This window comes from Streptomyces sp. NPDC058240 (assembly GCF_042882135.1).
Classification (GTDB): domain Bacteria; phylum Actinomycetota; class Actinomycetes; order Streptomycetales; family Streptomycetaceae; genus Streptomyces.
In genome coordinates this window covers 17,124-71,956 of sequence record NZ_JBHVWT010000002.1, presented here as the reverse complement: position 1 = coordinate 71,956, position 54,833 = coordinate 17,124, and the positions used below count along the sequence as shown (strand labels likewise).

Here is a 54,833-nt window from a genome sequence, read left to right as displayed (position 1 = left end):
ACCAGGTACCGCCAGGACTCCTCGTTGTACGGGCGGACCCGGAGCAGGACCAGCGGTCCGATCGTGGCGTGCTCGACCTCCGCGTCGGCGAGCGACTGGAGCGGTTCGGCGACCGGCTCCTCGTAGATCCCGTCGGGGGTGTCGGTGTCGTTCACCGTCTTGACGGTGAGGGTGCCGCCGAGCGTGTCGACGAAGAGCACGGCGGCGTCCGCGCCGTCCCCGCCCACCGCGATGTGCGGGTGCCGGCCGAGGACGTGCGACTCGCGCCCCGCGACGGTCCAGGTGAAGTCGTGCGACGGCGGGAAGACGTGGTCGCGGTCGCCGCGCGCGTCGAGGAACGCGCCCGGCGAACCGTCCGGGCCGAGCGCCCAGCGCAGCACCCGGATGCCGTCCGCGCTCTCGCCGGTACGGAAGACGGCGAGCAGCTTTCCGTCCACCCGGCGCAGCCGCAGCAGCCGGGCGTCGCGGTAGTAGCGGTGCAGCCCCGTGAACTCGCGTACGAAGCTCTCGTCGGCCAGTGGCCCGTCATCGACGGGCGACCCCAACTCCGGCTCGTACAGGGCGAGTACGTCGGCCACCTCGGCCGGATCCGCCGCCCCGGGGCCCCGTTCGAAGCCGAACAGCAGCCGCCCGCCGACGGCCACCAGGTCGCGGGGCACGGCCGCGCGCTCGGTGTGGATCTGCTCGGTGCCGGTGAGCCGGAGCTCGGTCGAGCCGAACTCCGCGGTGCGCCGGGTGTTGAGCTCCGCGGCGCGGCGCGCGAGCTCGGCGGCCCGGTCGCCGAGCCGGCGGCGCAGCACGTCGTACGTCCCCGCGTCCACGGGGCCGCCGGTGGGCGCTGCGGTCGTGGTGTCGGTGTCCATACGTACGGCTCTCCCTGCGAGGTGCTACGAGGCGTGGGGTGCGGGTGGTGCGTCCGGCTGCCGGGTTGCGCTGCCTCCGGCCGCGCTGTTTCCTCCGTCGCCGGACGGGCTTCCGGTGCCCGCCCGTCCGGCGATCTGTGCCCGCCCTAGGCGACCGGCGTCGACCCGTTCCGCGAGACGGGTACGGCGGAGGCGTCCGCCGCGCCGGTCACCGCGGGGACATCCGCCCCGGCCACCGTCGAGACCGGCAGGTCGGCCAGTCCCAACTCCCTGACGGTGGAGAGCAGTTGCTGGATCTGGCCCGGCGCGACCCCGGCGCCCGGAGCCCGCATCATCCGCATCAGCAGCGCGGACACCGTCAGATTCTGCACATCGCCCGTGGACACCGACCCGAGCACCCGGGTCAGATCGTCCGTGAACGAGGACGTGCCGTTCAGCCACGGACCCGCGAGGGCCTTCGCGGTGTCCGAGTTCTCCACGAACCCGTCGAGGCTCTTGCCCATCGAGATGGACGAGACGAGCCGGTCGAAGAAGACCGACTCCCCGCCGACGATGTCGATGTCGGCGTTCTCCAGGCCGGTGGCCAGCACCGTCGCCTGCGCCTCGGCCACCTGCCGCTGCACATCGAGGCCGGCCAGCCGGATCTCCTTCTCCGCGGCGAGCCGCAGCCGGTACTCCTCGTGCCCGCGCGAGGCGTCGTCCAGCGCCGCCATCGCGGCCGCCTTCTCGGTCAGGCCCGCCGCCTCGGCCTTCAGCTTCTCGCCGATCATTGCCGCGTCGGCCGTCGCCTGGGCCTGTGTGCCCTCCGCCGTCGCGAGCGCCTTGAGCCTGGCGCCCTCCGCCTCGGCCTTGAGCCGGGCGGACGTGGCCTCGGCCTCGGCGAGACCGGCCTTCTCGATGACATCGGCCTCCGCCTCCCGCACCTGGATCTCCGCCAGGCCGGGCGCCGCGGACTCCGCCTGGATGCCCTCGGCCAGCCGCAGCTTCGCCTGGGCGTCCAGGTCCGCGGTCTTCAGCCGGGCCTCGGCGAGCGTCAGCTGCTCGGCGGCCAGGTGGGTGGCCGCGGCCTCGGCCGCCTCGGCGGCCTTGATGTCCTTGACCAGCTTCTCCTGGGCCTCCGCCTCGGCGGCGATGATGACCGACTTGCGGGTGCGCTCCGACTCCTCGACGGCCCGCAGCGTCTTGATGGACTCCTCCTGCTCGGCGACCGTACGGTCCACCGCGATCCGCTCCCGGATCACATCGGCGACCTCGCGGCGCTCCGCCTCGACCTCCTTCGTCGCGGCGATCCGGTCGAGCTCGGTCTGCCGCTCGCGCCCGATGACCTCGATCAGCCGGTCCTTCTCGATGCGCTCGTTCTCCACGGCGATGACGCGCTCACGGTTCTTCTGCGCGACGGCGATCTCCCGGGCCTGGTTCTCGCGCTGGATGCCGAGCTGCTCCTCGGTACGGATGAACGCGGCCTGGGCGCCCAGCCGTTCCTCCTCCTGGACCTTGGCGGTGGCGGCTTCCTCGCGGGCCCGCAGCGTCTCGACCTCGCGGCGCTGCTTGATCTCGGCCTCGGCCTGCCGGCGCTCCAGCTCCAGGATGGTCTCGCGGGCGTCGACGTCCTGCCGGGTGATCTCCTTCTGCTCGGTGCGCTGGAACTCGTTGGTGCGCACGTGCTCGATCGCCGTCAGCTCGGTGATCTTGCGGATGCCCTGCGCGTCGAGGATGTTGGCGCCGTCGAGCTGCGTCATCGGCGTCTGCTCAAGGAAGTCGATCGCTGCGTCGTCGAGGTGGTAGCCGTTCAGGTCCGTGCCGATGACCCGGATGATCCGGTCCCGGAACTCCTCGCGCTTGGTGTAGAGATCGACGAAGTCCAGCTGCTTGCCGACGGTCTTGAGCGCCTCGGCGAACTTCGCGCCGAAGAACTCCTGGATCGCCACCTTGTCGCTGGCCCGCTCCGTACCGATGGACTGGGCGACCTTGATGACGTCCTCGACGGTCTTGTTGACCCGCACGAAGAAGTTGATGTGGATGTCGGCGCGGATGTTGTCCTGGCAGATCAGGCCCTCACGCCCGGTGCGGCGGATCTCGATGGTCTTCACCGAGATGTCCATGGTCTCGGCCTTGTGCAGCACCGGCAGGACGACGGCCCCGGTGAAGGTGACATCGACCTTCTTGGTCTTGGAAATGATCAGCGCCTTGCCCTGCTCGACCTTGCGGAAGAGCCGGCTGACGACGAGGAGCAGGGCGACGGCGATGAGCAGGACAACGGCTACGAGCACACCGAAGCCCAGGGTGATGGCATCCATGACAGTCCTTGGCGGCTGGTGAGGAAGGTGGTGAAAGGAAGGGGGGTGCGGCGGTTGTGGCAGCGGACGGGCCCGACGGCGGGCGACCGGCTGCGCGACGGCGGCGACGCGACGGGCGGTGCGGGAGGCCGACCGCAGTGGCCGGTCCGGGCGGTCCGGCCGGTCAGCCGGTACGGCGCGGGGTCCGGCGCGCACCCGTGCGCGGCGCCGTCCGTGGTCGGGGCGTCGGCGGTCCCGGGTCCAGCGCCTTGTCGTAGGGCGAGACCCAGAAGAACTCGCCCTCGTCGTCGTACGCGTACAGAAGTCCCGCACTGCCTGCGGCGAGGACCGTGTCGTGTGCCGGAGCGAGCAGCCTGACCTGGACGATCGCGGTGGAGCCGTCGTCCGCCGCGACCTCGGCCTGGCCGAAGTCGGAGCTGACGGAACCGGTACGGATCGTGCAGACCCGGCCCAGGAAGTCCTGCCGCGATGGAGGGGGCTCGTCCGGGAAGCTCCGGCGGAAGCAGCGCACCAGCACCCGCAGCACGATCCAGCCGAGCAGCAGCGCCCCGACGAGCACGCCACAGGCGAGTGCGGCCCGGGTGAGCCCGGTGGCCTCGCCGCGGTGCAGCAGGACCGTACCGGTGAGGCTCGCGAACCAGCCGACGACGACCATCACGGACACGGAGACGGTGACCGGCACCCCGCCGATCCCGGCCAGGTCGGTGTCGAGGTCGCCGTCGAAGGAGTGGTGGTCGGCCGCACCGGCCAGCACGAGGAGCCAGAAGAAGACGACGACGGCCAGTGCGGCGCCGAACAGAACGGCCGGAAACGCGGTCGCCGCGCTCAAGAACTCCTGCATCCGTCCACCCCCATGTCCTGCCGGGCGGCCGAAGATGACCCAGGTGCCGCGGCGCCGCCTGAAACGGTGCCGCAGCAGCCGGGTCGTCCCCCGTGTCCCCCGTGTTCCCCCGGTTGGTGCTGACCGGATCGTGTCATCAGGAGGCCTGACACCGCACTGCCGGAGTCCGGCAATCTTTGCCCTTCCTTGATGCCGGGCACCGGCACCGGCCGGTATGCGTTGAGGGAGTGTCAAAGTTGCGTCAGGACTGGAGGAGAAGGCGTGCCGGAGCCGGAAATACCCGATGAGCTTCTGGGGGACTATGCCCACATCCTGGCCGATGTGGCCGCCACCGGCCGCCGCCTCACCCGGGACGAGCTGGAGGACCGCCGCCTGCTGGGCCGGGAGGCCGCCGAGTCCGGATTCCAGTTGCGCGCCCTGGTCGTCCGTCATCTCGCCGAGACCCGCGCCGCCTGGCCGCTGACCTCCGCCGCCGGCGGCGCGTCCGCGGATTCGGTGCTGGCCGCGGTCGAGCAGGCCGTCGACGCCTTCGCGGAGGGCTTCGAGCGGGCCCAGCGGATGACGGTGCGCCGGGAGGAGGCGGCGCGCCGCGAGTTCATCGACGATCTGCTGTACGGGCGCAGCGATCTGGGCCGGCTCGCCGAGCGGGCCACCCGGTTCGGGCTGCGGCTCTCGCGCGCCCACGCGGTCGCGGTGGCGACGGGCCCGGAGGCGTACACGGAGACCGACTCCGTGCCGCGCACGGTCGAGGCGGCGCTGCTCGCCCGCTTCGGCGGCCGGAAGATCCTGATCACGACGAAGGACGGGCGGCTGATCTGCATCGCCCCCGGCAGTCAGCCCGACGTCCTGCGGTACTTCGCCAAGCAGTCGCACGCGGCGACGGACGGCGGCCGGGTCGCGGTGGGCCGCCCGCACCACGGGCCCGGCGGCGTGGTCCACTCCTACGACGAGGCGCTGGACGCGCTGGATCTGGCGGAGCGGATGGCTCTGGACGATCCGGTGCTGTACGCCTCCGATCTGCTGGTCTACCCGGTGCTGACCCGGGACCGGCAGGCGATGGCCGATCTGGTGCGCAGTGAGCTGGGCCCGCTCCAGCAGGCCCGCGGCGGTGCCGAGCCGCTTCTGAAGACGCTCAACGTCTACTTCGACGCGGGCTGTGTGGCCGCCGAGACGGCCCGCCGGCTGTCGCTGAGCGTACGGGCGCTGACCTACCGGCTGGAGCGGATCCATCAGCTGACCGGTTCCGATCCGTCCGAGCCGATGCACCGCTACACCCTGCAGACGGCGGTCATCGGGGCCCGGCTGCTGGACTGGCCCGCCAAGGAGCTGTGACGGCGGGGCGGGACGCCACGGGACCCCGCACCCGTCGACGCGCTCGTCGCGCGTGCGGTGGATGCGGGGTCCGGAGAGGAGTGGCCGGGGGTGCGCAGGGGGGAGTCGCGCACCCCCGGCCTGCCGGACGCCGACCGGTGGTCAGTCGGTCCGCGTTTCTTCCGGCGGTTCGGGGCGCCGGACCGGGCAGCCGGTCCGGCGGACGGAACGAGCTGGACTACAGGTCGAACTCGTGCGGCGGGAGGTCGAGGGCGAAGCACGCCTCCCGCACGACTGCCTGCTCCGTCTTGTCGAAGTCGCCGTCGGCGCCGCCGATGACGATGCCGATCTGGATGACGGCACGCGCCTCGGCGGGCTTCTTCTTCGCCTTGCCGATCTCCTGGAGCACGCTGACCTTGCCGAAGGCGAAGTCGGCGGTGAGCTTGTTCACGTAGTCGTTGAAGCGGCGCTGCAGATCGTCCGCGGGGAAGTTCTGCAGGACCTCGTTGGAGGCGATCAGCGAGGCGACGCGCTGGCGCTCGGACGGGTCGATGGAACCGTCGGCGGCGGCGACGAGGGCGCACATGGCCATGCTCGCGTCGCGGAACGCCCCGCTCTTCAGGTCGTTCTTCTTCGCTTCCAGCTGCGACTGCATCGACGAGGCGGATTCCTTGATCCGATCCCACAGTGCCATGACGTCTCCATACGTTGCGTTGCGGTGCGTTGCCGGATTGAAGTCCAACTCTACAGACGTGTAGAAGTTAGCAGCAGGGGCGCCTGCTGTGTCCCGTCGCGGTAGCGGCGAGCGCCGTGTCCCGGAAACGTGTCCCGGAAACGGCGGTAAGTAAGATGCTGCGACGCCGCGGCCGACGCGGCATCGCAGAAGGGCGGACCCCCGATGGACTCGGCCAGGCCCGGCCACCACCCGGACAACGAACCACCGCGCGACGGAGTGCCCGCCCCCGTGGAACCGCTCCCCGGCGCGGTGCTCCCCGGCGCGGTGCACCCCGCGGCCCGGCGGCTGCGCAGGCGCGGGCAGGGCGAACTGGAGGCCCAGATCCTCGCCGTGCTGCACTCGGCGAACGGCCCCGCGACGGCCGGCTGGGTCCAGGAACACCTCGAAGGCGACCTCGCGTACACCACTGTCATCACGATCCTCTCCCGCCTCTACGCGAAGAAGGCCGTGACCAGGTCCCGCGAGGGCCGCTCCTACACCTGGACGTCCGCCTCCGACGAGGCCGGTCTCGCGGCCCTGCGGATGCGCCGGGTGCTGGACGGCGAACGGGACCGGGACGCCGTGCTCGCCCGCTTCATCTCGGACCTCTCCCCCGGCGACGAGGAGCGGCTGCGCGCACTTCTGGCGCGGGCGGACGCCCCGGACGATCTGGGCAGCCCCCGTGACACGGAAGGCCTGTAGACCACCGATGGGTGTCTTCGTCTGCCTGCCGCTCGTACTGCCGTTGACCGCGCTGCCGATCGCGCGCCTGGCCGAACAGCATCTGCACCCCCGCATCGCGACCCGGCTGCTCGCCGTCGTCGGCGCGATGCTCGCCCTGTGCAGCACGCTCTGTCTGGGTCTGTTGATGGTGGTGGGTACCGCACAACTGCCGGGCAATCCGCTGCCGGACAGCTGGTCGGATCCGGAGGTGCGGGACGCGGTGCCGTACGAGGTGAAGGCGGGCATCGTCGCGATCGGAGCGCTGGCGGCGGTGCTGGCGGCGTGCGGGTGGACGGTCTACCGCCATCTGCGGCTGCGGATCGGCGCGCGCCGCGCGCTGGCCGCCGCGCCCTCCGTCGTCTCGGGCGATGTCGCGGTGCTCCCGGACCCGGAGCCGTACGCCTACGCGCTGCCCGGGAGTCCGGGCCGCGTCGTCGTCTCGACCGCGATGGCCGAGTGCCTGGACGCCCGTGAGCGGCGGGCCCTGATCGCTCATGAGCGGGCCCATCTGGCCGCCCGGCACCACCGTTATCTGCTGGCCGCCCAACTCGCGGCGCGCGCCAACCCGTTCCTGCTGCCGCTGCGTACCGCGGTGTCGTTCAGCACCGAACGGTGGGCGGACGAGGAGGCCGCGTGCGCGGTCGGCGACCGGCGGGTGGTGGCCGTCGCGGTCGGCAAGGCGGCGCTGTACTCGCACCGCGCTCCGGACGTCTCGGCCGGCTTCGCCGCCTTCGCGGCCCCGGCGGGCCCCGTGCCGCGCCGGGTCGCGGCGCTGCTCGCCCCGGTTCCGCCGGTCCGGCTGTGGCCGCCGTCGTCCGCCCATGTCGCCCTCGCGGCGCTGGTCGCGACGGTGGGCACGGCGGCCTCGGCGCTGTCGTCGCTCAACGCGGCCGTGACGCTGGTGGGGATCCTGCACGCGGCGACCCCGCTGTGAGCCGGGCGGGCCCGGCGGACGGTCGTCCGCCGGGCCCGTACGTCCGGCCTCAGTCGGCGGAGGAGGCGAACTCCTCCTGGACGGCGGGCGCGGCGGGCACCGGACGCGTCGCGGGGAGCTCGCCGCTCCCCTTGCCGTTGCTGCCGCTGCCGCTGCCGCTGCTGCTGCCGTCCCGGCCGCGCCATGCCTGGATCCTGGCCACGACCGGCTGGGTCCAGCGGGCGGTGAGCGGTCCGACGATGACGAGGATGAGGACGTAGGCGGTGGCGATGGGCCCGATCCGGGGCTCGGTCGCCACGGCCAGACCGGCGATGACGATGGAGAACTCGCCGCGTGCGACGAGCGTTCCGCCGGCCCGCCACCGTCCGCGCGAACCGATTCCGGCCCGCCGGGCCGCGTACCACCCGGTGGCGATCTTGGTGAGGACGGTGGTGATAGCCAGCAGCGCCGCGGGGAGCAGCACCGGCGGGATCTCGGCCGGATTGGTGGAGAGCCCGAAGAACACGAAGAAGACGGCGGCGAACAGGTCCCGCAGCGGCGTCAGCAGCTTGCGCGCCCCCTCGGCGACCTCGCCCGAGAGCGCGATCCCGACCAGGAACGCGCCGACGGCGGCGGACACCTGCAACTCCTGTGCCACACCGGCGACCAGGACGGTCAGCCCGAGGACGACCAGCAGCAGCATCTCGGGGTTGTCCGAGGACACCGCGCGGCTGATCAACCGCCCGTGCCGCAGCGCCAGATAGAGCACGAACCCGACGGTGCCCAGTGCGATGAGCAGGGCGATGCTGCCCCCGGCGAGGCCGACTCCCGCGAGCATCGCGGTGAGCAGTGGCAGATAGACGGCCATCGACAGGTCCTCGATGACGAGCACGCCGAGGATGACGGGCGTCTCCCGGTTGCCCAGCCGCCCGAGGTCGGTGAGCACCTTGGCGATGACCCCGGACGAGGAGATCCAGGTGACCCCGGCCAGGGCGACCGCGCCCACGGGCCCCCAGCCGAGCAGCAGCGCCGCCACCGCTCCCGGGGTCGCGTTGAGCACGAAGTCCACGGCCCCGGACGGGTATTGGGTCTTGAGGCTGGTCACCAGTTCCGAGGCGCTGTACTCCAGGCCGAGCAGGAGCAGCAGCAGGATGACGCCGATCTCGGCGCCGACGGCGGTGAATTCCTCACTGGCCCCCAGCGGCAGGAGCCCGCCCTCGCCGAAGGCGAGCCCGGCCAGCAGATAGAGCGGGATCGGCGAGAGGCCTATGCGTCCGGCGAACCGTCCGATGAGTCCGAGGCCCAGAATGACGGAGCCGAGCTCCACCAGCAGTGCGGTCGTGTCGTGCACGGTCAGCCCTCCGCAATGATCTCGGAGAGCGTGTCGACGCCCTCACGTGTACCGACGACCACGAGCGTGTCCCCGATGGCCAGCCGGAAGTCCGGTCCGGGGGACGGATGCGCGCTGTGGGTCCGCAGCACGGCGACGATCGAGGCCCCCGTCCTGGTCCGGGCCTTGGTGTCCCCGAGCAGCCGCCCGCCGTACGGGGAGCGCGTCCCGAGCGGGATGTGCTCGGTGACCAGGTCGATGCCCTCGGTGCGTACGGCGTCGATGGGAGCCGCGTCGATGAGGTGCGCGAGGCCGGTGGCCTCCTGTGGTGTCAGGGGTACCGAGAGCCGGCAGGAATCGGGGTCGTCCTGGTCGTAGAAGCCGATGAACCGCCGTCCGTCGTGGTGGACGACGACGGAGATGTGCTGGCCCGACTCGGTCGTGTAGTCGTACTGCACACCGACTCCGGGCAGCGTGGTGCGGTGGGTTCCCATGGCTTCCTCCCGAAAGGTGCGGCGGCTCTTGACGCACTTGGTGATCTCTTTATCTGCGCATTACCTTATCCGGAGGGTCCCACCGCCTGTGGAGTGCGGGGCTGCCGGGTTCGCATCCGGTGCGCTTCGCGCGTGAGCGATGAGTTCGGGCGGCGGGGTGTACGCCGAGGCCGGACGTGTCGGCCCGCCCGAACGATCAATGCTTCCCAAGCCCGGAGCGCGAGTTCGACTCTCGTCACCCGCTCCACGAGAAAGCCCCGGGCCAGCGGCCCGGGGCTTCTCTTTTGTCCAGACGGCGCCGCTAGGAGATGCGGATGGCCGACCAGTTCGTGGTCTTGCCGGCCTGCGACCGGTTGCCGAAGCCGCCCTGGCCGTTGCCCCGGTTCAGCCAGGCGTGGCCGGTCTTGTCGAGCGAGATCAGGTCGGCCCGGCCGTCACCGGACAGGTCGAGCCCGCCGACCACGTCCTTGTAGGAGGTGCCCCAGTCCTTGAAGACCAGCGACCGGGGCTTGAAGGTGCCGGTGCCGGTCCCTCGGAACCGCCACAGCTCGTTCGACGCGTCGAGGGCCAGCAGGTCGTTCTTGCCGTCGCCGTCGAGGTCCCCGGCGGCGAGCAGCTTCTTGTAGCCGCCGAAGCCGGACCCGGCGAGCGAGCGGGCCTTGAAGCCGCCCGCGCCGTTGTTCGCGTACACGTACAGCTTCCCCGTCGAGGCGGACCGGGTCAGCAGGTCGGCCCGGCCGTCGCCCGTCACGTCGCCGGGCGAGACGACCGCGTCGTACCCGCTCCAGTCCGAGGAGACCTTGACGTGGAACGACTGCTGGTCGGGCAGCCCGCCGCAGACCGTCGGGTAGACGCGGGCCTCGCCCTTCGGGTAGCGGACGAACACGTCGTTGCAGCGGTCGCCGTCGAGGTCGCCGTACGGCAGCACGAGCGTGCCCGAAGGCCAGCTGCTCGCGCGCTGCCCCGCGGACAGCTTCGTCGCGTCGCCCGCGTACACCTTCAGCCCGGCGCTGCCCCGGCCGAACAGGTCGGACTTGCCGTCGTCCGTGTAGTCACCCCACTTGGGCAGCGCGCGGCTGGTGGTGGTGGCCTGCTGGACACCGTCCAGGACGATGCTGTTCGTCTCGGCCAGCTTGTACTCGTCCCACAGCACGACGGGCCGGCCGAGCGCATCGGCAGCCACCTGGGGCGCCCCGGTGGACTGGGCACTCGTCGCGCTCAGCCGCCGCGGGGCGGACCAGGTGCCGCCCTTGAAGACGGCGGCCATCGTGTACTCCTCGCCCGAGTAGCCCTCCCGCCGGTCACCGTGACCGTGCCGCCCGAGGTGGCGGCCGCGCTCACCGCGCGCACCTTCTTGTGGGTGGAGAAGGGCTGCGTGTACGGCTGCCAGACGCCGGTGGCCGCCGAGCGCACCGCGTACCAGGGGCCGGTGCCAGACCTCGCCGGCCCGCTGCCGCAGTGCGGGAACGAGTTCCGAGTTGTCCCCGCGTTCGGCGCTCTGGAGGAGTTCGGTGATGACCACCAGCTCCGCGAAGCGCCCGGCGTCACTGTCGAGTGCGGTGGAAAGTTCATCGCGGACGCGCTCGGCGGTCTCCGGCATCCCGATGCTGTAGGCGTGCAGCAGGGCGGCGTCGTAGCCGGCCGGGGCGGTGCCCCAGCCTTCCCAGTCCAGGATGCCGAGTTCGGGACCGGTGAGGTTGGCCCAGTGCAGGTCGCCGTGTGCGGTGGACCACGCGGGCGGCGTCGTAGGGACCGGGCCGTCGAGGAAGGCGAGGTACTTCGGCATGGTGCGGTCCAGGTATGCCTGACGTACGGCCGTGCGCTCGGTACGGACCACTGCGAGATGGCCGAGGGCCTGGCGGAGGTCGTCCCACCAGGCTCTCGTCAGGCGGAGTGCGGCGGCCGGCACCGGGGTGGGCGAGAGGGTTCCGCCGACGACGTAGTCGTACAGCTCGGCCCTGTAGGCGTTCTCCCCCTCCGCCCACTGCCGTACGAGGTGCAGGCGAGGGCGAGGCACACGCTGGGGCAACTGCCGCTCGGCGTCCTCCGGGCCGGTCCACAACTTGCCGCTCGCCTTGTCCACCGGGCTGTGGACGAGGCGCAGCCATCCGGGCCCGCGTGGCCCGGTGACGGGCCTGCCCAGCGTGCGTCCACGCCATCCCCACGCTTCACGCGGTCCTTTTCCGAATGGCCGGACACCAGGGGCTGCCCCGAGGATGCCGCACGCCAGGGTATGGGCCGCCCGTATGCGGGCGACGACCTCGGGATCGTCAGGTTCCGAAGAACATCGATGACCTCTCTCAGATGTTCGGGCGTCAACGGTCCGGAACGCGGCCGCCCGGCCCTCACAGGGAACGTTCCCGCCTCATGCTGCCGCACAACACCGCGCCGCCTCGCTCGCCCCCGCGACTCGCGGTCGGGTCCCCGGGGTTGGTCAAGTCGCCCTGAGAAGCGCTCTTTCGCGCAGACCGGGCGGCTTGGGCCGGGGATTTCCGGTTGTGGCGCAAGGCGCCGATTCCATGCGGTACCGTGATCGCGTCATCACGCTCTGTGTGCTCCTGCGCATGGGGCGGCCCCCGGGGGTGTTAGCAGCACCATTCCGAGGGCCTTCACCACGAGTGGAAGAGAAGTCCACCGGGATGCTTTGGCATGCTATCGCGCCCTCTCGGCGCTTCACGAAGGCTTCGCACGATGTCGTGCGCCATCCGCGTCTGAGCAGTGACGCGAAGATTCTTCTCCTGTACGTACAGGGGCTTCCCGAAGAGCAGGCCGACAAGGCGCTCAGTGAGCACGCGAAGAAGCTCGGGATCACGGGGCGGGCGTATCAGAAGGCCAAGGGGCAGCTGATCACGGTCGGGTTCGTGCACGAGTGGAAGCGGCAGGGGGACCGCGGATTCTGGGTGACCGACCAGCTCTTTGCCAATGTGCCCCTGACGGTTGAACAGGCTGCCGCGGTGCGGAACGACAGGGTTGGTGCCCCGCCGGTTCCTGCGGCCTCGGCCGCCCGTCCGGGTGCGCGGAATCCGGCCGTCGGTGAGCCGGGGGGCCGGACGGTCGGTGGCTATGAACCGGTAGATGAAGAACTTGGGGAGAACTGCTCCCACCCACCCTCCGAAGCGTCCGAAGCGTCCGAAGCATCCGAAGCGTCCGAAGCGTCCGAAGAGTTCGTAGCTTCCGAAGTCGGGGAGGGCGAACGGGTGTTGCTCTCGCTGAGGCACGCGAATCCTCAGCTGCACCTCGGGGTGCGGGAGGCGCGGGGGCTGGCCGAGGTCGCTGCCGAGTGGATTCGGCGCGGCGTGAGTGCTGCGGATCTGCGGCGGGCGTTGACCAGTGAGCTGCCCAAGGACGGCGTACGGTCCGCTGTCGGGTTCCTGCGCCACCGGCTCGTGCAGAAGCTTCCGGCGCCGGTTGTTGCGCCGACTCCGTCCGTGGCGCCCCTGCCGGTAAGGGAGTTCGTGGTCTGTGGTGGGGAGGGGGAGGAGCACGTCTTCCGGCCGGTCGGGGACGAGGCACTGTGCGGGCCGTGTGCCCGCGAGGCGAGCCGGGCGTACTGGGCGGCCCGGCGGGCCGAGGCGGAGAGCGAACCCGATCCGCTGCCTTGGCGGGAGCGGGTCGCTGCGATCATCGGGAGCGAGCAGGGGCAGGGGCGAGTAGGGGAAGAGGGGTCGTTCGCGGGATTCGCCGCCACGCCCGTTTCCGGCAGCGTCCGCGATGCGGCGGCAGGGTCGTAAGCTCACGGGCACCGGCGGAAGGGACACGCGATGGCGGGCTTTCGGGATCTGAGGTTCAGGGCGGTCACGTCGCTCCAGCGGCACGTCGTCAATCCGCTCGCCAGGCGCAGCCCGGGACAGATCCTGCTGGAGACGACCGGCCGTGCGTCCGGGCTGCCGCGTCGTACGCCGGTCGGTGGCCGGCGTACCGGTCAGGAGTTCTGGCTGGTCTCGGAGTTCGGCGAGAAGTCTCAGTACATCCGCAACATCCGGGCCGACCCGCGGGTCCGGGTCCGCATCGCGGGCCGCTGGTACGACGGGATCGCGCGCCCGCTGCCTGAGGACGACGCCCGCGCCCGGCTCAGGTCGCTGCCGCGCTACAACAGTGCGGTGGTGCGGACGTTGGGTACGGAGCTGCTGACGGTGCGGGTGGATCTCGCGGACTGACGGGTCCGGACATGGGCGTGCCCGGACGGTGCGCAACCGTCCGGGCACGTACGGGTGTTGGTCCGCCGGATCAGTCGGTGATCTCGATCTTGCCGTTCTGGCTGCCGTCCTGGGCGGCGGCCTCCGGCTGGGCCGGGACCTCCGCCCGGGAGCCCGAGCCCTTGAGGTTCTTCAGCAGGGCGGGGAGGTCGACTCCCGTGGTGGAACTGAGGAGTTCCATGCCCTGGGCGACGTTGTCGGTGACGGTACGCGACAGCTGGCTCGCGCCGTCCGTCGAGATCACGGTCATCTTGTCGATGGCGCTCAGCGGCTCGGACGCCTTGGCGACGACCTGCGGCAGCACCTCCACCAGCATCTGGAGCACGGCCGCATCGCCGTACTGCGCGAACGCGTCGGCCTTCTTCTGCATGGCCTCGGCCTCGGCCGCACCCTTCGCCGCGATGGCCGCGGCCTCCGCCTCGCCCTCGATGCGGACGGCGTCGGCGAGCGCCGAGCGGTGCAGCTTCTCGCCCTGACCGGTCAGCCGGGAGCGCTCGGCGTCCGCCTCGGCCTCCTTGACCTGGGCGATCCGGCGGGCCTCGGCCTCCTGCTCGGCCTGGTAGCGGGCGGCGTCGGCGGGCTTGCGGACTTTGGTGTCGAGCTCGCGGTCGGTCAGCGCGGCCTGGCGCTCGGCGACCTTCTCCTGCTCCTGGAGGACCTCCTGCTGGCGGGCGGCCTCGGCGAGCGGGCCCGCCGCGTTGGCCTTGGCCGCGGCGGCTTCCGTCTCGGCCTTGATCTCGGCCTGCTTGAGGTAGAAGGTCCGCTCGGCGATGGCGATCTCCTCGGCGGCCTTCAGCCGGGCCTGCTCCGAGGCCCGCTTGGCGATCGCCTCGGCGATGTCCGCCTCCTGCTTGGCGCGGGCGGCCTCGGGGCGGCCGAGGTCCTCCAGGTAGGAGCCCTCGGTGGTGATGTCCTGGATCTGGAAGGCGTCCAGGATCAGGCCCTGGCCCGAGAGGCTGGCCTCGGCCTCCTCCGCCACCTGGCCGGCGAACGCGGCCCGGTCGCGGATGATGTCCTCGACCGACATCCGGCCGACGATGGCGCGCAGCGCACCGGAGAGCACTTCCTGGGTGAAGCCGACGATGCCGTCCTGCTGCTGGAGGAAGCGCTGGGCCGCGGCCCGGATCGCTTCCTCGCTGCCGCCGACCTTGACGATCGCGACGCCTTCGAGGTTGGACTTCACGCCGCGCAGGGTGACGGCGCCGCGCACCGCGATCGGGATGTGCCGGCTGGAGAGGTCCAGGGTGAACTTCTGCTGGACGAACGGGACGACGAAGACTCCGCCGCCGACGACGACCTTCTGGCCGCTGTTGTCGATGCTGGTGCGGCCGGTCACCGGGTCGGTCGACTTCTTGCCGCGGCGGCCGGTGATGATGAACGCCTCGCTGGGCCCGGCGACCTTGTAGCGGGTGATGACGACGAGTGCGAGCAGCACCAGGAGTACGACGACTCCGGCGACTGCGGTCACGACTGGGCTCATAAGGGTGTCCCCCCTGCCTCCCTGAGGGGACGGCAGCTCGGTTTCGGGCGGTGTGCCGCGGTGCGGCACGGTGGATCGGCTCGGGCGGTGGTCGGCGCCCGACGGGTCTGACTCGGTGCCCGATGGGTCGGGCTCGGCGTTCGACGGGCCGGGCTCAGCGCTCGACGGGCCGGACCGCGACCGAGGTGGCCGACAACGCGGCCTCCACCCAGATCTCGGTGCCGCGTGCGACCGGCACCGCGCTCTTCGCCGCCAGCTTCACGTGCTGGCCCGCGAGTCGCAGCAGGACCTCGCCGTAGCCGTCGGCCGGAATGGCCGTGACGACCGACCCGGACGTGCCGACGAGGTCGTCGCTGCGCGGTGTGGCACTGGTCTGGTCCCGCATCAGGGCCCGGCTGAACTTCCAGGTCAGCCAGGCCGCGACCAGCCCGGCCAGCGCTCCGGCGGCGGTCGCGGCGACCGTGCCGGCGCCGGTGGTGCCGAGCACGATCGCGCCGCCGAAGCCGAGCATCGAGAGGAATCCCGCGATGACCGGGAGGGACAGGAGGCCGTCGAAGAGGCCGTCCAGTACGCCTCCGAAGAGACCTTCGAGGATTCCGTCGAAGATCAGGGACAGCACGAGCAGGACGATTCCCGCAATGCCGAGACCGAGAAACAAGGTCACGTGATCACCCTCCCCGAGATCTCCGAAATCCCCCGAATTTTTCCGTCGAACTGGCTGGATGATCCCATACGTGCCCGGCAGCCCGTACTGCCGGGTCCCGGCAATCTTTTACGCGTTCTTGATGCCGGACAGCTGCTCGGTCAGTGTGTCGAGCGACTGGTACGTGGCACCGAGCAGCGCGACATGCTTCCAGCGCAGCACCCCGTCCGGGCCGATGAGGAAGATCGCGCGGCGCACCCCGATCCCGGGCGCCGCGACGCCGTACGCCCGCGCGGTCTCCCGCCCGGTGTCCGCGAGCAGCGGCATCCGCAGGCCGTGGGCGCGGGCGAACGACTCATGGCTGTCCACACCCTGTGGACTGATTCCCCAGACCTCCGCGTCGAGCTCGCCGAAGGCCTCCATGCCCGAGGAGTACGAGCAGAGCTGCTTGGTGCACACGGCCGTGTTGTCGCCCGGGTAGAACGCGAGGACCACGGCACGACCGCGCGCCGCGGCGAGGTCGTAGTCGCGGCGTTCGAAGTCCTCGCCGGCGAGCCGGCCGCCCGGCAGGGTGAAGTCCGGGGCGATCAGGCCGAGTTGTGGTGACGATCCCATGTCGGTTCCTCCGTGGTCCGGTGCTGCCGGGTTTTTCCGTCCGTGTTCCGTACAGCATGCTCGGTACGGGTCCGGCTCCCGCACCAGGAGGTACGTATGGCAGCACCGCCGTCCGCCGTCCGCCCGTCCGCGGCCGTGCTCCTGCTGCACGGCGGCGCGGAGACGGGCCTGGCCGCGCCGCTGCCCGGCCCGCTGAATCTGCCCGGCATGCGGATGCGCCCCTTCGCCCGGACCATCGCCGGGGCGACGGGCGGCGGCGGAGACGTTCTCGTACGCACCGTCCGCTACGCCCACCGCGGCTGGAACGGCCCACGCGAGGACCCGCTGCACGACGCCGTACGCGCCCTGGACGCCCTCGGCCGCGAGGCCGGGGAGATCCCGGTGGTCCTGGTCGGCCACTCGATGGGCGCCCGCGCCGCCCTGCGCGCGGCCGGTCACCCGCTGGTGCGCGGGGTGGTCGGCCTCGCCCCGTGGTGTCCGGCGGACGATCCGGTCGACCAGCTCGCGGGCCGCGACGTCGCCCTGCTGCACAGCACCCGCGACCGCATCACGAGCCCCCGCGCGTCCCAGCGCCTCACGGCCCGTGCCCGGCTGGTCGGTGCCCGCTCCTGTCTGGTCGCGATCCGGCGCAGCGACCACGCGATGCTCCGGCGCGCCGGGGAGTGGCACGCGCTGACCGCCCGGATCGTCACCGGTCTGCTGGGCCTGGGCCCGCTCCCCGGGCCGGTCGCGACCGCCCTCCGGCTCCCGCCGGACGCCCCGGCGGTGGCGGGCACCCTCGACCTGGACCTGCTGGGGGCGTGACGGAACCGGGGGCCGGTGCCGTGGTGCAGGGGCGGGGGAACGGGAGCACCCTGGTAGGGAGGTGATCGTCATGGTGATGACAACTGTCGGGTGGCATGTGGAGCTCGAATTCGATGAGGACACCCACCGCACCCGCGCGGCCGCCCTGGTGCGGTTGCCCGACGGGACCGAGGTGCGGGCCCACGGATACGCGAGCCGCCATCCCTCCGACAAGGACCAGCCGAGGGTGGGCGAGGAGATCGCGGGAGCCAGAGCGCTCAACGAACTGGCGATGAAGATGCTGACGAAGGCGCATGACGAGATCGACGAGGCGTCCGGCCGGACCTCGCACCCGCTGATCTGACGCGGGGCCGGGGCCCACACCTGCCCCGGGACCCCGTCCGCACGGCGGGCGCCGGCCCGGCGGTTCCGGTCTGCGGATGCGCGGCGGGTGCGGGCGGCCGACGATTGAGGGCCGGGCAGCGGGTGGTCCGCGCCCGCCCAGGAGGTTGACGTGCAGGCCGATGCGTACGCCGACAGCCCTGTGCCGTTCGACCCCCGCGACCTCGCGGCTCTGGTCGGCGGCACCATGGCCGGGGTGAGCGTGCTCGACACGGGGCTGCGCTATCTCTACGTCAATCCGGCCCTCGAACGGATCAACGGCATCCCGGCCGCCGAACACCTCGGACGCACCGTCGCCGAGGTCCTTCCGGGGCTCGACGCGCGCGAGGACATGATGCGGGCGGTGCTGGCCGATGGGAAGCCACGCGAGATCACCATCAGCGGCTTCACCGCCCAGGACGCCACGGTCCGGCGGTACTGGCACGGGGCGTTCCACCGGCTGGAGTCCGACGGGCGGGTCGTGGGCCTGGCCGGGATCGTGCTGGAGGTCATGGCCGCGGACAAGGAGCAGCGCGAGCTGGAGCAGGCCCGGCGGCATCTGACCCTGCTCGACACCGCGGCCGCCCGGATCGGCACCACCCTCGACATGGACACCACGTGCGCCGAACTCGTCGACCTCGTCGTGCCGGGGCTGGCGGACCTCGCGACGGTCGAGGTGTTTCCGCCCGACGTCGCCGCACCGGTCCGGCCCGCACCCCCCGGGGTGCTGCGGCTGCGGCGGGCGGCGCTGCGGGCCGTGCCCGGACTGAACGACGAGCTGGACGGGTTCGGGCTGACCGGCGAGTACATCGACTACCAGGAGGGCGCGGCGGTACAGCGCTGCCTGGCGGCCAACCAGCCGGTGGTGGAGAACCTCACCTCCGACGAACAGCTCGTCCGCTCCGCCCCCGGCCCCGAACGGCTCGCCGCCTACCGCGCCCTCGGGATGCACTCGGCGGTCATCGTGCCCGTCACCGTGCGCAGCGGCCCGCTCGGCATCCTCGGCCTGATCCGGGCGGGCGACTCACCGGTCTTCACGGACGAGGACGTGGTGGTCGCCCGGGAACTCGCAGGCCGGGCCGCCGTCGATCTCGACCACGCACGCCGGTACGCCCACGAGCACACCATCGCCCTGGAGCTCCAGCGCTCCCTGCTGTCCGAACCGCGCCCGCCGCACCCGCACATCGAGATCGCCACCCGCTATCTGCCGGCCGACCGCAGCGTGATGGTCGGCGGCGACTGGTTCGACGTCATCCCGCTGCGGGACGGCCGGCACCTCAAGGCGATGGGCGATGTGATGGGGCACGGGGTGGAGGCGGCGGTCGCCATGAGCCACTACCGCTCCCTGCTGCGGATGCTCGCCGACGACGAGCTGCCGCCGCACCGGATCCTGGAACAGCTGGACCGGATGGTCGAGCGGTCCGGCCTGGACCGGGCGGCGACCTGTCTGCTGGCCGTCGTCGACCGGTTCGGCGGGGCGTGCGAGGTGGCGAGCGCCGGGCATCTGCCGCCGGTGCTGATCGATCCGCGGGCGGGGGCCAGGGTGTGCGAGGAGATGGCGGTGGGGCCACCGCTGGGGACCGGGTTCGGCGGGTACCGGACGACGCTGCTGGAGTTCGAGCCGGACGCGGTGCTGTTCCTGTACACCGACGGTCTGGTCGAGCGGCGCGGCGAGGACATCGACGTCTCGGTCGGCCGTCTCAAGGAGCTGGTCCTGCCGGTCGGCGGCAGCCTCGACGACCTGCTGGACGAGGTCCTCGAACGGTTCGGGCCGGGTGCCGAGGACGACATAGCGGTGCTGGCCTCCCGCACCCGGAACCCGCAGGCGTGGACGCCCGACGCCACCTGACCCCGTCCGGGCGGCGTCAGCCCAGCTCCAGGCTGGTGATGCCGAACAGCCCGGTGTGGTCGACGTCCGGTGCCGGGCCGGTGTACATCCGGGCGGTCTCGAACGACGGGGTGAGGCCCAGCTGTTCGGCGAGACGCACGGCCGCCGGGTTGACGTCGGGCACGTCGATCGCGACCGGGACGCCGGGATCGGTCGCCGCCAGCGCGCCGACCAGGGCGCCGGCCACCTCGGGCGATTCCGCGTACACGGGACCGATGCGGGACGACGTACGGCAGGGGCGCAGCACGGCCAGACCGCACAGTTCCCCGTCGCGGACGGCGGCCAGCGAGGTGCGCGTGGGGTGGGCGATCCACGGCGCGAGGAAGCTGTCACGGTCGGCCGGGAAGAAGCGGCGGTCGTAGGCGGCGAGCCGGTCGAACGGGACGGAGCGGCCGTCGACGAGCTCCGTACCGGCCGGGGCGGGCAGGCCGGCGGGTGGCAGACCCTCGTAGCGCATGTTCGTCCACACGGAACGGAAGCCGGACTTGCGGTAGTTGGGCTGCTGGGCCACCACCCCGTCGAGGCCGACGTTGCGCCCGTCCAGCCGTGCCATGCCGGCCTGCCACAGCCGGATGCCGTACCCCTGGCCGCGCAGGTGCGGGCGGGTGAGGTAGAAGCCGAGGAACCCGAAGCCGGAGCCGTAACGGACGACGGAGACGCAGGAGACCGGCTCGTCGTCGAGGCGGCCGATCAGGAAGCCGCGCGGATCGGCGGCGAAGAAGGCGTGGCGGTCGGTCAGTCCGGGATTCCAGCTCTCCTCGTGGGCCCATTCGGCGAGCATCGTGAGGTCGTCGGCGCTTGCGGTGGTGATCTCGAAGTTCGGCACGGGGCACCTGTACCCCACCGGACGGCCGTTTCAACGGCGGATCAGACGAGCAGGAACGCGCCCGCCGTCGCGGCCCCCAGCGACGCCCCGGCGACCGTCTGGGCCACCGAGTGGTATCCGAGCGCGACGCGCGACCAGCACACGGCGACGGTCATCACGTAGGCGAGCAGCCACCACGGCGAGTGGACCGCGGCGAGCAGGGCGACGACGGCCGAGGCGACCGCGGCGTCCACCGAGATCTTCCAGACCGTGTTGACGGCCAGCAGGATCACGGTCATCGCCCAGAGGGCGAGCATCGCCACGAGGATGCCGGTGGGGGCATGGCCCAGGACCATCACCACCGAGCCGGTGCCGATGGAGCCGAGGATGACGAAGAAGATCGGGGCCCGCTTGGTGCGGTCGACGACATGGCGGTCGCCCCAGGTGCCGCGCCCGCGCTCCCACTCGATGTACCCGGCGGGTATCAGGCCCGCGCACAGGGCGCCGAGGAATCCCCAGAGCAGGCCGGTCCAGTGACCGGCGGCGGCCAGGCCGATGCCGAGCATGCCGATCAGCAGGACGTTGCGGGGCTGGAAGACGTCGGTGACGGTGCGCGCGGCGCCGGTGTACGGCGATGCGGGGGCGTCGGTGGAGGTCATGCTGTCTCCTCGGTGGAGGCCGTGCGGGCCGGGCCGGTGGTCGCGGATGCCGTGGACGGGCCGGGTCCGGCGGGTGCGGCATCCGCCAGCACCTGTGCCGCCCGGTCCTGCGGGACCGTCCGGTACGCGGTGGCCACCCGGACCAGCCAGGCCACCTCGCCGTCCTGGTCGGTGGCGTGCTGGGTCTCCACCGCGGCGGCGGTCGAGGCGGGCGCACCGCTGTTCTTCGCGGTGAGCGCCGCCTTGATCCAGTACGCCTCGGCGAGCGGGCCCGCCCGGTCCGGGTCCGTGCTGCCGTCCGCCGCCGCGGCGGCGGCGGCCTTCGCGGCCGGGAGCAGGGTGTCGGGCACGTAGTGGCGCAGCTTCTCCACCGCGTCCGCGATGTCGGCGGCCCAGCGGTCGATCCGCAGGTCCGCGGGGGTGTCGAAGCGGGTGAGTTCGCGGGCCAGCGAGGCCGGGGGGTCGAAGGGCTGCTCGGGGAAGGCGGTCATCAACTCGCGCCAGAGGCCGTGCAGTTTGACCTGGGCCCGCCACAGTTTCGCGCGCCGCCGTCCCTTGCTGAGGGCGGGGATGGAGGCGCCCACGGCGAAGAAGGCGAAGAGCACCACCTGTGCGGCCTCGGTGATCTCGTCGAAGCGGAGCGCGAAGGACTCGCTCGGGGTGTCGACGACGCTGACCCACAGGAACAGGGTCCGGCTGACGGTGTAGCCGACCCCGATGAACATGGCGAAGGTCATCATCCCGAGGCCCACCCGCAGATGGCGGAGCCCGGCACCGGCGGTGGCCAGCGCCCACTGGTACGCGCAGACGGCGGACGCGGCACCCAGGTAGAGGTAGAACACGCTCATGTACAGCGTGGCCCCCCACTGTCCCGCGTGGTCGGCGACGAAGCGGTCCGAGGGGACGGAACGGTCGACGACGGTGAAGAACAGCACCGTCAGCAGGACCAGCGTGGCGATCGACGCCTTGGCCGCCACCTGCTGGATGGCACGGGCGAACCGGACATGGCGCGGGACGGTTCCGGCGTCGGGGTACTGGCCGTAGATCGCGACGATGTAGCTGAGGATCGCCAGGATCGCGATCGTCGCCGTGTAGTGCTTGATCAGGACGGCGAGGTCGGTGACGGCGCTGTCGTTGAGCGCGATCCGCACGGCCCGGGTCTTGGTCCACAGGGCGGCGGCGAAGCCCGCGTAGCAGCCCCAGAGGGCCCGGCGGCGCTTGTCTTCTTCGTCGCCCCACAGGGCTGCCGGCATGCGCCACAGGGCGACGGCCGTCATCAGGACGGCTATGAGGTAGCCGGCGAGGTCGAGCGGGGTCACGGCGGAGTCCTTGGGGTGGGGGACGAGGGACGGGAGACGTGCGGTGTCAGCTGCGGCGGAACAGGCCGCGACGGCGGTTGGCGACCGGGCGGGAGAGGGAGTTGGCCAGCCGCCCCACCATGTCGTCGCTCGTCACGTCCATGGCCATCCGGGGAATGAGCGAGGCGCCGAACTCGGCCATGCGCTCGTCGTGGGTGTCGTACTGCGCGCGGGCCTGCACGGTGCCGTCCCCCGACCGGAGCGCGTCGGCGATCTCGGCCACGACCGGGGGCGGCTGCGGCGACGGCGGGGGTTCGGTCCCGAGGACCCGGGTGATCAGCGAGGTGTCGAAGACCGGCAGCAGGCGACGGAGTTGCTCCGGGTCGAGGGAGGTGCCGTGGTCGAACCACTCGTGGCACAGCTCGTGCAGGATCACGTGCTGGGTCTGGTACGCGGTGGGCCGGCGGCGGTAGAGCACGAAGCTGGTCCCGCCGGTCTTCAGGCGCAGCCCGCAGGCGGCGTTGACGCGGGCCAGCCGGTCGGGCATCTCGTGCAGCACGATGGTGCGGCCGCGGGCGGCCTCCATGTTCGCCACCAGTGCGTCGATGGAGAAGGGGGCGGGGATGGGCAGGTCGGCCAGCCCGGCCTCGCACTCCTTCCGTAGTTCGCGCAGGGACATGGAGGGCTACTTCTCCGGCTCGCCAGGGGCGGCGCCACCGTCGGCCGCGCCCTGCCGGCCCCTGGCGTCCTCCAGCAGGGAGAGCGCGAACTGCAGCAGCTCCGGCGGGAGTCCGTCCTCGTCGAGGCCGCGCCCGGCCACCCCGCTGATCTCCCCCGTGCGCCGCATCGCGAGGAACTGCAGACCGGCGACGACATCGTCGACGACCTCGGACTCCTCCTTGAAGAACCGCCAGTCCACGCCGAAGCCCAGACCGAGCGCCTTGAGGATGTCCTCGGAGGGCTGAGTGACCTTTCCGGCCAGGATGTTGGAGAAGTAGCTGTGCGAGAGCGAGCCGCCGCGTTCCTTGACCAGATCGGCGAAGACGCGCCCCGAGATCTTCTGGCCGGGGAACGTCTTCTCCACCATGTACTCGACCTTCTGCTGCAACGTCCGCAGCTCCGGCGTGCGTTCCTCGACGCTGTCCATCCGGCCCCCCACGTATCCGCTCCCGTCCGACCGGCGTTCGCAGTCGTCGATTCGGTCAACGGGCTCGTACTGTAACGAACCCTGACGTGGTGCCCTCAGTCCGGTAGGCGGTACGGGAACGGGCTTGCGTAAACACGCTACGTCACTGTTAACTCGAAAAAACACGGGCAGGGGACCACGAGGGGAGTCCCCTGCCCGTGAAATCGACGCGTTCCGTGTGAATTCACCGCAGACAAAAGGTGCATGACGCACATACATGTTGCGCGGGCATAGGTGTAGCCCTTCACGACGGGGGATGCGTGAAGGGCTACACCTGCATTATGACTGCTGGTCAGGCCGTCATCAAGCAGCCTCCGGGGCGGCGGGCGGTCAGGCGGGGCCGCGCGGCGCGGTGGCGGCGGGTCGGCGGGGGTGCTCGCCGGATGGGAGCGCGGGTGCGCGGGCCGGGCGGGCGAATGTGCGTCGCCGGCGGAACGGAATTTCACGTGCCGACGGAAAAGGATTTCACGCAATGTCCCGCGTGAATTTATTTATCATCCGTCGGAGTTCAATTACTTGCCGAGCCCGGTTGCTTCCGTCGTGCTATTCTGGAAGCAGTTGCAGTTGTGGTTCCCGAAGACTCCAAGTGCCCTCCCCGGCTCAATGTGCCGAGGGCCGCGCTTCTGTGTTTTCCGGTGCTTTCCGGATGGGGTAATCATTGCGGCGACGTGGGATCCGCACCGTGCGAATCCCCGGGAACTGCCCCCCATGAAGGAGATAAAACATGGCTACTGGCACCGTCAAGTGGTTCAACGCGGAAAAGGGCTTCGGTTTCATCGAGCAGGACGGCGGCGGCCCCGATGTCTTCGCCCACTACTCGAACATCGCTGCTACCGGCTTCCGTGAGCTCCAGGAGGGCCAGCGGGTGAACTTCGATGTCACGCAGGGCCAGAAGGGCCCGCAGGCGGAGAACATCACCCCTGCCTGATCCCGCCGCTCCGGCGCCGACGCGCTGAGACGACTTGCACGACCGGGACCCGCACCTCCGGGTGCGGGCCCCGGTTCGCTGTTCTCCGCCGGTCCGCCCGAGCCGGCCGCCCCGAATTTTTCGCAGCCGGGCTCCGTCCAGGCTTGTCAACGGCCCGTTCTTGCGATTCCTGCGCCGCCCGTCGCCGCAGCGAATTCCTCGATACGCGCCCTGTCGAGGAAAGGTTCCGTATGGACCGCGACCGTAACCGTGATCGCACAGCACGTTCGAACGACCGGTTTTCCCGTGGCCCGGGGGGCCGTTCCGGCGCGCCCGCCCGGCGTTCCGGTGGTTCCGGCGGTTCCGGCCGCAGGCCCGCCGCCGTGCAGGGCGAGTTCGCGCTGCCGAAGACCATCACTCCGGCGCTGCCCGCCGTGTCGGCCTTCGCGGAGCTGGAACTGCCCGGTCCGCTGCTTTCGGCGCTCACCGCCGAGGGCGTCACCACGCCGTTCCCGATCCAGGCGGCCACCCTGCCGAACGCCCTCGCGGGGCGCGACGTGCTGGGCCGCGGCCGGACCGGCTCCGGCAAGACGCTCGCCTTCGGCCTGGCCGTGCTGGCCCGTACCGCGGGCAACCGGGCCGACGCCCGGCGGCCGTTGGCCCTGGTCCTCGTCCCCACCCGGGAACTGGCCCAGCAGGTCACCGACGCGCTCACCCCGTACGCCCGCGCGCTCAAGCTGCGCATGGCCACCGTCGTCGGCGGCATGTCGATCGGCCGCCAGGCCTCCGCGCTGCGCGGAGGCGCCGAGGTCCTCGTCGCCACACCGGGCCGGCTCAAGGACCTCATCGAGCGCCGCGACTGCCATCTGGACCGGGTCGCCGTCACCGTCCTCGACGAGGCCGACCAGATGGCCGACATGGGGTTCATGCCGCAGGTCACCGAACTGCTCGACCAGGTGCGTCCGCAGGGCCAGCGGATGCTGTTCTCGGCGACCCTGGACCGCAACGTCGACCTGCTGGTCCGCCGCTATCTGCACGATCCGGTGGTCCACTCGGTCGACCCGGCGGCCGGTGCGGTGACGACGATGGAGCACCACGTGCTCTATGTGCAGGGCACGGACAAGTACGCCACCACGACGGAGATCGCGGCCCGCGACGGCCGGGTGATCATGTTCCTGGACACCAAGCACGCCGTGGACAAGCTCACCGGCCATCTGCTCAACAGCGGGGTGCGGGCCGCCGCGCTGCACGGCGGCAAGTCCCAGCCGCAGCGCACCCGCACCCTGGACCGGTTCAAGACCGGGCAGGTCACGGTGCTGGTCGCCACGAACGTCGCGGCGCGCGGCATCCACATCGACAACCTGGACCTGGTCGTCAACGTCGATCCGCCGAGCGACCACAAGGACTACCTGCACCGCGGCGGCCGTACCGCCCGTGCCGGTGAGTCCGGCAGCGTCGTCACGCTGGTGCTGCCGGGACAGCGCCGGGAGATGACCCGGCTGATGGCCGACGCCGGGATCACCCCGCAGATCGCCCAGGTCCGTTCCGGCGAGGCCGAACTGAGCCGGATCACCGGCGCGCGCAAGCCCTCGGGGGTGCCGGTCGGCGGCGGCGCACCGGTGCCGGAGCGCGCCGGGAGCGGTGGCACGTCCTTCCGGGGCCTGGGCAGCCGCCCCGCGAGGGCGGGCCGGTCCCGCCGCTCCGACCTGCCCACCGCGGAGGCGCGCGCCGCCGCGAAGCAGCGCCGCACCAACCGCAGCGGGTAGCCGGTCCCCGGCCCCGCTACCGGCCGCCCGCGACCCGCAGGACCGTCCCGGTCACATAGGACGCCTCGCCCGACAGCAGCCAGGCGATGGCGGCCGCGATCTCCGGGGCGGCTCCGACGCGGCCGAGCGGGATGCCGGGGACGGCCGCGTTCGCGCGCCCGGGGTCGCCCGCCGTGGCGTGCATGTCGGTGTCGACCATGCCGGGCGCGACCGCGTTGACCCGGATGCCGTCGGGCCCCAGCTCCTTGGAGAGCCCGAGCGTCAGCGCGTCCGTCGCCGCCTTCGTGGCGGCGTAGTGGACGAAGTCCCCGGGGCTGCCGAGCGTGGCGGCGGCCGAGGAGACGTTGACGATCGCGCCCGCCCCGCCGGCCGCCATGTCCTTCGCAGCCCGGCGGCAGCACAGCAGGTAGCCGAGGAGGTTCACGTCGACGACGCGGCGCAGCGTCCGGGTGGAGGTGTCGGCGAGCCGCCCGAGCGGACCCGTCACCCCCGCGTTGTTGACCAGCCCGGTGACGGGGCCGAGTCGCTCGGCCGCCGTGTCGAAGAGGCGTTCCACATCGGCCTCCTCGGCGGTGTCCACTCGCACGGTGACGCAGCGCGCCCCCGCCGAGCGGACCGCCGCCGCGGTCCGCTCGGCGGCCTCCTCGTTGTGCACGAAGCCCAGGGCGAGGTCATGGCCGTCCGACGCCAGACGGATGCAGGTGGCGGCACCGATTCCCCGGCTGCCGCCGGTGACGACGGTGACGGGGCGCGACGACGGAGTGGTGCTGGTGTCCGGCACTGGAGGCCTCTCGTTTCGCTCGGGGACGATGAAGATCACGATGGTCGTGCGGATCACGTAGCGAATCACCGCGGGCGCCGGTGGATCAAGGCCCGCCGGCCGGGTGACGGCGCCGGGACCGGCGCGCATCGCGGCGCCTGCCGTTGGGGTGGTGCTGGTCCGGACACCGGCGTGGTGCCCGGCGCGGGGCGCGGACGGTTGCCTAGCGTCGGCGGCTGACGGACCGCTGTCGGCGCGGAGCGGGTTGAATCGCCCGGCGCTCGGCGACGGCTCCTCCTCAACGGCGTTCCCCTGCCTCCGCCTCGCATTGCGGTGGCAGGGGACGCCGACCGTTCCCGCCCCGCGTCCGCCCCGCCGCTAAGCCCACAGCTGTCGCGCGAGCGCGACCCCGGCGAACACCGCCGCTAGCCCCGCCGCCACGCTCGCCACGACATTGGCCGCCGCGTAGGACCTGGCGCCGTCCTCGGCCAGCCGCAGCGTCTCGTAACTGAACGTCGAGTACGTGGTGAGCGCCCCGCACAGTCCCGTGCCGAGCAGCAGTTGCAGGTGCGAGGAGGCGGCGCCGGCCGCCACCGCGCCGGTCAGCAGGCCCAGGATCAGGGAACCCGACACATTGACCGCGAAGGTCCCCCACGGGAAGACGCTGTCGTGCCGGGACTGCACCGCCCGGTCGGTCAGATAGCGCAGGGGCGCCCCGACCGCCGCCCCGACGATCACCAGCAGCCAGTTCACCGGCCCCGCTCCCGCCCGCCGCCGAAGCGCACGATCTCGCACTCGTCCAGGACGACCAGACCGCCGTCCGCGACCAGTTCCTCCACCAGCGGCAGGAACGCGCGGATCCGCGCCTCGGTGTCCACGATCACGACCGCCACCGGCAGGTCCTCGCTCAGCGAGAGCAGCCGCTGGGTGTGGATCATCGACGAGGCGCCGAAGCCCTCGATCCCGCGGAACACGCTGGCACCCGACAGCCCGGCGCGGTGCGCCCGGTGCACGATCTCGGCGAAGACCGGCCGGTGGTGCCATCCGTCGGACTCGCCGACGAGGACCGTCAGGCGCAGCGCCCGTTCCGTTTCCGGGGTCGTCATGGCTGCCTCCAGGCCAGCACGCGGCGGGTCGCCCACACCGCACTCCACACCGCCGCGAGAGCCGCGAACAGCGTCAGTCCCAGATACCCGAGAGCGGCACGGACCCGGTCGCCGTCGATCAGGCGCTGGATGTCCACCGCGTACGTCGAGAACGTGGTGAACCCGCCGAGCACCCCCGTACCGAAGAACGGCCGCACCAGCCGGTGTGCCGTCCACACCTCGCTGATCACCACCATGAACACACCGATCACCGCGCATCCGGCGGCGTTCACGACCAGCGTCGTCCACGGGAAGCCGCCCGGGGCGGTGGGCCAGATCAGCGCGGCCCCGTAGCGGGCACACGCTCCGATCGCACCACCGAGTGCCACCACCGCGACGACGGATCCTTGCGGATTGGGGGCTCCCATGGGCACATGTCTCCTGCCTGCTACACGCACCAGGCTATCGCCGCCGCCCTCGGCGGGCCCACCGCACCATGGGCGGGCCCGTCGGCCTCTTCGTCGGTGCGTGACCTACCAGGACTTGCCCGGGGGCTGCTTGGTGGTGACGTTGATGCGGTTGAACAGGTTCGTCAGACCGATCGCGAGGACCAGGGCGGAGAGCTGCTTCTCGCTGAAGTGGCGGGCTGCCTCGTCCCAGATGGCGTCGGGCACCGGGTCGGAGCGGTCGCTGAGCCGGGTCGCGTGCTCCGCGAGCGCCAGCGCGGCACGCTCGGCATCGGTGAAGTACGGCGCGTCGCTCCAGGCCGACACGGCGAAGAGTCGCTCGTCGCTCTCACCGGCCTTCCGGGCGTTGCGCACGTGCCCGTCGACGCAGAAGGTGCAGCCGTTGATCTGGCTCACCCGCAGACCGACCAGTTCGAGCGTGGTCTCCGGCAGCCCGCCCTTGCCGATGGCCTTGACCAGGCCCAGCACGGGCGGCAGGGCCTCGGGAAGGACCTCGGCCGGGTTCTGGATTCGTGCCTGCTGCATGATGTTTCTCCTCCGCTGTCCGTCGCGGTCGCGGTGGCGTTCTCGCCGCGCCCTCACTGCACTGACGGAAGGCGGAGGGGAAGTGTGACGAGAGCGGCGGCCGGGGCCTCACTGCGTTCGTCGGAGCGAGCTCCGCAGCCCGTTCTCCTCGGTGACCCTGGCCCGGAGCTGCCGTATCGACGTGGAGTCCCCGGCATCGCCGCCTTCGCGGGAGCGGCACCGCGCGCACTCGCACGGTGGCCAGCGCAGCGGGTTGAACTCGGGCAACTCCGGCTCGGGCTCAGGTTCTTGATCCCTCACACCGACCCCCGCTCCGTGCAGTCCGCCGTGCTCCGGTGGCGCTGGAGCAGCACCCGGCAGTCGGTCGCCCCGCTGTAGTCGTACTGATCATTGGCGAGGGCCTCGGCCAGCCGGAGCTCCTGGCACTCGGGACAACAGCCTTCTGCTTCACGCCTGTTCTCGGCGAGCACAGACAACTCCTCTCCGTAGTCATTCCACTACTAAGGGAGCTCAGGTTGGCCTAGAGTCAGCAGTGCTTCAACTTGTTGGGCACGAGCGAAAAGTCAGGTGACAGCCGTTGAACCGCAAGGACTTGGACCCCGAGAGCAGCCCGGAGGCCGCCTTTGGCGCCCGCATCCGCAGCTTGCGAGAGGAACGCGGGTGGAAACAGGAGGAGTTAGCCGACCGGATGGGCTACTCCGGCACGCACATCTCCGCCGTCGAAACTGGTCGCAAGATGCCGACTCTTCGGTTCTCGCGCAATGCGGACCAGGTTTTCGGTACCGGGGAAACGGCAGACACGTTCGAACGCCAGTACCGCGAGATCCGGCACGGTTCGCTGCTGGAGGGGTTCCCGCAGTACGTGGGGCACGAGGGGCGTGCAGTAGAGATCCGGCTGTACGAAATCGGGGTCATCCCCGGGCTGTTGCAGACGTCGGAGTACGCCCGGGTGCTGGCGGACAGCGCCGTGCGGCGAGGGTCGATCGCTTCCGAACAGGCAGCCGAGCGGGTCTCGTTCCTGGCAGAGCGTCAGGCCACGCTGGTGCGGCCCCGCCCTCCCATGATGCTGGTGGTGATGGACGAGAGCTGTATCCGCAGACGGGTTGGCGGGGACGAGGTCATGGGGGCCCAGCTCGACCGGCTGCTGGAGTTCGCCGAGCTGCCGAACACCGTGCTCCAGATCGCCCCGTACGAGATGGGGGAGCGCCGCCCGTTCAATCTCCCGATGAACCTGCTGACGCTGTCGGACCTGTCCGTGATCGCGTACGCGGAATCCCAGATGCGGGGACATCTGGAGCGCGATACGACTTCCGTGCTGCCCCTGTTGACGGCCTACCATCAGCTACAGGCCGAAGCGCTGTCCCAGGCGGCATCGGTGGCCATGATCCGTGAGGCACGAAAGGGCACCCCGTGACGACCACGACCGAATCTCCCCGCTGGTTCAAGTCTTCGTACAGCGACAACGGCGGCAACTGCGTTGAGGTCGCCGCCAATCTCGCCGCCTCGCGTGGCGTGGTCCCCGTCCGCGACTCCAAGAACCTCGGCGGTCCGGTGCTGAACGTTCCCGCTGCCTCGTTCGCTTCCTTCGTGGCGGGCGTCAAGGCCGGAGGGTTCGGCGCCGTCTGACCTCACCAGGTCCGGCGCATGCGATCCCGAAGTCCCCATCGTGCACCGCGCGGTGGGGGCTTCTCGTTGTCTACACCGTGCAGCCGGGGGCTACCTCCACCGCTTTCCGTCGTGCCTCCCGGATGGGCTGAGGGCTTTCGCTCAACAAGGCTTGCGGCATGAGGACTTACAGAAAATCTGCCGCCTTCGTCGCCCTGTCCGTCACCGCCGTTGCCACCGCTCTCACCGGGGCCGCGCCCTCGCAAGCCGTCGCGTCGGCCAACCCCGCCCCCTCGCTCTCCTGGCGGCCCTGTGCCCAGGACGGCGGCCCCGCCGCCCAGGAGTGCGCCGAACTGCCCGTACCGCTGGACTACCGCGATCCGGACGGCCCGCAGCTCTCCCTCGCGGTGACCCGGGTCCGCAGCGACCGCCCGGCCGCCCGGCGCGGGACGCTGATGGTGATCCCGGGCGGGCCGGGCTCCTCCGGGGTGCAGCGGGTGACGCAGAAGGGAGAGCGGTTGCAGCGGGCGACGGAGGGGCGGTACGACATCGTGAGCCTCGACCCGCGCGGGGTCGGCGGCAGCCCGAAGGCGAGCTGCGGGCTCGCCCCGGAGGACCGGGAGCTGGTGAACCTGCGGTCCTGGCCCGGTGCCGACGGCTCGATCACCGAGAACGTGACACGCTCCCGGCGCGTCGCCGAGGCCTGCGCCCGCAACGGCGGAGCGATGCTGCGGAGCCTCACCACGGCCAACGAGGTACGGGACATCGACCGCTTCCGGCAGGCCCTCGGTGAAGAGAAGCTGTCGGCCTGGGGGAGCTCGTACGGCACCTATGTGGGCGCCGGGTACGCGCAGAAGTACCCGCAGCACACGGACCGTTGGGTGCTGGACAGCAGCGGCGACCCGGACCCGTCGCGAGTGGCCAAGGGCTGGCTGGCGAACATGGCGGTGGGGGCGGCCGACCGGTTCCCCGACTTCGCGCGCTGGGCCTCGGACCCGGCCAGGGAAGCGGAGGGGCTGCGACTCGCGCAGCGGGCCGAGGACGTGCAGCCGCTGGTGCTGGACCTGGCGGCTCGGCTGGACCGTGAGCCGAGGGAGTCCACCACGCCGGGCGTCCCGCTGACCGGCAACCGGCTGCGCCAGGCGATCCAGCTGGCCCTGTACGAGGACGATGCGTTCGCCGGGCTGGCGGGGCTCGTCCGGGCGGCCGGGGACCCGTCGGTGAAGCCGGTCCTGCCCGATGCGCTGAGCGGGCCGATACCGGACGCGGAGGCGGCCGTCACGGTCGGCGTGATCTGCAACGACGTGCGCTGGCAGGGCACGGTCCCCTCGTACGCGCGGGCCGTCGCCGCCGACCGTGTGAAGTACCCGCTGACCGCCGGGATGACGGTGAACATCACCCCGTGCACCTTCTGGAAGGACGCCCCCGCCGAGCAGCCGACCAGGATCACGGACCAGGGACCGTCCAACGTCCTGATGATCCAGGGCCTGCGCGACCCGGCGACCCCGTACTCCGGCGCCCTGAAGATGCGCGCGGCCTTCGGCGACCGGGCCCGACTGGTCGCGGTCGACCACGGCGGGCACGGCATGTACCTGGGCCACGGGAACGCCTGCGGCGACCGCGCGGTCACCACGTTCCTGAACACCGGGACCCGGCCGGAGCGGGACGCGTACTGCGCGGACTGACCGTGACCGGGCTGCGACGGGGCAAGCGCTCCGCTCAGTCGCAGCCCGGTGTCATATGTCCGCTGTTCCTGGCCTGTGCCAGCAGGGAGACGACCTCCTCGTCGGACGTCTGGGAGAAGTCCCGGTACCACTCGCCGACCGCGTAGAACAGGCTCGGCACCGACAGGCACACCACCTCGTCCGCGCTCCGGCGCAACCGCACGACCGCCTCCGGCGGCGCCACCGGAACCGCTGCCACCACCCGCTCCGGGCGCTGGGCCCGTACCACCAGGCAGGCCGCCTCGGCCGTGGCGCCGGTCGCGATGCCGTCGTCCACGACGATCACCGTCCGGCCGGTGAGCGGGGTCCGTGCCCGGCCGGCGCGGTACACCTGGGCCCGCCGTACGAGCTCCGCCTCCTCGACCCGTTCGACCGCCGCGAGGTCCTGCTTCCCGGCCCGCAGCCGGCCGACGACGTCGTCGTTGACGACCCGCACCCCGCCCTCGCCGAGCGCGCCGAACGCGACCTCCTCGTGGTGCGGCACACCGAGCTTGCGGACGACGATCACATCGAGTTCGGCACCGAGGGTCTGCGCCACCTGGAAGGCCACCGGGACTCCGCCGCGGGGCAGTCCCAGCACGACGGGGTGCTCCCGCTCAAGATGGCGGAGCGCCTCGGCCAGCTGCTGTCCCGCGTCCACGCGGTCGGCGAACAGCACGGTGGTTCACCCCCAGCCAGGGGAGTCGGGGCCGCATGCGTACGAGCCCCACCGACATCCCTACTACCGAAACAACCCCATGCGCGGCGGCCCCGCAACCCGGGCGGGGGCTGTCGGCTGCCGTACAGGACGGGGCGGCGGTCAGGAGACCGGCGTCGTCCGGGGGATCTCGCCCTCGGTGGTGTCGACGTCGATGACGGAGAACGCCGCGCCCTGCGGGTCCGTCAGCGCGGCGAACCGGCCGAACGGCATGGTCATCGGGCCGAACCGCAGAATGGCGCCGCGCTCGGTGGCCTTCGCCACCGCCGCGTCGCAGTCGGCGACGGTGAAGTACACGTTCAGGTACGGCGGGACCTCGGGCGGGAACTCGTCGCCCATCTTCATCCGCCCCATGACGGTCTTGTCGCCGAGGTTGAACATCCTGAAGTCGACGTGCTCGTCCGCCATCCTCACCATCGTGTACGGGAAGACGGCGGGAAAGAAGGCGTCGGACTTCTCGGGCTCCCGGGTGAAGACCTCGGCCCAGCAGAACGCACCGGGCACACCCTGCGCCTCGAAGCCCTCGTGGGTGCCCGCCTGCCACACACCGAAGGCCACGCCGCTGGGGTCGCGGGCCAGCAGCATCGTGCCGAACTCGCCGACCTGCATGGGGTCCATCAGCGTCTCGCCGCCGTTGTCACGGATCTTCGCGGCGGTGGCCTCCGCGTCCGGTGAGGCCAGGTACAGGCACCAGGCGGACCGGCCCTCCTGGCCGGGCATCGGGGGCACCACCGCGGCGACCGCCTTGCCGTCGGCGTACGCCTGCGTGTAGTCGCCGAACTCGGACGAGGACTCGCCGAACGTCCAGCCCAGCACATCACCGTAGAAGCTCTTCGCTCCGTCCAGGTCGGCGAACATCGCGTCGGCCCAGCACGGTGTGCCCTCCGGTTGTACAGCCATGGCCCTGACTCCCTCGCGCTCGGTGGGTGGTCCGGTTTTTCACGCTAGCCAGCCGACCGCCTCCCCGCGCGCTGGAAGCGGCGGGTCCGGGACATGCGCCATATTCGTACGTATGTTCGTTCAAGGGTGTCCGGGTGTGCCCCGGCCCTGCGGCGGGTCCACCCGCACCAGGCCCGACTGGTAGGCCATGGCCACCAGCTGGGCCCGGTGCCGGGCGCCCAGCTTCGTCATCGCCCGCCCGACGTGCGTGCGCACGGTCAGCGGGCTGACGTGCATCCGCTCGGCGATCTCGTCGTTCGACAGGCCCTCGGCGGCCTGCGCCATGACCTCGCGCTCGCGGGCGGTCAGGACGTCCAGGGCCTCGGGCGCGGCGACACCGCCCTCCGGGCGGGCGAGGTAGCGGGTGCAGACCCGCGAGGGCGATGACCACGATGAGGCCGGCGAAGACGACGGCGGAGCCCGCCGTGCCCACGGCCCGCGCCACGGCCTCCTCCGCGTCGTGGCCCTCCGCGCGTTCGGTCCGGTAGCGCGAGACGATGAACAGGGCGTAGTCGATGCCGACCGCGAGCCCCAGCATCAGGGCGAGCGTGGTGGTGGTCGTGGACATTCCGATCGCGACGATCGAGGCCACGCCCACGCCGATGCCGACGATCGCGGTGAGCAGCGGGAGGCCCGCCGCGGCGAGCGACCCGAAGGTGATGAGCAGGACGACTGCGGCCGCGGCGACGCCGACGAGTTCCGTCGTGCCGCCGAGCTCGGCCTCCGGCACCAGGGCCGAACCCCCGAGCTCCACGGTCAGCCCGGCGTCCCGCCCGTGCTTCGCGGCGTCCTGGAGCGCCTCGGTGGTGGCGTCGGTGAGATCGATGCTCTGTACGTCGTAGCTGATGGTGGAGTACGCGGTCCTGCCGTCCTTGCTCACGGCCCCGGCCATCTTGAACGGGCCGAGGGCGCCCTTGACCTGGTCGCCGCCCGCCACGTCCGCGACGATCTTCTCGATGGCCGCCCTGTTCGCGCTCGCCGTGACCTTCTGGCCCTCGGGCGCGACGAAGACGATCCGGGCGTCGGCGCCGTCCGAGCTGCTGCCCGGGAAGCGCTGGTCCAGCAGGTCGAAGGCCTTCTGCGACTCCGTTCCGGGCATCGAGAACCCGTCCTCGGGGGCGGCCGGCGCCTTGGCGGCGGCGAACGCGCAGGCGGCCAGGACCACCACCCAGAGCAGGGCGACGAGCCGGCGTCTCCGGAAGGGAAAGCGGCCTAGCCGGTAAAGGAAGGTAGCCACGAAGAGGCGCTCCAGTCTCTCTGGATCGGGCAACGGGTCGGCGGCGCGGTGCCGCGCTCCGGCCGTGCCTGTGCCGCGCCGGGGCACGGCGGGGCCCAAGGAATGCCTCAATCCTTCGTGAACGTGGGCGTCATCGTCGCCCTGCATGCAGTCGTACGTACGGTCGCTGCAGTACGTGGCGGGTTCGCCGTACCCCTTGGACAGGACGGCCGGAGTGTCGCCCTCCGCCGTGAGATCGACCCCACGGGCCGCATCGCCCCGCAGTGCTGCGGCACAACGCCCGCGACCCGGAACGTCCGCTCGCCCTCCTTGGGCTCGCGTGACCGCCACCCGCGTGGAACCGCCGGGGCAAAAGCGGTTGATCGGCTGCTTCCCCTCGCATAGCAATGCTCCGTGATACATGGCGAAAAGATCGGGCTGCGTGCCCGGCACGAGAGCGACGTCCCAGTTCTCCAGTCCGAGCTGTACGACGATGTGGCTACGCGGTCACGCGCCGACTCCCGCCCGTGGCGGCCCATCCCGCCAGGCTTGGATCAGTCGCCCTACGCAGTGGCTGAGCCGTCGGACGAGGCAGCCTGCTTCTCCGTAGTGGAGCTGGAGTCGCAGGAGCTGGTCGGCGAGGCCCTGCTATGGGGCATCGACACGCACAGCAGGACGGCCCACATCGGGATCTCCCTGCGACCCGCATTCCGCGGCCGCGGGCTCGGCGTCGATGTCGTGCAGGCGCTGTGCGAATACGGATTCGCCGTACGTGGACTGCAGCGCCTGCAGATTGAGACCCTCACGGACAACACCCCGATGATCGCAGCGGCAACCAGGGTGGGGTTCACGCGAGAGGGAACGCTGCGGCACTCCGCCTGGGTGTACGGCGCATACGCAGACGAGGCCATCTTTGGCCTCCTTGCGAGCGATTGGACGCCCCGGTCATGAACAGCCGGAACCCGAGTCCGCAGTAGAGCGGACAAAGTCCGTCACGTCGACGTTCCTCAGAGACGTTGTCCATGCCTCGGGGCGGCTACCAGCGAATCCGACCTCCGCCACGCCCTGCTCGCCGAACGCCCGCAAGAAGGCGTGCGCTCAGCAGTCGGCTTCCTGCGCTACCGCCTCATCCAGAAACTCCCCGAACCTTCGGTCCAGCACCAGCCTTACGAACGCCCACCCCTCCCCGAACCCGTCGAATGCACAGGCCCCGGCGACCCACACGTCTTCCGCCCCCTGTTCGGCGAATCCGAATGCCCTTCCTGCTGCCGCGCCGCCGCCCACACCGAACCCGAACCCATCCCCTGGCGCGAACGCATCGCCAGAATCAACGGCATTCCGACGGCTTCACCCGCTGAGGCCTGACCGCGCCACGCCGTCGTCGTCACACCGTGGGCGGTGAGCTCGGCGGGACGGGAGGCGTGGGCGGCGGGCTCTGCGGCGGGTTGGGCGCCGGTTGGTCGGCCGACGGCTGATGGAGCGGCGGCTGGTAGGTCGGCGGCGGATACTGGTGCGGCTGGTGCGGGTCGTACGGGGCCGGATACGGGTACTGCGGGGGCTGGTACTGCTGAGGCGGGTACTGCTGCCCGTACTGCGGCTGCCCGTAGATCACGGCGGGCGGCTCCGGCGTCGGATCGGGCCGGGACGCCACCAGCCGAACTATCGCCGCCAGCAGTCCCGGCCCCACGACGACGGCCGCGATCACCAGCGGCCAGTACTGAGCCTCCCCGTCGGACGACTCGGACCAGGGGTCCGGCGCCCGGTCCTGGCAGTAGAGGTACGCGATCAGCAGGACGAGCAGGGAAATGCCGATGTAGATCCCGATCCACAGCCGCCGCGCCGAGGGATTGCGCACCGGGAGCAACCCAAGGATCAGCCACGAGAGCACTATCGGCAATCCAAAAGTTATGGCCATGCCAACCCCCCGTACGCATAGGTGACTTGACCTTCGCACAACAGCATCCTGCTGTCACTGGGGTCTCACCCACCTTCCTCACCCGCTTCGCCGAGGCTGCCGAGATTCAGCCCGAGGCCGTCCCGAAGTCCTGCGTCCAGTAGTCGCCGGGCTGGGCGCGACCCACGCCGATCTCCTTGAACGAGCAGTCGAGGATGTTGCGCTTGTGGCCGGGGCTGCCCATCCAGCCCGCCACGACCTTCTCGGGGGTGGAGTAGCCGTGGGCGACGTTCTCGCCGTACGCGCTCCAGTCGTAACCGGCGCGCGCGATCCGGTCGCCCAGGGCCGATCCGTCGGAACCGGTGTGGGACATGTTCTTGTGGGAGGCCATGTCCGCGCTGTGGGTCCGGGCGGCCTTGGTCAGCTCGGCGCTCAGGGTCAGCGGCGAGCAACCCGCCTTGCCGCGCTCGCTGTTGACGAGCTTCAGCACGCGGGCGGCGGCGCCGGAGGCCAGGGCGGCCGGGGCGGACGCCTTCGGCGCGTTCGTGGACGCGGCGGGCTTCGCCGCGCTCACGGGTACGGCGGGCTTCGCCGCGCTCCGGTGCGCGGTGTGGGTCCACTGCTGTGACGCCTCGGCTGCGGGCCTCGCGTGCGGGGCGTAGCAGGCCATGGCGGCGGTGGGGATGCCCACGGCCCCCGCTGCGACGACAGCGACGGTTGTCTTCCGGTAGAACGTCTTCCTGTGGTGCTTTCTCATGTCTCTGACCTCGCTCGATGGTCGCGGAGCAGCCCTGTGCGGCCGGCTCCGCGCAGCTTCCGCGCCCGGCTTCGAAGGCGCCTTGTGGTCGTCATTGTTGGAACGGCTTATAGACAGGGCGACAAGCGGAAGTACTACCCCGGCCCATAGGCCCGGACGGCGCTTGAAGCGGGCGCGCGGGCGTGCTGTGCGGGCCGCCGGGCCTCGGGGGCGGTGCTGCCGCTCCGTCAGAAGCCCTTGCTCGACCGAGGAACGGGCGAGCGCGCCGGGTGGACCGAATACCATCAAAGCACGTATGGATATATCCGTGCGAAGGTGGACAATATTCGCCGTTGTGTCGAGGGCCCGTCCACTATCCGGTGACCTGATCGCCGGAAACCCCTGCGGCTGATGTCACTGGTGAGGGCGGGGCGCCCCGACGCCGGCTACTGCGGGGACCTCAGCCGGCCGCACCCGGGATCTGCTTGATGTGTCTGCCGGGACGGGTTCGCGTTCACCGGATTCCTTCCTGTGCGGGCCGGATCGCTGTTCCGTGATCACCCCTTACCTGTCCGGCACCCTGCCCGGAGTTCCCGTGCCCCGCCTCACGTGCCGCCCGGCGTGGAGTCGCGCCGCGGCCGGCAGGCCGATGGGCACCGTCGCCCCTACCGCCGCCGGGTCGCCGCCGCGACGGTGGCCATGAGCTCCGCGTCCAGTACCGACGGATCGGCCAGCCGGGTCGGGGCGGCGTACGAGTTGAGCAGCGCCTTCGTGACGCGCAGGGCGGCCTCGGGGCGGCGCACGATGGGCTTGGTCCAGGCGGTGACCGCCGCGTCGAGATCGCTCTCGGGCACGATGCGCTGGAGGATCGACAGCTCGTGCGCCTCGGCGGCGTCGAAGGCGCGTCCGGTGAGGATGAGTTCGCGGGCGCGGGCGGCGCCGACCTCGTGGATGAGCCGGGGCAGTACGCCGCCCCAGGCGGTGGGCAGCCCGAGCGCCAGCTCCGGCAGCCGGAAGCCGGCGGTGTCGGCGCCCACGCGCAGATCGCAGGCGAGGGCCAGCGCGAGGCCCGCGCCGATCGCCTTGCCCTGGATCCGGGCGATGGTGACGGCGTGATTGGTGGAGATCGCCTCGCAGACCCGGCGGGCCTTGTCACCGGCGATCCGGATGCCCCGCCCGGTGGGGTCCTCGTCGAGCCAGTCGGCGAACTCGTTCCGGTCGCCGCCCAGGCAGAAGTCGTCGCCGGCCCCGCTGAGCACCAGCACCCGGACATCGGGGTCCGGTACGGCCAGGACCGTCAGCAGATCGTCCAGCATCGCCTCGGTGACCGCGTTGCCGGTGGCGGGGGAGTCCAGCTCCACGCGGAGGACGGCGCCCTCGCGTTCGGTGCGCACCGTGCCCGGCCGCCGGTGCGGGGTCAGGTACTGCGGGAGCGAGAGCTTCATATCGCCACGCTCAGCGAGGTGACCCGTCTGAAGACCAGCCGGGACGCGTAATCGGCCGGCGCGACGGCGCGCAGGGTGGGGAAGCGTTTCAGCAGCTGTGTCAGGAGCGTACGTGCCTCCAGGCGGGCGAGGGCCGCGCCCAGGCAGTAGTGCACCCCGCCCCCGAAGGTCAGATGCGTTCCGGAGCGCCGGACGTCGAAGGCGTCCGGGTCCTCGTTGCGCCGCGGGTCGTGATTGGCGGCCCCGTACATGACGTGGACCATGCTGTCCTTGGCGATCGGGACGCCCGCCAGCACGGTGTCGTCCGCCGCGATCCGGGTGTTGATGTGGATCGGCGGGTCGTACCGCAGGACCTCGTCGACGGCGGCGTCGATGTATCCGGGGTTCTCCCCGAGCCACGCCCACCTGCCGGGGTCCTTCAGGAGCAGCTCCACCATGGCCGACAGCAGCGTGGCGGTGGTCTCCAGCGAGGCGATGGTGACGAACATGGTGAGCCGGTAGAGGATCTCGTCCGCCGCCTCGCGGTCGGGCTCCTGGGCGTCCCAGGTGTGGATCCAGCCGGTCAGGACATCGTTGCCGGGGTTGGCCCGGCGCTGTTCCACCAGGTCGGTGAAGTAGGCGCGCAGCTGGACGGTCGCCTCGGCGGACACGGCGAGCTGGCTCTTGGTGGGCAGCAGCTCCTGGGCGTGCACCTGGTTGTGGGTGATCTCCAGGATGTGGGCGTAGTCCTCGGGCGGTATCCCCAGCCAGGAGCCGATGGTGCTGATCGGGAGCTGCTCGCTGACCGTGCTGACGAAGTCGGCCTCGCCCCGGCGCAGTCTGTCGGCCAGCTTGTCGAGGAGCCGGGTGACGTGCTCCTCGACGAGCGGGGTCAGCCGCGTGACGGTCGACCGGTCGAAGAGGTTGCCGAGGCTCCGGCGCTGGCAGGTGTGCTCGGGTGCGTTGAGACGGGAGAGGGTCTTGGTCATCTCCTGCGTGGCGGCGGCCTCCCAGCGCTCGGTGTCCGCCTGGCGTTCCTGCCAGGCGAAGTCGGGCGCCAGCCAGTTGCGGCCGCGCAGCACCTCGCTGCACGCGTCGAAGCCCGTGACGAAGTACGCGTCCCAGGGGGCGCGTACGACATCGCCCATGGATCTCAGATCCGCCAGCAAGGGGTAGGGATCAGCCTGCCCCTCCGGCGATTTGAGACGTCTCAGGAGGGAGATGAGGGCACGGCGGTCGACGGGGGGCCTGTCTGTGCCACATATTGCGCTCACGCAGAGTTCCTTGACCTGGGCTCATGGTTACCGGCAGAACCTACCCCTCCGCATATGTCAGCCATGCGCGGTTCTTTGTTGCCCGTATCACAGAGAAACCCTGCTTCAGCCCCTTGTTGTTTGCCGCTCGCGCCTCAACTTCCTCTCCTGTCACAGCTGTTACGCGCCAGAAAGCTCGTCCTATGCGTACAAGCCGTACGCCACGTCCAGGCAGACGTTCCTCACACCCGGAACACGTCCAGGAAGGAACTCCACCAGCCCTTCGTCTTCTTCTGCGGCTCCGCGTGGTCGTAGTGCGCGGCCGGCGTCTCGTTCGGGGCGGCATTCCGGGACGGAACGGGCGACTGCGCCGCCGACGCCGTGGTCCGGCGCGCCGGGGCGGCGCTGAAGATCACGGGCAGTGACACCAGGGCCCGGTGGAAGGGGCCCGGACGCCATTCGACCCCGGAGGGCGGCACCGCGAGGGTGAGGTCGGGCACCGTGTTGAGGATCTTCTCGATCGCCGTGAGGGCGATGAGCTGCGCGGGAGACTTCGCCGGGCAGACGTGCGGGCCCGCGCCCCAGGCCAGATGGGCGCCCTTGCTCAGGGTCTGGCGGGCGTCGGTGAGCGCGGGGTCGCTGTTCGCGGCGGCGAAACTGATCAGTACCGGGGTGTCCGCCTTCAGCGTCACACCGCCCAGGTCGATGTCCTGGACCGGGTAGTGCGTCGCGTAGTTGGCGATCGGCGGGTTGTTCCACAGCACGTCGTCGAGGGCGTCCTCGACCAGCATCCCGGTACCCCGCCGCTGCGCGACCCCGGTGTCGCTGGAGAGCATGAGCAGCAGCGCGTTGGCGATCAGATTGCGCTCCGGCTCGACGCCCGCGCCCATCAGCATGACGAGCTGGTCCTTGAGCTCCTCGTCCCGCAGCCCCGCCGGGTGCTGGATGAGCCAGGAGGTGATGTCCTCGCCGGGCTGCCGCCGCTTGAGCGCGACGAGCTCCATCAGACACTCGGTCAGCTCGGCGTTGGCGCGGAGCACGTCCTCGCCGTCGAAGATCGCGGACATGCTGCGGGTCAGCCGGTCGCCGATGTCACCGGGGCAGCCGAAGAGCTGGTTGAACAGCAGGAGCGGCAGCAGCTTGGCGTAGTCGCCGAGCAGGTCCGCGCTGCCGCGCTCGATGAACTGGTCGATGAGGTAGTCGGCGATCCGCTCCACGTCCCGGCTGAGCCGGGTGGTGTTGAGCCGGCCGAGGCTCTCGGTGACCGCCTTGCGCAGCCGCAGATGCTCGGTGCCGTCCGTGAACAGACAGTTGGGCCGGTACGCCATCATGGGCAGCACCGGGCTGTCCAGCGGCACGCGGCCCTCCCGCAGCGCGCCCCAGCGCCTCGCGTCACGGGCGAAGAAGGACGGATTCTGCAGCACCCGGAGCGCGGCCTCGTGCTGCACGATCAGGGTGGCCTCCACGCCGGGGGCCAGCTCGATCGGAGCGGCGAGTCCGTGCGCCCGGAACGCGTCGTACACGCGGTGCGGATCTGACGCGAACTCCGGCCCGTAGAGCGACGTCTGCCGCTCACCGCGCATCGGACACCCGGTGGGAGCGCTGTACGGGGTGGATCCCGGCGACGAGTCCATGTGTGATTCCTCGATGTGATCGCGGGCCCCGAAGGGCCCGGACGGTGGACGGAAGACGGGCCCGGAAGCCATGGCCCGACCAGGGCCGTGCGAACGGCGGTCGGGCGACAGCCTCTCAGGCCACGTGTGCCAGAAGGTGCTGGACCAGAGTGATCAGGGCCCGCGCGGACGACTTCTCGTCCCGGGCGTCGCAGTACACGACCGGGGTGTCCGGCAGCAGATCGAGAGCCTCGCGCAACTCCTCCTCGGCATGCCGGGAGTACGGATCGAAGCTGTTGACCGCGACCGCGTACTCCAGCCCGTACGTCTCGACCAGGTCGATCACCGGGAAGGTGTCGGCGAGGCGGGCCGGGTCGACGAGGAGCAGCGCGCCGAGCGAGCCGCGCGCCATGTCCTCCCACAGCTCGACGAAGCGCTGCTGGCCCGGCGTACCGAACAGGTACAGCACCAGCTCGTCGCTGAGGGTCAGACGGCCGAAGTCCAGCGCGACCGTCGTGGTCACCTTGTCGGGTGCGCCCCGCAGATCGTCGATGTGCGCCCCGGCCTGGGTCATCCGCTCCTCGGTGCGCAGCGGAGTGATCTCGGAGAGGGTGCCGATGAGCGTCGTCTTGCCCACGGCGAAGTGCCCGACGACGAGAATCTTCGCCGCACGCCGCACCGCGTCCGGCACATAGATGCTGTCAGCCGAACCGGACGTGGAGTCCATGCAACACCTCTTCGAGGATCTTCCTGTCAACGAGCTGAGCCGGCGGTGGCGCCTTGCGGCGCATCAGGTGGCCTTGTTCCGCTAAGTCGTTCAGCAGCAGTCGCGCCACACCGACCGGCTGGCCGAGGTGGCCCGCCACCTCGGCCACCGACAGATAGCCGCCGGAGCACAGCTTCCAGATGGCCCGGACCTCGGGGCTCGGGTTCGGGGGCGGCTGCCGGTCGGGTGCGATGGTGACCAGGGTGACGAGGGAGAGGCCCTCCGCATCGGGCAGGCCGCGCCCGCCGGTGATGACGTAGGACCGGACGAACCCGCTGCTGACCGCCTGCTCCTCGCCCGGCGTCGTCATACGTCGATTCCCGCGTCCTGGCGGGGAGGTGTGGTCATCGCCTTCCCCAGCGCGGTGACCTGCTGCTGCATGCGGAAGGACATGGCCTCCATGTCCACATCGGCCGCGGCTGCCGCCGCCAGATAGGCGCCGGTGCCCGCCGCGATCAGGAAGATCCAGCCGTGGTCGTACTCCAGCAGCGTCTGACGCCAGCGGCCCGGGGCCTGGGCCCCGATGAAGGGCGCGACGGCCCGGCTCAGCGACTGCATGGAACTCATCGCGGCCGCCACGGTCTCCGCGTCGTCCCGGCCGATCTCACTGGAGCTGGCCAGCAGCAGGCCGTCGGCGGAGACCAGGATCGCGTGCCGTGCTCCGGGTACCTGAAGCACATCGTTGAGTACCCAGGACAGATCGGGGTTCACTGGAACTCGGGTCCTTCCATCGTCGTCATGTCACGCCCGGACCGTGTTCCGCGCTGGAACGCGCCCAGACGGGAAGCGGTCTCCTCGTTGCTGCGCACCGGACCGGGCTCGGTCGACGGCACCACCGACACCGGGCTCTTGCGACGACGCTTGGGCAGACCACCGGCGGTGGTGGCGGGCCCGGTGGGCTGCGGAGCGGCGGCCGGGTGCGCGGCCGGAGGGAACAGAGGGGTCGGAGACGGCACGGGCGCCTGACGCCGGGGGAGCGCCGCGATGTCCGCGTCGTGGCGCTCGGCGGCTACCGGGGGCGGCGGCGCGGGCACATCGCCGGTCAGCAACTCGTCGGGCAGGAGAACCACCGCGCGTACGCCTCCATAGGGGGATACGGAGTCCACCGAGACCTTGAACCCGTAGCGGGCGGCCAGCATCCCGGAGACGGCGAACCCGAACTGCGGGGGAATGCCCAGGCTGGAGACGCTGATCGCGGCCTGCGGCGCGAGGAGAGCCGCCGCGCGGTCCTTCTCCTCCTGGCCCATGCCGAGACCGGCGTCGTCGACGATGAGGCAGACGCCCGTCGGAACGGCCTGGATGTTGATCTCCACCGGGGCGCCGGGGGCGGAGTAGTTGGTGGCGTTGGCCAGCAGCTCGGCGAGGACGACCGCCACGGGTTCCACGGCCTTGCTGACGACCGAGAAGTTCACCTGTCCGTTGACTCGCACCCGGTCGAACTGCCGGATACGGCCCTGGGCGCTGCGGGCCACGTCGAAGACGGAGGCGACGGTCTCCCGGCGCCCGAGCCAGCCGCCGCACAGCACCGCGATGCCCTGCGCCCGGCGCCCGAACTGGCTGTTGGCGTGGTCGATGGCCATCAGGTCGGCGAGCATGCCGGGGTCGTCGCCGTACTTCTGCTGCGCGTTCTCGATGACCACCTGCTGCTCGTCCGCGAGCCCCTGGAGGGTGCGCACGGCGGCCTTGAGGACTGCCTTGGTCTCCTCCTCGGCGTCCTTGCGGACCTCGGCCAGCTCGGCGGAGTGGTGATGCGTCAGGCCGGTGTAGCCGACGTGGAGTTCGTCACGCTGTCTCTGCAGCACATCCCGTTGCTGGTGGAGTTCGGCGTTCTGTCTGCGCAGTCCGATATTGGTCTTGCGAGCCCGCAGAACGGCACCCACAGCGACCAGCGCAACGACAACCAGTGCCCACAGAAGAGGGCCCTGTGCAAATGTCATGAGACTCACTTCAAGTGCCATGGCTATGGATACGGCTTGACGCTCCCTCATGTGCCGCAAGCGCCTGGCTGGTCGGGCCATGGCTTGCGCCACTCAGGGAGGGCCCCTCCGGGTGTGGGGCCGAGGAATCCATCCCTCCCGGAATGCCCCCATATGCCATCAGCCCACTGGAAGTAAGATGATCTTAACATCGGTCAGGCAGGCAATTGTCAAGACCGACACGCCAGTTGCACTCTTGACGCCGAATGTTCACAACCGGGGACGGTGGGGCAACGGTCCGTGACAAGGCGCTAAGGGGCCGGGCGACCGGCCCCGCGCCCCGTGGCCGCCCCGGCGTACCGGCGCAGGCCCGCGGGCAGCAGCTCCACGATGCGGCCCCGCTCCTCGGCGTCCGGCTCCGGACCCGCGGCCGGCGCGAGAATCGGGCGGTGTGAGAGTCGGGCGACGCCGGTTGATCTCCTGCTCCTCGCCGAGACCGGGCTGTGTCCCGGTGTGTTCGCGCATCGCCCGGACCTTCCCTCGTCGCCCGGACTTCCCCCCGTCGCCCGGACCTTCTCCCATCGGATGAGGGTCAATCGCAGTGCCGGGCCGGGGTGATGTAGCGGCACGAGGCGGCAAGCAGCACTTCACGGTTCCGCCGGAGGTCGTAGATCCGGCCAATATGCGAGACAACCTGTCTTGCATGGTGGATGCGGTGTCATAGTTTCATCCTGCACGCACCAGGAGGACGAGGGGCGAGGGAGGACTGCCGTGCGCCGTTGGATGATGCTGGCTCTCGGAACCGCGGCGCAGACGGTCGCCTGCACTTTCCTCTACGGGCTTCCGTACACCTCGGAGACGTTGAGGCGGGACAACGGGCTGACGCTCAGCCAGGTCGGACTGCTGATCGCCTGCCCCACCGTCGGCCTCATGCTGACGCTCATAGCCTGGGGTGCCCTGGCCGACCGCTTCGGCGAGCGGGTCGTCATCACCTCCGGTCTGGCCATGACGGCCGTACTCCTCTCCCTGGGGGCCACGGTGAATGGCCTGGTTCCCCTGGGCGTGCTCCTGGCGCTGGCCGGGGCGGCGAGTGCCTCGGTCTCCGCGGCCAGTGGCCGGCTCGTCGTCGGATGGTTCTCCGCCCGGGAGCGCGGGCTCGCCATGGGTATCCGGCAGACGTCGACCCCGTTGGGCATGGGCATCGCAGCTCTGGTGGTCCCCACGCTCGCCGCGCGCAGCGGCGTGGCAGGGACCGTCCTGTTCTGCGCGGTGCTGTGCGGTGTCGTCGCCGTGCTCGTCGGCTCGTTGACCTCGGATCCGCCCCGTACCGCGCGGTCCGTGGGGCAGGAGCCGGCTCCCAATCCCTACCGTCACTCCGGCCTGTGGCGCGTCCATGCCTCCAGCGCGCTGCTGTGCGTTCCGCAGTTCGCGACGAACGCCTTCGCGATGGTGTTCCTGATCGACGTCCGGGGCTGGAGTGCCGTGCACGCGGGGCAACTCCTGGTGGTGTCCCAGGTGTTGGGGGCCGCCTCGCGGGTCGTGGCGGGCCGTTGGTCCGACCGGGTCGGCAGCCGGATGCGGCCGATGCGGCAGCTGTCCGTGTGCATCGCCGTCGTCATGGGCGCGACCGCGCTGGGCGCCCTCCGGCCCTCGCCGCTGACGGACCTCGCCATGGTCGTGGCCTGCGGGATCACCGCGAGCACCAACGGCCTGGCCTTCACCGCCACCGCCGAGCTCGCCGGGAGCTCCTGGTCGGGGCGGGCCATGGGCGTCCAGAACACGGGCCAGAACCTCGCCGCCTCACTGACGCCGCCCCTGCTGGGCGGGCTCATCGCCTCGGCCGGTTACGCGCGGGGCTTCCTGCTGGCCGGAGTGCTGGCCGCCGCGGCGTGCTTCGTGATCCCCGCGCGCGGGGGCTCGAAGGCTCATTCCTGATCAGCGACGCGCGGGGAGACCGGCCGCTCGAAGAGGGTCTCCAGGACCACCGTGGCCCGGGTCCCGTTGACTCCGTCGATCGCGTGGATCCGGCGCAGCGTTCGTGAGCGGCACCGGCCGAGAGCCCGACGGTTCTGCTCCATGCGGCGTAGGACTAGGACTGGGTGGCGTCCTGCTGGAGCTGCGCCAGCAGGACACGGTCGATGTGATCCACGACTCTCCGTTCGGTACGCGGACCTTCGCGTGGGTGAAGCCTCCCGCGTCGCTCGCGCAAGTGCATCGCGGCGACCGGCGGGGCGGTTCCGCGGTCGGGAGCTCGGCGCCTCCGAGGCCGCCGCGATGGCGTCCCGCACGGGCCGGAGTCGCGAACGCCGTCGGGCCGGTGTCACGGAAGCCCGTCGGGCGGGGCCTCGGCGCTCACGCGGTCATGTCGACGGAGGGCGGTCACCCGAGGACGTGAAGATGCGGTCCAGGTGGTGGCGCAGTACCTCGGTGGCCGACTCGGGCTGCCGCTGGCCCACCAGGATGCTGGTGCCCATGGCCGCCGCCATGGCGAGCAGGCCGATGGCCTCCGTGCGCGCGTCCACGCCGGGATCGGCCAGACCGGACTCCTGGGCCTGCCGCAGCAGACCGGTCAGGGCATCCTCGGCGGCGTCGGGGTTGTCGATGAAGGGCTGGGCGGCCAGCGCCTCGTCGGTCACGGACAGGATCGCGTACGAGGTGTAGAGGAGGTGGAACGTCCGGCTCTCCTCGTCGGTCGGGAGGGAGGTCAGGAGCAGTGCCTCGGCGGTCGCGCGCGGGCCCGGGGCCGCGCCGTCGGCCCGTAGGCGGGCGCCCACGCGTGCGGTGAACCGGTCGGTCAGATGCTGGAGCCCGTAGAGCAGCAGCTTCTCCTTGGTCCCGAAGTAGTACTGCACGAGCCGCAACGAAACGCCGGCCTCGGCCGCCACGTCCCGCATGCCGACCGCGTGCAGCCCGCGCCGTCCGGCGACCCGGACGAGTGCCTCGGCGATCTGGCTGCGCCGTTCCTCGTGGTCCACGCGTTTCGGCATGCTCTCGTGTCTCCACCCGTCGGTCCTGCCTGCGCGGTCCGGCTCCCGGACGTGCCGCGCGGTCCGGCGCCCGGACTTCTTCATGGTACCGCCGTATCAGCAAGATGGTACGGTCGTATCACGAAGGACGAGTCCTCACCGGAGGTGCCGCCGTGCCCGAGAACACAACCCGCGTCCGCCGCGACGTCGGCCGCTATGTCAACGACATCCTGCGCGACCGGCACTTCGCCGCCTGCGAGGCCGTCTACGCGCTGGGCGCGCCGGCCCGCTCCGAGACGGACGTCGAGACCCGCTTCGGCACCACGCACGTCTACCGGTACGGACCCACCGACCCGGCCGCCGAGGACCGCACCCCGGTCGTCCTCATCCACGGAGCGGGCGGTTGCTCCGCGCAGTGGTACCCCAACACCCGGGCGCTCGGCGCCGAGCGCCCCGTCTACGCCCTCGACACCCCTGGCGACGCCGGCCGCAGCGTGCACCGGGAGCCCATGTGGCAGCCCGAGCGCGCCGCCCAGTGGTTGGACGAGAGCCTCGACGCGCTCGGCCTGGACCGGGTCCACCTCGTCGGTTCCTCCTACGGGGGCTGGCTCGTCATCAACCAGGCGCACCTGCGGCCCGGCAGGCTCGCCTCGGTCACCGCCCTCGATCCGGGCGGCCTGGAGAAGGTCGGCCTGCGCTTCTTCGCCTGGGTCTTCGCCAGTCTCTTCGCCACCTTCGCGCCCAAGGCGCTGCGCCCGCGCCTGGCGGCCTGGCTGGAGCAGCCGGTCCTCGTCGTGCCGGAGCTGCGCGCGATGGTCCGGACGGGCGTACGGGCCTTCCGTATCCGCCGGCCCGCGCCCCTGCCGCTGTCCGACGAGCAACTGGGCTCCATCCGGACGCCGTTCCACCTGATCATGGGCAGGCGCAGCCTGCTGGTACACCCGCAGCGGCAACTGGAACGGGTGCCGCGCCTGATACCCGGAGCCCGCGCCGAGATCATCGCCGCGACCGGCCACGGACCGCAGATCGACCACCCCGACCTGGTCAACGCCCGGATGCTGGAATTCATGGAGGACACCGACACCCTCGACCCGGCCACGGACCGCGGCACCGCCGACGCGTGACACCGCTGCCCGCCAGGGCCCTCCATCGAGGGTGGGCGGCGGGCGCCGAGGATGAACGACGAAGGCCCAGGTCGCCGACCTGGGCCTTCGCTCAAGAGATGGGTGACGAGAACCGAACTCGTGCTCTGAGCTGTCCACCGTACTGAAGGGCACCGATGGGGCACGAACGCAGCAGAGCTGCCGACCGACCCTGTTTCCGTGCCACGGCGCCAGGCGCCCGGCGCGCCCCTCCGGTCCCGGACGGAATCAGGAGGAGCCGCACGCTCGTGCTTCGGCCGGCCAGACGCCGGTGACATTGGTCCGCAGCACCGCGTCCCAGTCCTCCTCGCTCACCTCTCCGGCAGGTACGGTGCCGCGGAGAATCCCGGCGTTGTTGACCGCGATGCGGAGCCCGCCGAAGCGGGTGACGCTCTCGCCTACGAGGTTGCGGAGCTGGTCGGAGTCGGTGACATCGGCGGTGACGGCGGCAGCGGTGCCGCCGACCGCCTCGATGAGGCCGACCGTCTCTTCCAGGGAGGCCGCGGTGCGCCCCCCGGCGACCACGGAGTGCGCCCTCGGCGGCGAAGGCGAGCGCGATCGCGCGGCCGAGACCGGAGCCTGCGCCCGTGACGAGCGCGGTCGTGCCAGGGAAGCGATTCATTTCGGCAACTCCTTTGAGCGATGGATTACTCGGTGCGGTGGTTCAGGAAGGCGACGACGGCCAGGGGCAGCCCCGGTCCCGGCCAGGGACCAGGAGTCGCTGCCGAGCGCGAGCAGGACGGCGAACAGGACGGTGGGGCCGAGTTCCATCGCACTGTTCAGCACACCGACCGGCAGCAGCACGAGACCCGGCAGCAGTCCATACGCGTACGGGTGACGGGGTCCAGGTAGAAGGCGGCCTCGCGGGTGAGCAGTTGGTAGGTGTCCGGGCCGGCTTCGGCGTCCTGGACCAGGCGGGCGACGTTGAGTCCTTCGAAGCCGAAGACGCGCCGGTAGGGCTCGTCGGGGGCCCAGGTGTACACGTCTCCGGACCACCAGTACGTGACCTCCTCGCCGTCGAGCGAGGCGCGGGTGCGGGCGAAGGAGCGGAGCAGCTCTGCGGGTGTCGTCATACGGACCACTCTGCCCGGCCGCCTGCCCGGCCGGGCAGGAAACATCCGGGCCGGGGCGGGAGCGGCCGGAAGAGGCCGCTCCCGGGCCGACGGGCCCGGCGAGATCTCGAAAGAGATGGCCGAATCGCGTGCGTGACGCAGGCCGCCTGAATTCGATTTCGCGATGCGGGGTGACGGAGTGGGATCCCTGGTCCCGGGCAGCGCAAAAGTGGTCTGGATAATAAACCCGCCCCGATCTCTTACCGGGGCCTTCGTCATGGAGCGGGTGACGAGAATCGATTCCACGCTCTGCGCTTGGGAAGCACCGGAGCCTGCGACGTTCATGCACGCTTTGACCTTCCCCTATTCAACATCAGGGGTGCGGTCGGTGGGGTGCTTCGGCACCCTGGCGGACCGCTGTTTATCGCTCCGAAGGGTACGGACGGGGCATGAGGACGGAGGATATGGCGTCGTGTGCACCTGGCGGTTGCGAGCGGTGAGTAAGGAGGCGGGCGAGGTCTCGGTTGTCGAAGGGTTTGTTCTCCAGTTGATTGACCGGACCAGTAAGGGGGATCTTCTCGGCGACGGGGGAGCGGTCGGCCCCGACGAGGTCGATCTCGGGGTCATTGGCGCGGGTCCAGTGGCCGCCGATCGCATTGGTGATCGTGGTGGTGATCGGGGAGGTGGCAGCCGTGGTTCGCCCGCTTGGGCCGCTGGGTTGCCATTCGGCCAAGACCGCTCGCATTTCACTTGGCGGCTGACTTGGTTCCGAAACCCCGCCGAAGCGGTGAGTCGCCTCTTGGGCCTCGCCGTATTTCTCTACGGGGCTGTGTTTCGCCCGGCGATACGAGATGATTTGTCTGCCGTTCTGTCGGAAGAAATTACTCGGGGGGTTTGACTGCACTATCGTGAGGGCGGAGGTGTGCGTAAAGGGATTGGCTGTTCGTTTTCGTGGTATAGTCCTAATGGATTTACAGGACGCCGCGAAAAAAGGGGAATGGCGTGAATACCGAGAAGGTTACGGCTCGACGTCTTACGGCCGGAGAGGTTTCAGAATTGGGCCTCCAGGACGGCATCTTCGTCTCGGCGGAGATGAATGACCTTCCTCTCGACTGCTACGCTCCGGCTTTCCTTACGGGGCCGGGTAAGAATTTTGAGGGAGGGTCCTTCACTGCGAGGACGATCTTCGGTGAGGAAATTCATGTTCTCCCGGACAGCGCCGAAGAGCGCGGGATCTGGATTGCCGACAAGGCAGGGGAAGAAATCGAGGTTCTCCAGAGTGCCGGTGTCCTCCTGAACCTCGCCCTCTTCGTGCCTGACGGGAAGAAGGAATCCCTGGAGTCGCTCTACTCCGCCGCACGGGACGCGTTCGGCGCGGGGATCGTTCAGCGCTGGAGCGAGGAAACCGTCGCGGTGCCGGACGTCAAGGTCGACCTGTACGAGGAGCCGGCCCGGGGGCGGAAGAACACGAACAGTCAGAACCGCGACCGCCGTGCCCTGGACATCTACCCGACCCGAGTGCGGTTCCTGGAGCCCAGCGATGGCTGGAGGTTCATTGTCGAACCGCACAAGGAGATCGTCGATGACACACCGACGATCTGACCTGATGGCAGGTTAGCCTCGGTCTTTCGCGGGAGCCCGTCAGCTTGCTGACGGGCTCTTCTTCGTTTGTCGGGGCGTGTGGGCAGGCCGCTGGCCCGATTGTTGCGTCGGGTGGGCGCCGGGGTTCATGTTTCCGGTGGGGTGGTTCAGGCTCATCGAGACAGGTGGATCTGCTGGCCAACCGGGGTACGGGAAGGCGTCGAGCGGATCAGCGTCTGCCGCCCTCGCCGGTACCTTTTCGAGGCCGTCGCGCCCCCTCATCTGTCCCGGGGCTCCTGCGTTTGTCGCCGGTCCCCTGCGGATTCGTCTGCGATCGGTAACAGGGGGAGCTTGCACGGGCATTCGTATGTCTTGATGAGGGCAGGGCATCGGCGGAGACAGCAAAGGGGCGGGCGGACATGGCGAAGCACAAGGGAAAGGGATGGCACAGCCGGCTTCTCGCGGCGGCGCTCGGGGTGACAGCGGTGGCCGCTGCCACCTCGGTGTGGACCGCGCAGGCCGACACCGCCGGAGGGCGGCAGCCGCAAGCGCGTGTCTCATCGCCGGACGCCCGGCCCCAGGACCGGACCGTGACCAAGGTGGCGGCGGACATCGCGCACGCCTCGGACCGCGGCGCCCGGGGCGTCAACATCACCATCGACGACGGACCGGACCCGGTCTGGACGCCACAGGTGCTGCAACTGCTGAAGGACAACGGTGTGAAGGCTACGTTCTGCATGGTGGGCACGCAGGCCCAGGCACACCCGGACCTGGTCAAGGAGGTCGTGGCGGCCGGGCACCGGCTGTGCAACCACACGATCTCGCACGACACCGCCATGGACACCAAGCCCGAGGCATACCAGTCCCAGCAGATCCTGGATGCCGAACGCATGATCACCAAGGCGTCCGGAGGCGTCCGGCCGCAGTACTACCGGGCCCCGGGCGGTGCTTTCACCCCGTACAGCCGGCACCTTGCCGCTTCCCGGGGGATGCGGCCGTTGGGCTGGAACGTCGACTCCAAGGACTTCGAGCGTCCCGGTGTGGACACCATGGTCGCCACCGTCAAGAGGGAGATCTCCAACGGGCCGACCGTCCTCTTCCACGACGCGGGAGGGGATCGCTCCCAGACCTTGGGTGCGCTGCGCGAGATCCTGCCCTGGCTGAAGCAGCAGGGGTACTCCTTCGGCTTCCCCGTGCGGTGAGTGAGGCTCGCCCGCACCGACATCAAGACCCGGACCCCCGGCACCAGCAGACAGACATGAACAGCAGAACCCGACCACTGACGAAAGCCGCCCGGACGGAGAAGCGACAAGCCACCCAGGGAGGCCCTTCCGCGCTCTGGGCACGTTGCCGTCCCCGGCATCGGCATCTCGACTGGTACGCCCGGAAGGGCCGGGAGGATGCTTCTGGCGCGGATCTGGTGCGTGACGCTCAGAGCGGTCTGGACAACAAGAAAGGCCCGGGTCGCTGACCTGGGCCTTCGGCATGGAGCGGGTGACGAGAATCGAACTCGCGCTCTGCGCTTGGGAATCCTGAGAAGATGTCCCGCTGTGGGCGTTCTGGCCTGCCCGGATACCGTCCAGTCTCCCCTATCGCGCGATCGTCGCACCACTGGTCCACTGCATCGAAGCCCTGCACGCAAAGCGCCCGGACCTCACCTTGACGGTCATCCTGCCGGAGATCGTCACGATGCGCTGGCGGTACCGCCTGCTGCACAGCAGGATCGCCCCACGGCTGCGACACGCACTGTGCCCGCTGCCGAAGATCGTCATCACCACCGTCCCTTTCCACGTGTAGCCACCTCCCCACGGCCACGCTTGTGGCTTCGCGGCATGCCGATCACCGCATCGCCCACCTCGGCCTGAATCCCCGACTGCCGCTTGACCAATGTTTCTCCGGGTGTTCGATCAGGCCACGGAGTGGGTGATCGTCGAGCTGTAGGTGCTGGCCAGGGCGTCCGTCGGGGTCATGACGGAGATGGTCGGGTTCCAGACGGCCGTGTTGATCCCGGACACGCCGGTGGCGGTCAGGCCATCACCCGCCCCGCCTCGATTCGCGCCCACCAGCCATCACCTCCGTCCGCATCTCCGGAGAACCTCAGGACGCTGCCGGACGGGCGGTTGCTGGTGTTGCGGTATTGCGCTGCTGTACCACCCCAACCAGGGGCAGGGTTGACGGCGTGATTGTGCTCGGCATTCTGCTGCGGCGATGGCCCGATTGCTCCGTCGGCATCCGCCTATAGGGCGAACGCCCCGCCACGGCAACTCCTTTGGCCCCGATAAAGCCCTCCTTGCGTGGATATAGGTAATTTCTGTAGGTGAGTGACGGTGCATCACAAGCCTGTGAGATCTCGTCGCGAGTGCGGCGGCCTGTGACCTGACCAGAGCTCACCTCAGTCGCCAGGAAGCCTGGCGACTGAGGTCAACGGTGACAAGAAAGGACTCATTCATGGCAGTGGATGCCATCCCCTCCGCCCCTCCTGGCAGATGGCGAACACGGAGATTCAAAGCAACTGTCGCCATGCTGCCCGCAGCCGCGCTGCTGCTGACGATGACTTTGATCTCGAACCTCGCGCGCGCAGCTGAGGCCCCCGTGGGATTGGGAACCGCCACGAGTTACGCGGTCCTGGCCGGTACAACGGTCACCAATACGGTCACCCCCACGGTCGTCAACGGCGACCTGGGAGTCAGTCCTGGGAGCTCGGTGACGGGCTTTCCGCCCGGAATCGTCAACGGAGTGCAGCACGTCGCCGATGCCGCCGCCGGTCAGGCCCAGTCCGACCTGACCACCGCCTACAACGACGCGGCCAGCAGGGCAACCACCACCACCCTGACCTCCCCGGGCGACATTGGCGGACTCACTCTGACGCCCGGCGTCTACAGCGCTTCGTCGTCGCTGAATCTCACCGGGACTGTCACTCTCGACGCCCAGGGTGACCCCAACGCCGTTTTCATCTTCAAGATCGCCTCCACTCTGATCACGGCCCCGGCGAGCAACGTCCTGCTCGTCAACGGAGCGCAGGCCTGCAACGTGTTCTGGCAGGTGGGGAGCTCCGCCACCCTCGACACCAATTCCTTCTTCAAGGGCAACATCCTGGCCCTGACGTCCATCACCGTGAACACCAACGCGGCGATCGAGGGCCGGGCGCTGGCGCGCAATGGTGCGGTCACGCTGGACGACAACGTCATCACGAGGGCGGTCTGCATGACAGGCCCGCCTGGGCCTCCTGGGGCGACCGGATCCACTGGTCCTTCTGGGCCTCCTGGGGCGACCGGATCCACTGGTCCTTCTGGGCCTCCTGGGGCGACCGGATCCACTGGTCCTTCTGGGCCTCCTGGGGCGACCGGATCCACTGGTCCTTCTGGGCCTCCTGGGGCG

Annotated in this window: 54 protein-coding genes, 1 tRNA gene and 7 pseudogenes (1 of these 62 only partly in view); 22 read left to right on the top strand and 40 right to left on the bottom strand. The window is 70.7% G+C overall.

Annotated features, from left to right (window positions below; genetic code table 11):
* The 3 genes from ACFVX4_RS05575 to ACFVX4_RS05565 all read right to left on the bottom strand — a co-directional run.
* Window positions 1–863 carry the start of a DNA repair ATPase gene (locus tag ACFVX4_RS05575; protein ID WP_389972247.1) on the bottom strand. It extends 4,096 nt beyond the left edge of the window, so only the first 863 of its 4,959 coding nucleotides appear in the window; it begins with the start codon at window positions 861–863; its stop codon lies beyond the left edge, outside the window.
* Window positions 864–1,009: 146 nt separating this feature from the next.
* Complete coding sequence (locus ACFVX4_RS05570) at window positions 1,010–3,160, bottom strand: flotillin family protein (RefSeq protein WP_389972245.1); 2,151 nt, start codon at window positions 3,158–3,160, stop codon at window positions 1,010–1,012.
* Window positions 3,161–3,323: 163 nt separating this feature from the next.
* Window positions 3,324–4,001, bottom strand: coding sequence for a hypothetical protein (locus ACFVX4_RS05565; protein ID WP_389972243.1), 678 nt, complete (start codon window positions 3,999–4,001; stop codon window positions 3,324–3,326).
* A 261-nt stretch (window positions 4,002–4,262) separates the two neighbouring features.
* On the opposite strand from ACFVX4_RS05565, the gene ACFVX4_RS05560 reads away from it, so the two are divergent.
* Window positions 4,263–5,333 carry a PucR family transcriptional regulator gene (locus ACFVX4_RS05560; protein ID WP_389972241.1) on the top strand — a complete coding sequence of 357 codons (1,071 nt, stop codon included), beginning with the start codon at window positions 4,263–4,265 and terminating at the stop codon, window positions 5,331–5,333.
* A 217-nt stretch (window positions 5,334–5,550) separates the two neighbouring features.
* Here ACFVX4_RS05560 and ACFVX4_RS05555 read toward each other — a convergent pair whose 3' ends face one another.
* Window positions 5,551–6,006: a tellurite resistance TerB family protein gene (locus tag ACFVX4_RS05555; protein WP_383959408.1), complete on the bottom strand. Its 456-nt coding sequence runs from the start codon at window positions 6,004–6,006 to the stop codon at window positions 5,551–5,553.
* 204 nt (window positions 6,007–6,210) lie between these two features.
* Between ACFVX4_RS05555 and ACFVX4_RS05550 the strand changes: the two genes are divergently transcribed.
* Window positions 6,211–6,729 carry a BlaI/MecI/CopY family transcriptional regulator gene (locus tag ACFVX4_RS05550; protein ID WP_389972239.1) on the top strand — a complete coding sequence of 173 codons (519 nt, stop codon included), beginning with the start codon at window positions 6,211–6,213 and terminating at the stop codon, window positions 6,727–6,729.
* Window positions 6,730–6,736: 7 nt separating this feature from the next.
* Entirely contained in the window at window positions 6,737–7,684 is a 948-nt protein-coding gene (locus tag ACFVX4_RS05545; RefSeq protein ID WP_389972237.1) for a M56 family metallopeptidase, read from the top strand.
* Between the two features lie 49 nt (window positions 7,685–7,733).
* On the opposite strand, the gene ACFVX4_RS05540 is transcribed toward ACFVX4_RS05545, so the two are convergent.
* Window positions 7,734–9,014, bottom strand: a complete 1,281-nt coding sequence (locus tag ACFVX4_RS05540) for a cation:proton antiporter (protein WP_389972235.1) — start codon at window positions 9,012–9,014, stop codon at window positions 7,734–7,736.
* Between the two features lie 2 nt (window positions 9,015–9,016).
* Window positions 9,017–9,487, bottom strand: coding sequence for a TrkA C-terminal domain-containing protein (locus ACFVX4_RS05535; protein ID WP_352274180.1), 471 nt, complete (start codon window positions 9,485–9,487; stop codon window positions 9,017–9,019).
* A 152-nt stretch (window positions 9,488–9,639) separates the two neighbouring features.
* Between ACFVX4_RS05535 and ACFVX4_RS05530 the strand changes: the two genes are divergently transcribed.
* Window positions 9,640–9,734, top strand: a tRNA-Gly gene (locus ACFVX4_RS05530).
* A gap of 54 nt (window positions 9,735–9,788) precedes the next feature.
* Here ACFVX4_RS05530 and ACFVX4_RS05525 read toward each other — a convergent pair.
* Window positions 9,789–11,570 (bottom strand): FG-GAP-like repeat-containing protein, encoded by a 1,782-nt coding sequence (locus ACFVX4_RS05525; RefSeq protein WP_389972233.1) that lies wholly within the window; start codon window positions 11,568–11,570, stop codon window positions 9,789–9,791.
* A 556-nt stretch (window positions 11,571–12,126) separates the two neighbouring features.
* On the opposite strand from ACFVX4_RS05525, the gene ACFVX4_RS05520 reads away from it, so the two are divergent.
* Both ACFVX4_RS05520 and ACFVX4_RS05515 read left to right on the top strand, forming a co-directional pair.
* Complete coding sequence (locus tag ACFVX4_RS05520) at window positions 12,127–13,218, top strand: hypothetical protein (RefSeq protein WP_389972901.1); 1,092 nt, start codon at window positions 12,127–12,129, stop codon at window positions 13,216–13,218.
* Window positions 13,219–13,248: 30 nt separating this feature from the next.
* Window positions 13,249–13,644, top strand: coding sequence for a nitroreductase/quinone reductase family protein (locus ACFVX4_RS05515; RefSeq protein WP_389972231.1), 396 nt, complete (start codon window positions 13,249–13,251; stop codon window positions 13,642–13,644).
* A gap of 70 nt (window positions 13,645–13,714) precedes the next feature.
* Here the strand turns inward: ACFVX4_RS05515 and ACFVX4_RS05510 are convergent, their stop codons facing one another.
* The 3 genes from ACFVX4_RS05510 to ACFVX4_RS05500 all read right to left on the bottom strand — a co-directional run bounded on the left by ACFVX4_RS05510 (window position 13,715) and on the right by ACFVX4_RS05500 (window position 16,421).
* Window positions 13,715–15,163: a flotillin family protein gene (locus tag ACFVX4_RS05510; protein ID WP_389972229.1), complete on the bottom strand. Its 1,449-nt coding sequence runs from the start codon at window positions 15,161–15,163 to the stop codon at window positions 13,715–13,717.
* Window positions 15,164–15,317: 154 nt separating this feature from the next.
* Window positions 15,318–15,827: a hypothetical protein gene (locus ACFVX4_RS05505; RefSeq protein WP_385325767.1), complete on the bottom strand. Its 510-nt coding sequence runs from the start codon at window positions 15,825–15,827 to the stop codon at window positions 15,318–15,320.
* Window positions 15,828–15,935: 108 nt separating this feature from the next.
* The gene (locus ACFVX4_RS05500) at window positions 15,936–16,421 is read right to left on the bottom strand and encodes a peroxiredoxin (protein ID WP_389972227.1); all 486 of its coding nucleotides are present in this window, start codon (window positions 16,419–16,421) and stop codon (window positions 15,936–15,938) included.
* 96 nt (window positions 16,422–16,517) lie between these two features.
* Here ACFVX4_RS05500 and ACFVX4_RS05495 point away from each other — a divergent pair, with 96 nt between their 5' ends.
* The 3 genes from ACFVX4_RS05495 (at window position 16,518) to ACFVX4_RS05485 (ending at window position 19,434) form a co-directional block, all read left to right on the top strand.
* Entirely contained in the window at window positions 16,518–17,225 is a 708-nt protein-coding gene (locus tag ACFVX4_RS05495; protein ID WP_389972225.1) for an alpha/beta fold hydrolase, read from the top strand.
* 70 nt (window positions 17,226–17,295) lie between these two features.
* On the top strand, window positions 17,296–17,568 hold the full coding sequence (locus ACFVX4_RS05490) for a DUF1876 domain-containing protein (RefSeq protein WP_389972223.1): 273 nt from the start codon (window positions 17,296–17,298) through the stop codon (window positions 17,566–17,568).
* A 150-nt stretch (window positions 17,569–17,718) separates the two neighbouring features.
* Window positions 17,719–19,434 (top strand): SpoIIE family protein phosphatase, encoded by a 1,716-nt coding sequence (locus ACFVX4_RS05485; RefSeq protein WP_389972221.1) that lies wholly within the window; start codon window positions 17,719–17,721, stop codon window positions 19,432–19,434.
* 16 nt (window positions 19,435–19,450) lie between these two features.
* On the opposite strand, the gene ACFVX4_RS05480 is transcribed toward ACFVX4_RS05485, so the two are convergent.
* Genes ACFVX4_RS05480 through ACFVX4_RS05460 form a run of 5 tightly spaced genes read right to left on the bottom strand, consistent with a single transcriptional unit; the run spans window position 19,451 to window position 23,382 of the window.
* Entirely contained in the window at window positions 19,451–20,299 is an 849-nt protein-coding gene (locus ACFVX4_RS05480) for a GNAT family N-acetyltransferase (RefSeq protein WP_389972220.1), read from the bottom strand.
* Between the two features lie 41 nt (window positions 20,300–20,340).
* Window positions 20,341–20,937 (bottom strand): hypothetical protein, encoded by a 597-nt coding sequence (locus tag ACFVX4_RS05475; protein WP_389972218.1) that lies wholly within the window; start codon window positions 20,935–20,937, stop codon window positions 20,341–20,343.
* On the bottom strand, window positions 20,934–22,256 hold the full coding sequence (locus tag ACFVX4_RS05470) for an MAB_1171c family putative transporter (RefSeq protein ID WP_389972216.1): 1,323 nt from the start codon (window positions 22,254–22,256) through the stop codon (window positions 20,934–20,936). Before ACFVX4_RS05470 ends, ACFVX4_RS05475 begins: the two co-directional genes overlap by 4 nt.
* Window positions 22,257–22,302: 46 nt before the next feature.
* The gene (locus ACFVX4_RS05465; protein WP_389972214.1) at window positions 22,303–22,914 is read right to left on the bottom strand and encodes a toxin; all 612 of its coding nucleotides are present in this window, start codon (window positions 22,912–22,914) and stop codon (window positions 22,303–22,305) included.
* Window positions 22,915–22,920: 6 nt separating this feature from the next.
* Window positions 22,921–23,382: a hypothetical protein gene (locus ACFVX4_RS05460; protein WP_389972212.1), complete on the bottom strand. Its 462-nt coding sequence runs from the start codon at window positions 23,380–23,382 to the stop codon at window positions 22,921–22,923.
* A gap of 763 nt (window positions 23,383–24,145) precedes the next feature.
* On the opposite strand from ACFVX4_RS05460, the gene ACFVX4_RS05455 reads away from it, so the two are divergent.
* Both ACFVX4_RS05455 and ACFVX4_RS05450 read left to right on the top strand, forming a co-directional pair.
* The gene (locus ACFVX4_RS05455; RefSeq protein WP_093547863.1) at window positions 24,146–24,349 is read left to right on the top strand and encodes a cold-shock protein; all 204 of its coding nucleotides are present in this window, start codon (window positions 24,146–24,148) and stop codon (window positions 24,347–24,349) included.
* Between the two features lie 230 nt (window positions 24,350–24,579).
* Window positions 24,580–26,094 carry a DEAD/DEAH box helicase gene (locus tag ACFVX4_RS05450; protein WP_389972210.1) on the top strand — a complete coding sequence of 505 codons (1,515 nt, stop codon included), beginning with the start codon at window positions 24,580–24,582 and terminating at the stop codon, window positions 26,092–26,094.
* 16 nt (window positions 26,095–26,110) lie between these two features.
* Here the strand turns inward: ACFVX4_RS05450 and ACFVX4_RS05445 are convergent, their stop codons facing one another.
* The 6 genes from ACFVX4_RS05445 to ACFVX4_RS05420 form a co-directional block, all read right to left on the bottom strand.
* On the bottom strand, window positions 26,111–26,875 hold the full coding sequence (locus ACFVX4_RS05445) for an SDR family oxidoreductase (protein ID WP_389972898.1): 765 nt from the start codon (window positions 26,873–26,875) through the stop codon (window positions 26,111–26,113).
* Between the two features lie 357 nt (window positions 26,876–27,232).
* The gene (crcB, locus tag ACFVX4_RS05440; protein ID WP_266417165.1) at window positions 27,233–27,607 is read right to left on the bottom strand and encodes a fluoride efflux transporter CrcB; all 375 of its coding nucleotides are present in this window, start codon (window positions 27,605–27,607) and stop codon (window positions 27,233–27,235) included.
* Window positions 27,604–27,960, bottom strand: coding sequence for a DUF190 domain-containing protein (locus ACFVX4_RS05435; RefSeq protein WP_389972208.1), 357 nt, complete (start codon window positions 27,958–27,960; stop codon window positions 27,604–27,606). Before ACFVX4_RS05435 ends, crcB begins: the two co-directional genes overlap by 4 nt.
* On the bottom strand, window positions 27,957–28,367 hold the full coding sequence (locus ACFVX4_RS05430; RefSeq protein WP_389972206.1) for a fluoride efflux transporter FluC: 411 nt from the start codon (window positions 28,365–28,367) through the stop codon (window positions 27,957–27,959). The genes ACFVX4_RS05435 and ACFVX4_RS05430 overlap by 4 nt, the downstream gene beginning before the upstream one ends.
* Before the next feature lie 105 nt (window positions 28,368–28,472).
* The gene (locus ACFVX4_RS05425) at window positions 28,473–28,931 is read right to left on the bottom strand and encodes a carboxymuconolactone decarboxylase family protein (protein ID WP_389972204.1); all 459 of its coding nucleotides are present in this window, start codon (window positions 28,929–28,931) and stop codon (window positions 28,473–28,475) included.
* 296 nt (window positions 28,932–29,227) lie between these two features.
* Window positions 29,228–29,401, bottom strand: coding sequence for a hypothetical protein (locus ACFVX4_RS05420; protein WP_389972202.1), 174 nt, complete (start codon window positions 29,399–29,401; stop codon window positions 29,228–29,230).
* 107 nt (window positions 29,402–29,508) lie between these two features.
* Between ACFVX4_RS05420 and ACFVX4_RS05415 the strand changes: the two genes are divergently transcribed.
* The 3 genes from ACFVX4_RS05415 (at window position 29,509) to ACFVX4_RS05405 (ending at window position 32,221) form a co-directional block, all read left to right on the top strand.
* A complete protein-coding gene (locus tag ACFVX4_RS05415) occupies window positions 29,509–30,345 on the top strand; it encodes a helix-turn-helix domain-containing protein (protein ID WP_389972200.1) in 837 nt (278 codons plus the stop codon).
* On the top strand, window positions 30,342–30,557 hold the full coding sequence (locus ACFVX4_RS05410; RefSeq protein ID WP_389972198.1) for a DUF397 domain-containing protein: 216 nt from the start codon (window positions 30,342–30,344) through the stop codon (window positions 30,555–30,557). The genes ACFVX4_RS05415 and ACFVX4_RS05410 overlap by 4 nt, the downstream gene beginning before the upstream one ends.
* Before the next feature lie 158 nt (window positions 30,558–30,715).
* Window positions 30,716–32,221 (top strand): alpha/beta hydrolase, encoded by a 1,506-nt coding sequence (locus ACFVX4_RS05405; RefSeq protein WP_389972196.1) that lies wholly within the window; start codon window positions 30,716–30,718, stop codon window positions 32,219–32,221.
* Between the two features lie 70 nt (window positions 32,222–32,291).
* On the opposite strand, the pseudogene ACFVX4_RS05400 reads toward ACFVX4_RS05405, so the two are convergent.
* The 4 genes and pseudogenes from ACFVX4_RS05400 to ACFVX4_RS05385 all read right to left on the bottom strand — a co-directional run.
* Window positions 32,292–32,918: pseudogene (locus ACFVX4_RS05400) on the bottom strand (phosphoribosyltransferase); the annotation flags it as partial.
* Between the two features lie 141 nt (window positions 32,919–33,059).
* On the bottom strand, window positions 33,060–33,857 hold the full coding sequence (locus ACFVX4_RS05395) for a VOC family protein (protein WP_389972194.1): 798 nt from the start codon (window positions 33,855–33,857) through the stop codon (window positions 33,060–33,062).
* Between the two features lie 120 nt (window positions 33,858–33,977).
* Window positions 33,978–34,262: pseudogene (locus tag ACFVX4_RS05390) on the bottom strand (response regulator transcription factor); the annotation flags it as partial.
* A 13-nt stretch (window positions 34,263–34,275) separates the two neighbouring features.
* Window positions 34,276–34,995 (bottom strand): annotated as a pseudogene (locus ACFVX4_RS05385) (MMPL family transporter); the annotation flags it as partial.
* A 531-nt stretch (window positions 34,996–35,526) separates the two neighbouring features.
* On the opposite strand from ACFVX4_RS05385, the gene ACFVX4_RS05380 reads away from it, so the two are divergent.
* The gene (locus tag ACFVX4_RS05380; RefSeq protein ID WP_389972192.1) at window positions 35,527–36,063 is read left to right on the top strand and encodes a GNAT family N-acetyltransferase; all 537 of its coding nucleotides are present in this window, start codon (window positions 35,527–35,529) and stop codon (window positions 36,061–36,063) included.
* Window positions 36,064–36,496: 433 nt separating this feature from the next.
* Here the strand turns inward: ACFVX4_RS05380 and ACFVX4_RS05375 are convergent, their stop codons facing one another.
* From ACFVX4_RS05375 to ACFVX4_RS05335, 9 genes are all read right to left on the bottom strand, one after another.
* Entirely contained in the window at window positions 36,497–37,027 is a 531-nt protein-coding gene (locus tag ACFVX4_RS05375; RefSeq protein WP_389972190.1) for a hypothetical protein, read from the bottom strand.
* Window positions 37,028–37,133: 106 nt separating this feature from the next.
* Window positions 37,134–37,763, bottom strand: coding sequence for a CAP domain-containing protein (locus ACFVX4_RS05370; RefSeq protein WP_389972187.1), 630 nt, complete (start codon window positions 37,761–37,763; stop codon window positions 37,134–37,136).
* 644 nt (window positions 37,764–38,407) lie between these two features.
* Entirely contained in the window at window positions 38,408–39,187 is a 780-nt protein-coding gene (locus ACFVX4_RS05365; protein ID WP_389972185.1) for an enoyl-CoA hydratase/isomerase family protein, read from the bottom strand.
* Window positions 39,184–40,314 carry a cytochrome P450 gene (locus tag ACFVX4_RS05360; protein WP_389972183.1) on the bottom strand — a complete coding sequence of 377 codons (1,131 nt, stop codon included), beginning with the start codon at window positions 40,312–40,314 and terminating at the stop codon, window positions 39,184–39,186. The genes ACFVX4_RS05365 and ACFVX4_RS05360 overlap by 4 nt, the downstream gene beginning before the upstream one ends.
* Before the next feature lie 347 nt (window positions 40,315–40,661).
* Window positions 40,662–42,053, bottom strand: a complete 1,392-nt coding sequence (locus ACFVX4_RS05355; RefSeq protein WP_389972181.1) for a cytochrome P450 — start codon at window positions 42,051–42,053, stop codon at window positions 40,662–40,664.
* A gap of 115 nt (window positions 42,054–42,168) precedes the next feature.
* Window positions 42,169–42,759, bottom strand: coding sequence for an ATP/GTP-binding protein (locus tag ACFVX4_RS05350; RefSeq protein WP_093547819.1), 591 nt, complete (start codon window positions 42,757–42,759; stop codon window positions 42,169–42,171).
* On the bottom strand, window positions 42,734–43,108 hold the full coding sequence (locus ACFVX4_RS05345) for a DUF742 domain-containing protein (RefSeq protein WP_389972179.1): 375 nt from the start codon (window positions 43,106–43,108) through the stop codon (window positions 42,734–42,736). The genes ACFVX4_RS05350 and ACFVX4_RS05345 overlap by 26 nt, the downstream gene beginning before the upstream one ends.
* Entirely contained in the window at window positions 43,105–43,509 is a 405-nt protein-coding gene (locus ACFVX4_RS05340; RefSeq protein ID WP_072487821.1) for a roadblock/LC7 domain-containing protein, read from the bottom strand. The genes ACFVX4_RS05345 and ACFVX4_RS05340 overlap by 4 nt, the downstream gene beginning before the upstream one ends.
* The gene (locus tag ACFVX4_RS05335; RefSeq protein WP_389972177.1) at window positions 43,506–44,735 is read right to left on the bottom strand and encodes an ATP-binding protein; all 1,230 of its coding nucleotides are present in this window, start codon (window positions 44,733–44,735) and stop codon (window positions 43,506–43,508) included. Before ACFVX4_RS05335 ends, ACFVX4_RS05340 begins: the two co-directional genes overlap by 4 nt.
* A gap of 750 nt (window positions 44,736–45,485) precedes the next feature.
* Between ACFVX4_RS05335 and ACFVX4_RS05330 the strand changes: the two genes are divergently transcribed.
* The gene (locus tag ACFVX4_RS05330) at window positions 45,486–46,649 is read left to right on the top strand and encodes an MFS transporter (protein ID WP_389972175.1); all 1,164 of its coding nucleotides are present in this window, start codon (window positions 45,486–45,488) and stop codon (window positions 46,647–46,649) included.
* Here ACFVX4_RS05330 and ACFVX4_RS05325 read toward each other — a convergent pair.
* Both ACFVX4_RS05325 and ACFVX4_RS05320 read right to left on the bottom strand, forming a co-directional pair.
* A complete protein-coding gene (locus tag ACFVX4_RS05325) occupies window positions 46,640–46,792 on the bottom strand; it encodes a hypothetical protein (RefSeq protein ID WP_389972173.1) in 153 nt (50 codons plus the stop codon). The genes ACFVX4_RS05330 and ACFVX4_RS05325 overlap by 10 nt on opposite strands.
* A 282-nt stretch (window positions 46,793–47,074) precedes the next feature.
* Entirely contained in the window at window positions 47,075–47,701 is a 627-nt protein-coding gene (locus tag ACFVX4_RS05320) for a TetR/AcrR family transcriptional regulator (protein ID WP_389972171.1), read from the bottom strand.
* A gap of 152 nt (window positions 47,702–47,853) precedes the next feature.
* On the opposite strand from ACFVX4_RS05320, the gene ACFVX4_RS05315 reads away from it, so the two are divergent.
* Window positions 47,854–48,804: an alpha/beta fold hydrolase gene (locus tag ACFVX4_RS05315; RefSeq protein WP_389972169.1), complete on the top strand. Its 951-nt coding sequence runs from the start codon at window positions 47,854–47,856 to the stop codon at window positions 48,802–48,804.
* A gap of 273 nt (window positions 48,805–49,077) precedes the next feature.
* Here the strand turns inward: ACFVX4_RS05315 and ACFVX4_RS05310 are convergent.
* The 3 pseudogenes from ACFVX4_RS05310 to ACFVX4_RS05300 all read right to left on the bottom strand — a co-directional run.
* Window positions 49,078–49,444 (bottom strand): annotated as a pseudogene (locus tag ACFVX4_RS05310) (SDR family NAD(P)-dependent oxidoreductase); the annotation flags it as partial.
* Between the two features lie 25 nt (window positions 49,445–49,469).
* Window positions 49,470–49,656, bottom strand: a pseudogene (locus tag ACFVX4_RS05305) (MFS transporter); the annotation flags it as partial.
* A pseudogene (locus ACFVX4_RS05300) lies at window positions 49,653–49,895 on the bottom strand (DUF1838 family protein); the annotation flags it as partial. The pseudogenes ACFVX4_RS05305 and ACFVX4_RS05300, both read right to left, overlap by 4 nt.
* A gap of 475 nt (window positions 49,896–50,370) precedes the next feature.
* On the opposite strand from ACFVX4_RS05300, the gene ACFVX4_RS05295 reads away from it, so the two are divergent.
* From ACFVX4_RS05295 to ACFVX4_RS05280, 4 genes and pseudogenes are all read left to right on the top strand, one after another.
* Entirely contained in the window at window positions 50,371–50,772 is a 402-nt protein-coding gene (locus ACFVX4_RS05295; protein WP_389972167.1) for a hypothetical protein, read from the top strand.
* Between the two features lie 104 nt (window positions 50,773–50,876).
* Window positions 50,877–51,476: a hypothetical protein gene (locus ACFVX4_RS05290; RefSeq protein WP_389972165.1), complete on the top strand. Its 600-nt coding sequence runs from the start codon at window positions 50,877–50,879 to the stop codon at window positions 51,474–51,476.
* A gap of 398 nt (window positions 51,477–51,874) precedes the next feature.
* Entirely contained in the window at window positions 51,875–52,657 is a 783-nt protein-coding gene (locus ACFVX4_RS05285; RefSeq protein ID WP_389972163.1) for a polysaccharide deacetylase family protein, read from the top strand.
* 382 nt (window positions 52,658–53,039) lie between these two features.
* Window positions 53,040–53,252 (top strand): annotated as a pseudogene (locus tag ACFVX4_RS05280) (amino acid permease); the annotation flags it as partial.
* 110 nt (window positions 53,253–53,362) lie between these two features.
* Here ACFVX4_RS05280 and ACFVX4_RS05275 read toward each other — a convergent pair.
* Window positions 53,363–53,518 (bottom strand): hypothetical protein, encoded by a 156-nt coding sequence (locus ACFVX4_RS05275; protein ID WP_389972161.1) that lies wholly within the window; start codon window positions 53,516–53,518, stop codon window positions 53,363–53,365.
* Between the two features lie 457 nt (window positions 53,519–53,975).
* On the opposite strand from ACFVX4_RS05275, the gene ACFVX4_RS05270 reads away from it, so the two are divergent.
* Window positions 53,976–54,833: ice-binding family protein (locus tag ACFVX4_RS05270; protein WP_389972159.1), on the top strand; the 858-nt coding region annotated here is incomplete at its 3' end.

Bases quoted from the DNA above. Each gene is read 5' to 3' on its own strand.
- ACFVX4_RS05375 (WP_389972190.1), bottom strand. From the start codon at position 37,027: ATGGCCATAACTTTTGGATTGCCGATAGTGCTCTCGTGGCTGATCCTT.
- ACFVX4_RS05550 (WP_389972239.1), top strand. From the start codon at position 6,211: ATGGACTCGGCCAGGCCCGGCCACCACCCGGACAACGAACCACCGCGC.
- ACFVX4_RS05365 (WP_389972185.1), bottom strand. From the start codon at position 39,187: ATGAAGCTCTCGCTCCCGCAGTACCTGACCCCGCACCGGCGGCCGGGC.
- ACFVX4_RS05500 (WP_389972227.1), bottom strand. From the start codon at position 16,421: ATGGGATCGTCACCACAACTCGGCCTGATCGCCCCGGACTTCACCCTG.
- ACFVX4_RS05520 (WP_389972901.1), top strand. From the start codon at position 12,127: ATGCTTTGGCATGCTATCGCGCCCTCTCGGCGCTTCACGAAGGCTTCG.
- ACFVX4_RS05395 (WP_389972194.1), bottom strand. From the start codon at position 33,857: ATGGCTGTACAACCGGAGGGCACACCGTGCTGGGCCGACGCGATGTTC.
- ACFVX4_RS05490 (WP_389972223.1), top strand. From the start codon at position 17,296: ATGGTGATGACAACTGTCGGGTGGCATGTGGAGCTCGAATTCGATGAG.
- ACFVX4_RS05565 (WP_389972243.1), bottom strand. From the start codon at position 4,001: ATGCAGGAGTTCTTGAGCGCGGCGACCGCGTTTCCGGCCGTTCTGTTC.
- ACFVX4_RS05405 (WP_389972196.1), top strand. From the start codon at position 30,716: ATGAGGACTTACAGAAAATCTGCCGCCTTCGTCGCCCTGTCCGTCACC.
- ACFVX4_RS05465 (WP_389972214.1), bottom strand. From the start codon at position 22,914: ATGTCCCTGCGCGAACTACGGAAGGAGTGCGAGGCCGGGCTGGCCGAC.
- ACFVX4_RS05545 (WP_389972237.1), top strand. From the start codon at position 6,737: ATGGGTGTCTTCGTCTGCCTGCCGCTCGTACTGCCGTTGACCGCGCTG.
- ACFVX4_RS05475 (WP_389972218.1), bottom strand. From the start codon at position 20,937: ATGACCTCCACCGACGCCCCCGCATCGCCGTACACCGGCGCCGCGCGC.
- ACFVX4_RS05460 (WP_389972212.1), bottom strand. From the start codon at position 23,382: ATGGACAGCGTCGAGGAACGCACGCCGGAGCTGCGGACGTTGCAGCAG.
- ACFVX4_RS05355 (WP_389972181.1), bottom strand. From the start codon at position 42,053: ATGGACTCGTCGCCGGGATCCACCCCGTACAGCGCTCCCACCGGGTGT.
- ACFVX4_RS05335 (WP_389972177.1), bottom strand. From the start codon at position 44,735: ATGACATTTGCACAGGGCCCTCTTCTGTGGGCACTGGTTGTCGTTGCG.
- ACFVX4_RS05345 (WP_389972179.1), bottom strand. From the start codon at position 43,108: ATGACGACGCCGGGCGAGGAGCAGGCGGTCAGCAGCGGGTTCGTCCGG.
- ACFVX4_RS05350 (WP_093547819.1), bottom strand. From the start codon at position 42,759: ATGGACTCCACGTCCGGTTCGGCTGACAGCATCTATGTGCCGGACGCG.
- ACFVX4_RS05320 (WP_389972171.1), bottom strand. From the start codon at position 47,701: ATGCCGAAACGCGTGGACCACGAGGAACGGCGCAGCCAGATCGCCGAG.
- ACFVX4_RS05555 (WP_383959408.1), bottom strand. From the start codon at position 6,006: ATGGCACTGTGGGATCGGATCAAGGAATCCGCCTCGTCGATGCAGTCG.
- ACFVX4_RS05425 (WP_389972204.1), bottom strand. From the start codon at position 28,931: ATGCAGCAGGCACGAATCCAGAACCCGGCCGAGGTCCTTCCCGAGGCC.
- ACFVX4_RS05435 (WP_389972208.1), bottom strand. From the start codon at position 27,960: ATGACGACCCCGGAAACGGAACGGGCGCTGCGCCTGACGGTCCTCGTC.
- ACFVX4_RS05430 (WP_389972206.1), bottom strand. From the start codon at position 28,367: ATGGGAGCCCCCAATCCGCAAGGATCCGTCGTCGCGGTGGTGGCACTC.
- ACFVX4_RS05455 (WP_093547863.1), top strand. From the start codon at position 24,146: ATGGCTACTGGCACCGTCAAGTGGTTCAACGCGGAAAAGGGCTTCGGT.
- ACFVX4_RS05495 (WP_389972225.1), top strand. From the start codon at position 16,518: ATGGCAGCACCGCCGTCCGCCGTCCGCCCGTCCGCGGCCGTGCTCCTG.
- ACFVX4_RS05535 (WP_352274180.1), bottom strand. From the start codon at position 9,487: ATGGGAACCCACCGCACCACGCTGCCCGGAGTCGGTGTGCAGTACGAC.
- ACFVX4_RS05285 (WP_389972163.1), top strand. From the start codon at position 51,875: ATGGCGAAGCACAAGGGAAAGGGATGGCACAGCCGGCTTCTCGCGGCG.
- ACFVX4_RS05360 (WP_389972183.1), bottom strand. From the start codon at position 40,314: ATGGGCGATGTCGTACGCGCCCCCTGGGACGCGTACTTCGTCACGGGC.
- ACFVX4_RS05515 (WP_389972231.1), top strand. From the start codon at position 13,249: ATGGCGGGCTTTCGGGATCTGAGGTTCAGGGCGGTCACGTCGCTCCAG.
- ACFVX4_RS05370 (WP_389972187.1), bottom strand. From the start codon at position 37,763: ATGAGAAAGCACCACAGGAAGACGTTCTACCGGAAGACAACCGTCGCT.
- ACFVX4_RS05570 (WP_389972245.1), bottom strand. From the start codon at position 3,160: ATGGATGCCATCACCCTGGGCTTCGGTGTGCTCGTAGCCGTTGTCCTG.
- ACFVX4_RS05510 (WP_389972229.1), bottom strand. From the start codon at position 15,163: ATGAGCCCAGTCGTGACCGCAGTCGCCGGAGTCGTCGTACTCCTGGTG.
- ACFVX4_RS05325 (WP_389972173.1), bottom strand. From the start codon at position 46,792: ATGGAGCAGAACCGTCGGGCTCTCGGCCGGTGCCGCTCACGAACGCTG.
- ACFVX4_RS05450 (WP_389972210.1), top strand. From the start codon at position 24,580: ATGGACCGCGACCGTAACCGTGATCGCACAGCACGTTCGAACGACCGG.